The sequence below is a fragment of the Desulfovibrio sp. genome, assembly GCF_034006445.1.
Classification (GTDB): Bacteria; Desulfobacterota; Desulfovibrionia; order Desulfovibrionales; family Desulfovibrionaceae; genus Desulfovibrio.
Genome location: NZ_JAVESS010000020.1, coordinates 1 through 49,981, shown reverse-complemented (window position 1 = coordinate 49,981; position 49,981 = coordinate 1). Strand labels below are relative to the sequence as shown.

The following is a 49,981-nucleotide window of genomic DNA, read 5'->3' as shown; positions in this document are numbered from 1 at the left end:
GTGGTGCCCGGAGCCGCCATCAGGCGCTCAAGCGGGATGTCGTCGCCGCAGTCGACGCACTGACGGGGGCCGTTGTGCTGTAAAAGATGCAAAAGACTCTGAAGGTCGCGGATGCGCTGGGCGCTGCGGCGTGCGCTGCACTGCGCCAGATGGGCGGCCTCCAGGTGGCTGGCCGCATCCACCTCGTCGGCAAAATGTTGTGCCTGAAAAACGCTACGCAGCTGGCCCATACGCTGCAATTCGTCGGCCAGTTCTTCCTGAAGACGCCTGAGCATGAGTGTGGTTTCCATCACTGCCTCCCCGGAATTTCCGGTGGTTGAACTCGAGCATTTTCGCATTGAGAATATCTATTCCCAGTACTTTCAAGACGCTCGCTCCGGCGCGTAACTACGCAAATAACTTGCGCTTACGCCTCTGCGGCGGGCGTATGCTCCCGCATACGCCAGAGCACTTTCAAAATGAACTTGCTCTATTGGTCTTGAAGCAGTCTGCATGCCCATTTTGGCAGCGAGGTGTCGCCCATGTTAAATCGTGCGGCACGTTGACGGCAAATTGAGGAAAAAATCCGCGACAGGAAATAAAAAAAGGGGGGACGTCAGACGACGTCCTCCCCGGTCTATAACAGATCACCTTTGAAAGGCTTAACATTTCAGCGTGTTCATTTATCTGAAAAATGCGGCGTTCGGCTGAATCCACGCCATGTTGTGGCGCGCCGCACGTTCGTGCAGCGTTAGAGCCTGTTAACTTTTGCCAAAGTTAACAGGCTCTAAAACAGAAAGGCTGCGATTTTCAGACGGCTGTTAACCGTGCATATTCAGAAAGTAGCTGTGCAGGCGCGTATCCGGCGTCAGTTCCGGATGAAAGGACGTGGCCAGAATATTGTTCTGGCGCACGGCCACGGCCTGCCCCTTGACTTCAGCCAGCACCCTGACCTCCGGCCCCACGCTGATAAGCACCGGAGCGCGGATGAATACCGCCGGAACAGGGTCGGGGCCAACTTCAGGCATGCTGAGTTCGGTCTCAAAGCTGTCCACCTGACGGCCAAAGGCATTGCGCCGTACGGTGGCGTCCAGCACGCCAAGTCGCGGCTGATCCGAATTTTCAATGGTGCGGCACAGCAGGATAAGCCCGGCGCAACTGCCGTAGACGGGCATGCCCTGCATGATGCGGTCGCGCAAAGGCTCCAGCATGTGCCACTCGTTGAGCAGTTTGCCCATGGTGGTGCTTTCGCCGCCGGGAATGATCATGGCGTCGATGCCGTCCATATCCTTGAGCTGGCGCACTTCGCGAGCCGCCACGCCCAGCCTGGACACAGCGGCCACATGTTCACGAAAGGCTCCCTGAAGAGCCAGAACGCCCACGCAACGTGCGGCCATCTTACCAGCCCCGCTCCTGCATACGCTCACCGGAAGGAATGGTGGAAATTTCAATGCCCACCATGGGTTCGCCCAGATCGCGGGATATTTCGGCCAGTATGGCGAAGTCCTTGTAGTTGGTCACGGCCTGTACAATGGCTTTGGCGCGCTTGGCCGGGTCGCCGGACTTGAAGATGCCGGAACCCACAAAAACGCCGTCGCAGCCAAGGTGCATCATCAGGGCCGCGTCGGCCGGGGTGGCTATGCCGCCAGCGGCAAAGTTGACCACGGGCAGGCGGCCTTCTTTGCGAACGAGCAGACATACTTCAAGAGGCGCGCCGATTTCCTTGGCAAAGTTGGCAACTTCGGCTTCGGGCAGGCCGCAGAGCACGCGCACTTCGTTCATGACCTGGCGGCAATGGCGCACGGCTTCAACCACGTTGCCGGTGCCGGGTTCGCCCTTGGTGCGGATCATGGCCGCGCCTTCGGCGATGCGGCGCAGGGCTTCGCCCAGATTGCGGCAACCGCAGACAAAGGGCACGGTGAAGTCGCGCTTGTCGATATGATATTTGTCGTCGGCGGGGGTCAGAACTTCGCTTTCGTCAATGTAGTCCACGCCCATGGATTCAAGGATGCGGGCTTCCACAAAATGGCCGATGCGGGCTTTGGCCATCACCGGAATAGTGGCCACTTCCATAATTTTTTTGACAATGGTGGGATCGGCCATGCGAGCCACGCCGCCAGCGGCGCGAATGTCCGCAGGCACACGTTCCAGCGCCATCACAGCGCAAGCCCCGGCTTCTTCGGCAATCTTGGCCTGTTCCGGAGTGGTGACGTCCATAATCACGCCGCCTTTCAGCATTTCGGCAAGGCCTGTCTTCAGGCGGATGGTGCCCTGTTCCATATTTCTACTCCTTCTGAGCCGGGTCCGCCGGCGAGGTATTGGCAGTCTACCGCTCACGCTGCGGCGTTGCTGGGGTGCTATATATGTCATAAGCGTTCATCTGACAATACATCACAACCACGACGCTGCCCGGCTTGCGCTCCGGCCCGGCTCTGGATATGCTGGTGTCGTCCAAAGGAACTATAATGACCACACCTACCCCCTGTGTACGGCTGCCTTTTTTGCGCGGCCCTCTGTCTGTCTCCGGCCCGGAGGATGCCGACGCCGCAGCCGTGCCTGCCGCGCAGCCCGGCGCTGCAGCGGCTCTGCTGCTGTGGCCGGGCCTCCCGCAAGCTCCGCAGGAAGGCGCGTACTGCCCTGCGGACTACCCTTTCAGCCAGCGCCAAGCCGCCGCCTGTCTTGAAGACCTGCGACAGATGGGCGACGCCGCGCTTTCGGGCCTTCCCGTGGGCGCCACGGCGGCGGCCAATCCCCGCGCTGCCCGCCGCGCCTCGGAAATGGCGCTTTTGCGCGGCCTTGACGGCGCGGACACTGATGCCGCCCTCAAGGCTGAAGCCGCCCGCAAGCTGCGCATCGAGCTTGAGCAGGCCCAAAAGGCGCTTCTCTGGGCATGGCTGCAGGAAGAACGCATGGGCGAACTGGCCGAACTGGCCCGCACCCTTGCGCAAAAGTCCGGCACGTTCACGCGCTCACTGGGCGTAGAGGATGAAGACGCCGACGCACTGGCCGTTTCCGGCGGCTTTGCGGGCACGGGCATTCTGGGCGCGCCCGTTTCGCTGGATCTCGGTCTCATGCCGCCCTGGCGGCTGGTCGTGGCCAATGCCATGTATTTTCTGCCGTCGGACATGCCCATTCTGGCAGAAGGCCCCATGGCGGAAGACCTGCGGGAAACCCTGGATTTCGCCCCCGCCAGCCCTGAACACGCCCCCGCCCCGGCACAGGCTCCCGCCCCTGCACAGGCTCCCGCCCCGGCACAGACCCCCGCCCCGGCACAGGCCGCCCTGCTCTGCGCCCGCGCTCCTGCATGGCGCGCCATGGGCAGAAGCCGCCCCACAGGCGCGCAGCCGCTGGATGTGGAACGCCAATGGCTTGTGAGGGCCGCGTCATGAGCCGTCTTTTCACCAATGGCCTTGCAGGGGTCATCTTTGACTGCGACGGCGTTATTGTGGATTCGCGTGAATCCAACACTGTTTTCTACAATCGCGTGCTTGAGCACTTCAACCTGCCGCCCATGACGCCGGAGCAGGAGAAATTCTGCTTTATGGCCACTGCCATGCAGGCCCTGCTGCACATTGTGCCGCCGCATTTGCATAAGCAGATAAGCTATGTGACCAGTGAAGTGGTCAACTATCATCGCGACATTATGCCCATGCTGCGTTTGCAACCAGGGTTTGTTGATTTTATTGACTATCTGCGTGACAAACAGGTGCGCATGGCCGTGCATACCAACCGCAGGCTTGAGGGAATACAAACGGTTCTGGACATTTTTGGCCTGCCCTCCTATTTTGATCCTGTGGTCGCAGCTGATACGGCAGCGCCCAAGCCGTCTCCCGAAGGCGCATTGCGCATATGCGCCACATGGCAGACCCCGCCTGAAACCGTGCTTTTTGTGGGCGACAGCGAGCATGACAAAGAAACGGCCCAGGGGGCGGGCGTGGTATTTGCCGCATTTAACGGCGGCGCTTTGCGGGGACAGATAACAGCAACCGATTACGCAGGCTTGCGCAATGCCCTGGATGACGCACTGTTGCGAGGCAGCGCCAGGGCCTAAGGCCCGGCCCGGCCGGAGCCTTTAAGAAATTTTATCAAAGTTGACACCAAGACCGCCACGCTGGAGGGCGCATGATCATTTTGGCCAATACCATGAGCGCCGTTGCCATGATACTGGGTTCGCTGCTGAGCCTGTATTTCTGGATAGTCATTATTGCCGCCGTGCTCACCTGGGTGCGACCGGATCCGTATAATCCCATAGTGCGCACCTTGCGCGCCCTCACGGAGCCCGTGTTCTATCGCGTGCGCAAGTGGTTGCCCTTTACCTACACCAGCGGCATGGATTTTTCGCCTGTGGTGGTGCTGCTGTGCATTGAGCTTTTCAACCGTATCGTGGTTGCCTCATTGGCGCAGTATGCCCTTACCATGCAATAACACCGGTTTCACTCGCGGGATTCCGCGTCCGAACATCTAACAATGGAGATTTCTTATGGATCAGCATGAACTAGAAATCCTAACCAAGTATGCGGCCACTGATCCGGAGCTGAAATCCCTTTGGGAAGATCATGTGCTCTATGAAAAGCAGGTGGAAAAGCTTGAAGGCAAGGCCTTCCGCACCCCTACTGAAGAACAGACCTTGAAGCAGCTGAAAAAGCAAAAGCTTGAAGGAAAAACCCAGCTCATGGCAATCCTGGATCGTCTGAAAAAACAGGATTAGCATGGCTTCGAAGGAGCCGGTCATGGAATGTACAGGTGCGCAGATTCTCCTTGAGTCCCTGAAGAGAGAAGGCGTTGACGTGCTGTTCGGGTATCCCGGCGGCGCTGTGATTGACATTTACGACGAACTGCCGCGACATCAGGAAATCCGTCACGTGCTGGTACGGCACGAACAAGGGGCTGTGCACGCGGCTGACGGCTATGCCCGCGCCTCCGGCAAGGTGGGCGCATGCCTGGTAACTTCAGGCCCCGGCGCCACCAATACGGTGACGGGCATCGCCACAGCCTATTCCGACTCCATTCCTCTAGTGGTCATTACGGGGCAGGTGCCCACGAAACTGATCGGCAATGACGCCTTTCAGGAAGTGGATATTGTGGGCATCACCCGCCCCTGCACCAAACATAACTTCCTGGTAAAGGACATCAACAAGCTGGCCCTTACCATCCGGCAGGCCTTTTATCTGGCGCGCACGGGCCGCCCCGGGCCCGTGCTCGTCGACCTGCCCAAGGACATCATGCAGGCCACTGCCGAGTTCATCTGGCCTGAAGAAGTCTACATGCGCAGCTACAACCCCACCTACAAGCCCAACCTCAACCAGTTGCGGCGCTCGGTGGAAGAACTCGCCAGGGCCGAACGCCCTGTCATCCTGGCTGGCGGCGGCGTTATCATGTCCAATGCGGCCGAAGCGCTCACAAGCCTTGCGCGCAAGCTGCAGATACCGGTGACGTGTTCGCTCATGGGGCTTGGGGCCTTTCCGGCCACAGACCCGCTGTGGCTCGGCATGGTGGGCATGCACGGCACCTATGCCGCCAACCTGGCCATCAACAACGCCGACGTGCTGGTCTGCGTGGGCGCGCGCTTTGACGACCGCGTGACGGGCAAACTGACGGGCTTTGCGCCCAAGGCGCGCATAGTGCATATCGACATAGACCCCACCTCCATTCGCAAGAATGTGGAGGTGCAGGTTCCCGTGGTGGGCGACTGCCGCCTGGCCCTTGAGGGCATGTCCGAGATTTGCGACGCCAAGCTTGAAGGCAAGGACTGGGCCAGCGAGCACGCCGCGTGGCTTGAGGCCGTGGGCGAATGGAAAAAGAGCAAACCGCTCTGCTACCAGAAAAACCACAATATCAAGCCGCAGGAAGTTATTGAAACCCTGTACGAACTTGCCAACGGCGACGCCATCATCGCCACCGAAGTGGGCCAGCACCAGATGTGGGTTGCCCAGTTCTATTCCTTCACCAAGCCCCGCACCCTGCTGACCAGCGGGGGGCTCGGCACCATGGGATATGGCTTTCCCGCGTCCATTGGCGCGCAGTTCGCCTTTCCCGACAAAAAGGTCATCACCGTGGCGGGCGACGGCTCGCTGCAAATGAACATTCAGGAACTGGGCACCGTGGTGGCCAACAAGCTGCCCATCAAGGTGGTCATCCTGAACAACCGCCACCTCGGCATGGTTCGCCAGTGGCAGGAACTCTTTTACAACCAGAACTACAGCTCCACCAACATGGAAGCGCAGCCGGACTTTGTGAAGCTGGCCGAAGCCTATGGCGCTGAGGGCTATCGCATCGAAAAGGGCGAAGACCTGCGTGCCACGCTTGAAAAGGCCCTGGCCTCGCCCAATCCGGCCTTTATTGACGTTATGGTGGAGCGTGAGGAAAATGTGTACCCCATCGTGCCCGCCGGTGCGGCGCTCGATGAAATGTTGCTGGTGTAAGGGAGGGGCTATGAGCAAAAGACATGTGCTTTCTGTGCTGGTGGAAAACGAACCCGGCGTCCTTTCCCGCGTAGCGGGGCTGTTCAGCGGGCGCGGCTTTAACATCCACTCGCTCAATGTGGCCCCGGCCCTGGAAGAAGGCGTTTCACACATGACCATCACCACTGAGGGAGACAGCCTGATTTTGGAGCAGATAATGAAACAGCTGCACAAAATCGTCTCTGTCATCAAGGTGGTGGACTTCGCGGACATACCCGCCGTGGAACGCGAAATGATGTTCGTCAAGGTGCAGGCAGAAGGCCCCATGCGGGGTGAAATTCTGCGCACCGTCGAGATATTCCGCTGCAAGGTGGTGGACGTGAGCTCCAATGAAATGACCATTGAGGCCACCGGCAACCAGGACAAGCTGGACGCCATCATCAACCTGCTACAGCGGTTTGGCATCAAGGAACTGGCGCGCACAGGCTCTGTGGCCATTCGCCGTTCCAAAAAGGCGGACTAGGCTTAACCGCCCGGACTCTGCCCGCTTTCGTGCCCGACGGCCCACAAGGCCCTCTCCGGCGCGCGAGCGACGCAGGCGGAACGCCCTTTATCCCCAAGGGTTCCCCTGCGCGCAGGCATGACCGATTCCGTCCGTCGCGCCTCAAGGCCGCAGCACTGCCGCAGGGCAGCACTGCCGCCGGGGCATACGGCAAGGCCCCCCATGTTCCCTTCAGGTGAAGAGAACTGCAATTTTAGCTAACAACGAGAGATCTCAAAGGAATTTCAGATGAAAGTCTATTACGATCAGGATGCCGACCTTAATCTCCTGAAAGATAAGACCGTGGCCATCATCGGTTACGGCAGTCAGGGACACGCCCACGCCCAGAACCTGCGCGATTCCGGCGTCAAGGTTGTGGTGGGACAGCGCCCCGGCGGCGCCAACTACGACCTGGCCAAGGAACATGGCTTCACCCCTGTTTCCGCAGCCGAGGCCGCTGCCCAGGCTGACCTGATTATGATCCTTTTGCCCGACGAAGTGCAGTCCTCTGTTTACGAAAACGACATCAAGCCCCACCTGACCAAGGGCAAGGCCCTGTTGTTTGCTCACGGCTTCAACATCCACTTCTGCCAGATCCAGCCGCCCAAGGATGTGGACGTGTTCCTCATCGCTCCCAAGGGCCCCGGCCATCTGGTGCGCCGCACCTACACCGAAGGCGGCGGCGTGCCCTGCCTTGTGGCCATTCATCAGGATGCCACGGGCAACGCCCTCAAGATGGGTCTGGCCTATGCCAAGGGCATCGGCGGCGCGCGCTCCGGCGTCATCGAGACCTCCTTCCGTGAAGAAACGGAAACCGACCTCTTCGGCGAACAGGCCGTGCTCTGCGGCGGCGTTTCCGCCCTGATCAAGGCCGGCTTCGAAACCCTGGTGGAAGCCGGGTACCAGCCTGAAATGGCGTACTTCGAATGCCTGCACGAAATGAAGCTCATCGTTGACCTCATGTACGAGGGCGGCCTGTCGCGCATGCGCTACTCCATCAGCAATACCGCCGAATACGGCGACTACGTCAGCGGCCCCCGCCTGATCACCGAAGAAGTGAAAAAAGAAATGAAGGGCGTGCTCAAGGATATTCAGAGCGGCGTGTTCGCCCGCAACTTCATCCTTGAGGCCCGCGCCAAGTATCCCATGTTCCTGACCACCCGCCGTAACGAGTCTGAACACCAGATCGAAACCGTGGGCAGGGAACTGCGCAGCATGATGTCCTGGCTCAAGAAAGACAAAAAAGACTAGTACCGTATCCTCGGTTTAGTCATTTGCCATCTCTACCGGCCACCCATCAGGGTGGCCGGTTCTTTTTGGAAATAGTTTTATTTTATGGCATGTTACCTTTAAAAAAGTGTAAATGTTCTAAAACCCTTGCTGGCTCGGTTCAAGACACGTAAAGCCGCACAACAGAGGAGTTTGCGTCTTTCTTCATAACCTGATACGAAAAACCGTGGCTTTGCACGTATTTTGCTTTCGCGGCACGGCCAACAACCGTCATACCGCATACAGGCGAAAATCCCGCCCCCTTCCGGCCCTTACGCCAATGTTCCTAAACACATGAGGTCGCGCATGGCTGCCCAAGACACCCATGAAAACACTGAAGAAATCATCGACCTGACCGAGCTTATCGAAAAAGGCGCCGTTCCGGAGGCCGATACCGAGGCCTCAAGCCCGGCCGCCGGTCAGGATGACGACCTGCACACCCACATGCGCAGCCTGAATGACAGCGGTCAGAATGTCGCTGCAGAAGCGGAAATTGACGACCTGCTGGCGCAGATGGAATATAAGGATGAAGGCGGCGCAGACGCGGAGGCGGCCCCTGCCGCCCAGTCCAACGCCGGGGACGGCAGCGCGGAGAGCGGCATGGAGCAGGCGGATTCGGACGCGCCCGTGCGCATGCCTGACGGCCATATTGTGGACCCCCACGAAGAATTGCACATGCCCGGCATAGGTGATGTTGACAGTCTTTTGAATTCACTGGATATTCCGCCCCAGCCCCGCCCGCATGAAAATGCTGCGCCCTCGCCGGAAGACACCGACAATGCCGTGGATCAGATGCTCGGCAGTCTGAACGGCGCATCACGCCCTGCACCGGAAGATTCCTCCAAGGGCGCGGGCACGTCCCCCCATAAGGATTCGACGGATCTGGACGATCTGCTGGCCGCCGGAACCATGCCGGAGCCTGTCATTTCCGACGAACTTGAGTCCCTGTTGCGCGAGGCGACGCCGTCCGCGAACCAGCCCGACGCAAAAGAGGCGCAGTCCAAAGACAAAAGTCAGGCGCAAACTCCGGCGCAGCCTGCGGCCCCGGCCGCTGCTAGCCCTGCGCAGGACGCCCCCGCCCATGACCTCCATGACGATCTGGACGTCCTGCTGCAATCCATAATGGTCGACAAGCCGGAGCATGGTGCAGACAAGGATGCGGCCAAAACCCAGGACGCGCCCCAGGCGCAGCCCGCTCCGGCCAGTGCGCCCGACGCCAGGGCCGATGATCTTTCTGCGGATCTTGACCAGTTGCTGTCATCCGTCAAACCGGCGGATCCCAACCTGCCGGATCCGGCCCCAACTGCGGCCAGTGGCGCAAGCCAGCCCACGGATGCCGACCCGGCAAAGGCCAACGACAAACTTGAATTTGATCTGGACGCCCTTCTGGCGGCAGCCGATGCCGAAGAGCGCGATCGCGCCCATCCTGCGGCCACGCCCGAAGCTCCTGCCGCAGAGCAGCCCGAACAGCCGTCCGGCAGCAGGCTGCCCGATGTGGATCTGGACGACATCCTGGCAGGAAACATGGTCACCGTTCCCTCCGCCCAGGTTGCCGCGGCAGCCCGCCCCGACAGTGCCGCCACGCCTTCGGCCAACGCCTCCAGTGCCGCCGCCGGGCAGGCCACAGTCACGCCGGACATGACGGAGATTATGGCGCGCCTTGACCAGTACGCGGAAAAACTGCAACAGGCAGACGATCGCGTACAGGCTCTGGAAGCGGCGGTTGCCGAGGCCAGGGCCGAAGCCGACCAGGCCCGCGCTGAAGCCGATGCGGCAAAATCGGCGGCACAGCAGATACAGTCTGATCTGGATGAAAAGCATACAGCGACGCAGGCCTCTCACGAAAGCCTGGCGCAGACCGCCGCCGAAGCCCTTCATACGGCCCAAAGCGCGGCCCAAAACGTCGCGCAGGCAGTGGCCAGCGCCACGGCACAACAGCAGGATCAGCCCGACGGCACGCCGTCCCTTGAAGCTCTTTTTGACACAGACCATCCCCTGCACCAGCGCCTTATGGACTGCATAAACACGGCGGCGGCAGAAGCGGCGGCCACGGCAGCCCGGCAGGCCGCTGAAAAGGCGGTCGCGGAGGCCCAAAACGCCATGGCCCAAGCCCACGACGCGCCTGCCGGACACGAAGACCCCGCGCTGCTGGAAAGCCTGCTGGATGATCGCATGCATGCGGTCAACCTGACCATGCACGGCGCTTCCGCGCGGCTGGACGCGGTTGAAAGCAGGCTGGACGAACTGGAGCCGCACTTTAACGATCGGGTGGAAAAAGCCGCTGCTTCTGCGGCTGCCCGCATTCTGCGCGAAGAAATTGGCCGTCTGCTGGAAAACGAATAACGTCGGGCCGCCGCGAGGCCTTTTCGGGCCTTTTCGGGCCTTTTCGGGCCTTGCCGGGCCTTGTCGGGCCTTTTCGGGCCTTGTCGGGCCTTGTCGGGCCTTGCCGGGCCTTGTCGGCCACGGGAACATGCCACCGGTAAGGCTCTGTCCATTGCGATCGCCCGGCGCGACGCGGGCAGCCGCAGGCGAAGATGCGCGCTGGACGGCGACAGGCTGCTTCCGGGCTTTGCCCTGACCTTTCCGCGAAGCTGCGGGCACGCCGTCAGCCCTTTGTGCCCCCCAAAGCCGTGCAGGCTGAGCCTCCGCGCTTGCCAAGCGGCAGCGGAACGCTTATGCTGTTGCGCGATTTCAGAAGTATGGGAGCATCAGCCCGCTGATCCATGCCGCGTGGTTTCCCTTTGAAACCGAACCACGGCGTCATGGCACTTTTCTGTTGCCGCTGGCCGCGTTTCAGCAAAAAAGGCTCAGGGCATGGCAGCATGCCGCAGCCTGCGAAACCGGATCGCTCCCCGCAGCAGACCGCCCTTGCGAACGGCATTCCCAAAGGTTACGGAACGCCCGTTTCGACGCCGTTGCGGCCCCGCTGCGGCCCCGCTGCGGGCATGATCGCGTGGAAAGACGGCGCTTGCGCCCTGACAACAGGCATGTGCGCGCACAGCCGCCAGAGCAGTTTCAAGGTAGCAATGCTCTGACACATATATAAAAATGGGCGGGGGCTTGAGTTTCCGTTCGTTTCCCGTCCAGGCAATACCCGCTGTGGGTCAAGGCCATTCCCCTACGGGCGGGTTTTTTTTCGTCGGCCAGCAATCGCAAGCACCTGGCTGCTGGCGACAAGCGGCCGTAACAAGGCACGAGGACCGTATGGACAAGGATCGCAAGGAAGCCCTGCAGGTGGCCAAGGAACTGACCGCCAAATTCATTGAAACGCGCACGGTTTCCCCCGGTAACTTTGCCGAGGTTTTTCCCTCGGTCTACCGGGTGGTTTGCGCCGCCATCGGCGTTGATGCGGATCAGGACAACAAGGGAAAATAAGTGGATTCTTCTCGGCATTTCCGGCAGGAAGACGGGCAAGCCCCGGCAGCCGCGCCGCAACAGGCTCCCCGGCCTGCCCATGACGTGGCCGTGGCTGGCATGTTTGGCCGTATTGTACGCTTTTACGACCTGCTGAACCGCGTTCTCAGCCTGGGCCTTGACCAGTACTGGCGCAAGGTGCTGGCCCGCAACGTTCGCCTGGGCGATACCGGTGTTGTGCTGGATCTGGCCGCTGGCACGCTGGATGTTTCCCTGGCCATACGCCGTCAGCACCCCACGGCCCTTGTGCCCGCGCTGGATTTCTGCCCGCCCATGCTGGTGCAGGGTCGCCGCAAGCTCAAGGGAGAAAACGCCCGGTGCATCCTGCCTGTGGCGGCTGACGCCAAGCGCCTGCCCCTGCCCGACGCTTCGGTGGATTGCCTGACCATAGCCTTTGGCATCCGCAACATCATCCCGCGCGAAGCGGCTTTTGCCGAAATGCTGCGCGTGCTGCGCCCCGGCGGACGGGCCTGTATTCTTGAGTTCGGTTCCGGGCGGGAGCGCATCTGGGGCGGCCTTTACAACCTGTACCTGAATTTTCTGCTGCCCCGCGTTGGCCGCCTGTTTTCCAAAGACCCTGCGGCTTACGGCTACCTGGCCGACACCATCCGCGCCTTTCCTTCGGCTGTTGAGCTTGAAAAGGAACTGCGCAAGGCCGGGTTTTCCAAAGCGTGGTACCAAAAGCTCACGTCAGGCATCGTCTGCCTGCATGTGGGAGAAAAGGCGCGTTAGCTGCCGCCAAAACGGTCGCCAAAGCGACTGCCAGAGGGACTGCCCCCCTACGATGCAAGTCGTACAAGCAGCAGGCCCAGAGCCAGAGCCGCCAGCCCCACCACGCGCAGGCGGCTTTCGGGCAAAGGCAGCAATTGCAGCAGTGCGCGGCGCATGCCGCCGGGAAACAACGTCCAGCACAGGCCCTCGAGCACGATGGCAAGACCCAGGGCGCGTAAAAAGAGTTCAATATTAAATTCCATGCTTTTCTTGGTGACGAAAAAAGCTTGTTTTGTAAAGGAATGAAATTATGGTGACATTCGAGGCTCTGCAGCAAGGCAAGGAAACGCTGGCCGTGGTTGGCCTGGGCTATGTGGGGCTGCCCCTGGCTGTTGCCCTTTCGCGCCACATGAAGGTGCTGGGATTTGACATCAGCGCCCAGCGCGTCAAGGAACTGCAGGACGGCCATGACCGCACCCGCGAGGTGGACGATGGCAAACTGCAGACCGCCGACGTGCGCTACACCTGCGACCCAGCCGAACTCAGGCAGGCCGCCGTCATCATCGTGGCTGTGCCCACGCCCATTGACGGCCACCGCTCCCCTGACCTCACCCCCGTGGTGGGCGCCAGCAAAACCGTTGGCCAGAACATGAGCAGGGGCTGCGTCGTGGTGTACGAGTCCACCGTCTACCCCGGCCTTACCGAAGAAATCTGCGTGCCCATCCTTGAGCGCGAGTCCGGGCTTGCCTTTGGCAAGGACTTCACCATCGGCTATTCGCCGGAACGCATCAATCCCGGCGACAAGGTGCATACCCTCGAAACCATCACCAAGGTCGTTTCCGGTTCCGACGACCCCACCGCCGACCTGCTGGTCAAGGTGTACGGCTCCGTCGTCACGGCGGGCATACACCGCGCCTCCAGCATCAAGGTGGCCGAGGCCGCCAAGGTCATCGAGAACACCCAGCGCGACCTCAATATCGCCCTCATGAACGAGCTTGCCATCATCTTCGGCCGTCTGGGCATCGACACCCTTGAAGTGCTGGAAGCTGCGGGCAGCAAGTGGAACTTCCTGCCCTTCCGTCCCGGCCTCGTGGGCGGACACTGCATAGGCGTGGACCCCTACTACCTCACCTACAAGGCCGAGGAACTGGGCTATCACCCCGAAGTCATACTGGCTGGCCGCCGCATCAACGACAATATGGGCAAATACGTGGCCGAATGCACGGTCAAGCGCCTTATCAAGAGCGGCCGCGTCATCAGCGGCGCGCGCGTGGGCATCTTTGGCTTTACCTTCAAGGAAAACGTGCCAGATTTGCGCAACACCCGCGTGGTGGACGTCATCCGTGAGCTTGAAGACTACGGGGTGCAGGTGCTGGTCAGCGATGCCGAGGCCGATCCCGCCGAAGCCCTGCACGAATACGGTCAGATTCTGCTGCCGCAGGAAGACCTGCGCAATCTTGACGCCGTCATCCTGGCCGTGGGCCACAGCGCCTACAAGGCCCTGACACCCGAAGCAATCAGGAGTCTCTTTGCTCAGCCGGACAAGTCCGTGGTGCTGGACGTAAAAAGCTTCTTCGACCCCGCCGCCATGAGCGGCGCGGGCATAGACTACTGGAGGCTGTGAGCCGCGTGACCCTGCTTGTCTGCGCCGCCACCGGCCCGGAACTGGCGGGCCTTTTGCCGGACTTTGCGCCGCCTCTGACGGCTGACGCCCAATCCGGCAAGGGCAGCGCAGCTGACTCCCAATCCGATGCGGCCAGCGCAGCTGCCGCCCACTCCGGCGAAGTCGGAGCAGCTGCCGCCCCCGCAGACTGGCCCGAAATGCAGCTGTGGCCGGTACGCCTCAAGGCAGGAAACGCCCTGTGCTGCATCACGGGCATTGGCCCCATCAACGCGGCCCTGGCCATGGGCCATGCCCTGAGCCGGGCGGCGGCCGAAGGCACGCCCGTAAGCGCGGTGCTCAACGCGGGTCTGGCAGGCGCATTTGACCTTGAAGTGAGGCCCCTGCTTTCGCACTGCCTTGTTCGGGAAGAAATCTGGCCCGAATACGGTCTGCACGATGGCCAAAGCGTCACAGCCGGGGCCTTTGGCTTTCCGCAGTGGCAGCCCCCGCAGGGCGAAGCCGTGCGCGACCGCCTGACGCTGTCCGGCGTGGAGGCTCTGGCCCCCTTTGGCGGCAGATGCGCCAAGGACGCTCTGGCTGACTGCCGTTCGCTCACCGTGGCGGGCGTCAGCGCCAGTTTTGCCAGAGCGGCGGATCTGCGGGGCAGGTATCAGGCCGATCTTGAAAATATGGAAGGCTTTGCCGTGGCATATGCCTGCGCACGCCAGGGGATTCCCTGTGTGGAAGTACGCAGCGTGTCCAACAAGGTGGGGCCGCGCGCCAGGGAAGAAAAAGATTTTCCCGGCGCCCTGCGCGCACTGGCACAGGTGCTGCCCGCCCTTAACCTCATCTGAGTAGCGACATGATTCAACTCAAAGCACGCCTCGCCCTGGAACTGCCGGCCATCAACCGCGCTCTGGACAAGGCCGTGGACACATTGCCCGAACCCGTCCGCCCCATAACCCGCCATATTTTTCAGGCTGGCGGCAAGCGTTTGCGGCCCCTGCTCACCGTGCTCACAGCACGATTGCTGGGCAACGGCAATGAAGATATCCTGGATTTGGCCGTCACCCTTGAAATGCTGCACGCCGCCACCCTGCTGCACGACGATGTGCTGGACAATGCCGTGAGCCGCCGGGGCAAACCCGCGGCCCACACGCTCTACAACGTGTCCAGCGTCATTCTGGCGGGCGACGCCCTGCTGTCCGGGGCCAACGCCCTGGTGGCGCAAAGGGACGACCCGCGCCTTTCACGCTGCTTTTCCGAGGCCACAAGCCGCACGGCGGCGGGTGAGATTCTTGAAATCGCGTCCCAGGGCCGGGTGGACACCAGCGCTGAACAGTACGAAGATATGGTGCGCGGCAAAACCGCATGGCTTATCCGCGCCGCCTGCGAGATGGGCGCGCTGGCTGCCGGGGCCGACGCCGCTGCCGTGGCCGCTGCCGCCACCTATGGCGAGAACCTGGGCATGGCCTTTCAGATGGTGGACGACGCGCTGGACTTTGCCCCCGAGAGCGCCACGGGCAAGCCCACGGGGGGCGACGTGCGCGAGGGCAAGCTGACCCCGCCCCTGCGCCTCTACCGTGAAAGCCTGAACGAGGCTGAGCGCAAGGATTTTGACGTGGCCTTTACCAGCCTGAGCATGACCGAGGCCGACGCCGAGGCCATTGCCCTGCGCATACGCGAAGCGGGCTTTGACGCCGCCGTGCGCACACAGGCCGACACTTTTCTTGACGCGGCAAGGCGTGCCCTTGGCAGCCTGCCCGATAAGCCGGAGCGCAAGGTCATGTACAACATGGCCGACTATGTGCGCGACAGAAAGAAATAAGCTGTAACCTCACGAGGAAGCACCAATGCTCTACCGGGTGGAAACCGGCCTGCACGCCGGACTGGACGATACTCAGGGTCGCAAGACGGCCCAGCACCTGCTCAAAGCCCTTAACCTTTCCACGGGTTCCGTGCGTCAGATCAAGGTCTTTACGGCCGAGGGCCTCAGCGAGGCCCAGGTCAGGCGTCTGCTGGACGAAGGCATCTGGCATGACCCCATCCTGCAGGCCGCTTCTCTCGAGCCTCTGCCCGCTGGCCAGCCCGAACCGGACTGGTATGTGGAAGTGGGCTTTCGCCCCGGCGTGACGGACAACGAGGCCCGCACCGCGCGCGACACCGCCGCCATGGTGCTGGACATCCCGCGTGACAGCCTGCGCGTCTACACCGCCGTGCAGCACCGCATCGTCAATGATCCCGCCGCTCCCCTGACCCGCGAACAGGTGGACATGCTGGCCCGCGACCTGCTCTGCAACACGCTCATCCAGCGCTACCGCATCAAGAGCCGTGAAGAATGGCAGGCCAGCCCCGGCTTTGATGCGCAGGCCGCGCAGGTCACCGGCGAGGCCAATGACACGGTGGACACCATCACCCTGTCCGGCATGAGCGACGACGACCTCACCCAGGCCAGCCGCGCCAATACCTGGGCGCTGAACCTCAAGGAAATGCACAGCATCCGCGAGCAGTTCACCGCCCCCGACGAAGTGGAGCGCCGCAAGGCCCTGGGCCTGCCCGGCGACCCCACTGACGTGGAAATGGAAGTGCTGGCCCAGACCTGGTCCGAGCACTGCAAACACAAGATTTTCGCCTCGCGCATCAATTACACCGATGCGGACACGAACCGCCACGAAGTGGTGGACAACCTGTACAAAACCTGCATCCGCGACGCCACGGCCATTTTGCGCGAGCGCATGGGCGAAAATGACTACTGCAAGTCCGTGTTCAAGGACAATGCGGGCGTCATCGCCTTTATCAACGGCTACGACGCCTGCATCAAGGTGGAGACGCACAACAGCCCTTCGGCCCTTGACCCCTACGGCGGCGCGCTCACGGGCATTGTGGGCGTCAACCGCGACCCCATGGGCACGGGCATGGGCGCGGAACTTGTCTGCAATACGGACGTGTTCTGCTTTGCCTCGCCCTTCCACGACAAGGCCCTGCCCCCGCGCCTGCTGCACCCCCGCCGCGTGCTGGAAGGCGTGCGCGAAGGCGTGGAGCACGGCGGCAACAAGTCCGGCATTCCCACGGTCAACGGCTCCCTGGTCTTTGACGAACGCTATCTTGGCAAGCCGCTGGTCTACTGCGGCACTGTCGGCGTGATTCCTGCCGAAATACACGGCCGCCCCGGCTGGTTCAAGAAGGCCGAAACCGGCGACTTCATCGTCATGACCGGCGGACGCATCGGCAAGGACGGCATCCACGGGGCCACCTTCTCTTCCGAAGAGCTGCACGAAGGCTCCCCTGCCACTGCCGTGCAGATCGGCGACCCCATCACCCAGCGCAAGATGTACGACTTCATCATGCGCGCCCGCGACCTTGGCCTCTACCACGCCATTACCGACAACGGCGCTGGCGGTCTGTCCTCTTCCGTGGGCGAAATGGCCGAAGACACGGGCGGCTGCGTGCTGGACATAGCCAAGGCCCCCCTCAAGTACGACGGACTGCGCCCCTGGGAAATCCTGCTCTCCGAAGCGCAGGAACGCATGACCCTGGCCGTGCCGCCCGAAAAGCTGGACGAATTCATGGAACTGGCCGCCCGCATGGACGTGGAAGCCACGGCCCTTGGCACGTTCACCGAATCCGGCTACTTCGAGGTGCGCTACAATGACCGCATCGTGGCCTCCATGCCCATGCAGTTCATGCACGAAGGCGTGCCGCAGCTTGAGCTGGAAGCCGAGTGGAAGACTCCTGAAATCAAGGAAATCAGCGTGGATGTGGCCGACGCGGATCAGGGCGCTTTTCTCAAGCGCATGCTGAGCCGCCTCAACATCTGCTCCAAGGAATACATCATCCGCCAGTACGACCACGAAGTGCGCGGCGGCAGCGTTATCAAGCCGCTGGTGGGCGTCAAGCGCGACGGCCCGGCTGACGCGGGCGTGCTGCGCCCCCTGCTGGAATCCGACGCCGGGCTTGTGATCTCCCACGGCATCTGCCCCAAGTTCAGTGATTACGACACCTACTGGATGATGGCCAACGCCATGGACGAGGCCATACGCAATGCCGTGGCCGTGGGCGCGGACCCCGACGCCCTGGCCGGGGTGGACAACTTCTGCTGGTGCGACCCAGTGGTCAGCCCCTCCAATCCTGACGGACGCTACAAACTGGCACAGCTTGTGCGCGCCTGCCGCGCCCTGCGCCAGTTCAGCCTTGCCTTCGGCGTGCCCTGCATTTCCGGCAAGGACTCCATGAAGAACGACTACACCGGCGGCGGCGAGCGCATTTCCATCCCGCCCACGGTATTGTTCTCCGTGCTTGGCGTCATCCGCAACGTCACGGCCACCCAGACGTCGGACTTCAAGAAAGCCGGCGACTACATCTACCTGCTGGGCGGCACCTGGAACGAAATGGCGGGCAGCGAGGCCGCTGACGAACTGGGCCTCAAGGGCGGCCATGTGCCCCATGTGGACGCCGCCTCCGCCATGGCGCGCTACCGCGCGGTTTCCGCCCTCATGGGCCAGCGGGCCATCTCTGCCTGCCACGACTGCTCTGACGGCGGCCTGGCCGTGGCCCTGGCTGAAATGTGCATCGGCGGCCGCCTGGGCGCGGAACTCAACCTGGACGCCGTACACGCCCTGCAGTGCATGAACAAGACAGAACTGCTGTACAGCGAAAGCGCCAGCCGCCTGCTTGTGAGCGTCAAGCCCGAACTGGCCATGATCTTTGACGCCTTTGGGCAGTGGCAACTCTGCTCACGGGTGGGCGTGGTCACCGCCGACAGCCGCCTGACCATCAAGTCCGGCGACAGCGTCATTGCCAACGAAGACGTGGAAGACCTGGCCCGCGCCTTCAAGGTCACGCTGGACTGGTAATACGATTCCAATTGCGCTATTGTGAAAGTGCCGCTGGTTACAGCAGCGGCACTTTTTTAGATCAATTTCACTTTGAAATTGATCTGGCGTCTGCTCACGCTGCCGCCCGCCGCAGAGGCGTAAGCGCTATTTATTTGCGCTGTTACGCGCCGAAGCAGTCGTCTTGAAAGCATTGAGAATGGATATTCTCAATGCGAAAATGCTCTGGAGCGCTGTTGAGGGTATTCGTCCTCAACGATTTCGCAGCGCCGCTCAGGTGCGCGCAGACACACTGCGCTTACCCTTCCAGGCGAGCGCCCGCTCACCAATCATCAGCGCAGCTTCCATCACAATGAAATTGCCCTGGAACCCACGGCCTTTGCAAGCAGGCCTTCCAGCCCTTCATCTCCCTTACCTTCAAAAAACTTTCTGGGATTTAATCTAACAAAATCATTTCATTAGCAATTGCCATCGCTATGAGCTGGGTATATGGTTCCAGCGTGTCATAGCATCCACTACGTGATCAAGCTGTCGGCAGTCCCCCCCTGCCCGAGGGTGGAATGTCTCCAGCAAAGGAGAAAATCATGTACCATATGCGCAAAAAAGCGGAAAACATCAGATCCCAACTGGCGACGTGGCGTGAAACTCTGCATCGGCACCCCGAATTGAGCTTCAAGGAATTCTGGACGACCGAGTATCTGACAAAAGAACTTGCCGCCATGGGCATAGAAATTGTGGACTGGGGCGGCGAAACAGGCGTTGTGGGCCTGCTGCACGGCCCCCGCCCCGGCAAGTGCGTGGCCCTGCGGGCCGACATTGACGCCCTGCCTATTGAGGAAAAAAGCGGCGTCCCCTTCACTTCGGAAAATCAGGGCGTCATGCACGCATGCGGGCACGACAGCCATATGGCCGCCCTGCTGGGCGCGGCCCGCCTTCTGGCCGAACATAAAAACGACCTCAAGGGCACGGTAAAATTCATCTTTCAACCTGCGGAAGAAATCTTCTCGGGCGGCGCTCTCATGGTCAAAAAGGGCGTGCTTGAAAATCCCCATGTGGATTTCATTTTCGGCCAGCACAATAACTGCGAATATCCGGCCGGCAAAGGTCTGATCTCCTCCGGTTCCATCATGGCCTGTTCGGCCTTCATTTCCATCACAGTACACGGCAAGGGCGGCCACGGAGCAGTGCCGCACCTGGCCCATGACCCCGTTGTGGCCGCTGCGGCCATCATTGCATCACTGCAAAGCATCGTCAGCCGCGAAATGCGCCCCACCGACGCCGTGGTCGTCACCATCGGCAGCATACACGGCGGCACGGTGGCCAATGTCATTCCCGATACCGTCACCATGCAGGGTACGGTACGCTGCTTTGACCTTGAACTTTTCAACGAGCTTGAAGACCGGCTGCGCCGCATCATCGACAATACGGCCGCCGCATACCGGGTTACGGCCGATTTTGAATACAACAAGCTCGTCCCCAATGTGAACAACCCGCCGGAACTTACGGAATGGATGCGTCAGGGCCCCATGAAAGAAGTGTATGGCGAAGAAAATATCCTGCCGTGCACGCCCAGCATGGGAGGCGAGGATTTTGCCTGCTACATGGCCGAAACACCGGGCATTTTCTCATGGTTTGGCAGCGGCAATCCCGATAAGGGCATCAAGTTCTCCTGGCACAACCCTGCGTTCAACGTGGACAACGAAAGCCTGGTATACGGCGCGGCGCTCTACGCGCAAGTAGCCCTGGACTGGCTGGCCAAGGACGCTGGATAATAACCTTGCAGCCGGGTCGCGCGCGTGTGCCCCGGCTGACAGATAAGGAAACGCTGATTTATTTCGTTTGGCGGACTTGCTTCACCTTTTTTGAAACAGTCGAGGACGGAAGAGTCCACTCCTGCTTCAAAAAAATCGCGCCTTGCCAAAGGAAATACCTGCGCGTTTCCAGGAGGCTCTTTAATCAGCGCTTCCGTAACAAACAGAAGGAGACGCCTTATGGGATTTACTTGGAAGCACAGGCATACATCGCTGGCCGTGGTTTTTGTGGTCTGGCTGGTTTCCTACCTTGACCGCATGGTCATGTCGACGGCCATACCGTACATTGCGGACGACTTTAATCTTTCCGCTGGTGAAATGGGCGTGGTCATGAGCGCTTTTTTTGCCGGTTACGCCCTCTGCCAGATCCCCGGGGGCATTCTGAGCGACCGCTTCGGAGCGCGCAAAGTTCTGGTGTTCGCCATTGCATGGTGGTCCATCTTTACCCTGTTCACTGGTTACGCCAGCAGCCTGATCGGCCTTGTGATCATCCGCATCTGTTTCGGCATTGGTGAAGGCATCGGCCCCGCCGCCACGTGGAAATCCCTGGCAGTCTGGACGCCCGCCTCGGAGCGCGGACGCGCCAACTCCATCATGATGAGCACCAACTCGCTGGGACCCGCCCTGGCCCCTCTTTTTGTGGTGGCCATCATGTCATACTGGGGCTGGCGGGCCGTGTTCCACTATCTGAGCATCCCGGGCTTTTTGCTCTGCATCTGGGTCTGGTTCACCCTCTATGACAATCCCAAGGAAAAGAAAGGCGTCAGCGAGGAGGAACTCCGGGAACTGGAAGAAGATTCCTCCGCGCAGGGCGTGGAGCAAAAACGCCTGACCTTTATGCAGGTACTGAGCACGCCCGTGGTCTGGAAGTCGTTTCTTCTGCTTTTCTTCAGCAATACCGTGGCCTGGGGCTACATGTCCTGGCTGCCGACCTATCTTGTCAAAAGCCGTGGCCTGGCCATGGGGCAGATGGGCATTGCCGCGTCGCTGCCCTTTTTTGCGGGCTTCATCGGCGCCATTGTTTCCGGCTACCTCATGGACGGCGCACTGAAAAAATACCGCTTCCATTATGTCATTGTCACCCAGCTGTGCATGGCGCTTTTCCTCTATCTCATGTTCACGGCTGAAAGCGTGACCAGCCTGATGATCTTCAACGTCATCGCCGGGTACTTCTGCTTCTGCTGCGTGGCGTCGGTCTTCAGCCTGCCCATGATGGAAGTGCCCAAGGAAATCGCGGGACGCGCCATGGGCATCGTCAATACCGCCGGGCAGCTCGCGGGCTTTCTGGCCCCCATTGTCGTGGGCCTGCTCATTACCACCGCCAGTGACGGCGTGCAGAACTATAATGTGGCCTTTGGCTTTTTGTGCTGCTCCAACATCATGGCAGCCATAATCGCCCTCTTCTTCCACCGCAGCAACGTCAAAGCCGCTGCCGCCGCTTAACTTGCGTGCTTTGTGGGGGAGGGACCCTTTTGCAAAAGGGTCTCCTCCCCCACACCCCCACCCCCTAAAACTCTTATCGTGGTTTAGATGCAGTATTCCTGAGGGAGAGGATGAACAACCTGCAGGGACATTACATCTAAGGAAATTTTAAAAGTGAAACTGCTCTGGCGGCAGCATCGCTGACCACAGCGCGACACACAAAAAAAGCCCCGCAGGCTTTGTAGCTTGCGGGGCTTTAATTATTGCTGCCAAACCATGCGTTTACGGGGGGGTCTCCAGGGTGTGCAGCCGCGAAGAGATTGCCTGTGAGCCGCATGCGGCTGGCGGAAAATGCGTCAGTCGTCAGGGCCCTGTACCTTTGCGAAAATACATTCTCAAAGTTTACGGCACGCCCCCATTGGCTGCTCAAGCACGAAAAAATCGCGCCTGCACTACGACAGTGGACGTCTGCTTACGCAACCGCCGAACAATCTCACTTGAAACGCTCTAGTTGTTAACGTCGCCTTCTACACGCTGCGGAGCGCGGCGCGGAGCTTCAGGACGTTTGCCGGGGCGGTTGTCGTTGGGACGACCCATCCTGTCGCCATTGGGATTCCTGTCGTTGGGGCGAGCCATCCTGTCGCCGTTGGGATTCCTGTCGTTGGGACGAGCCATCCTGTCGCCGTTGGGATTCCTGTCGTTGGGACGACCCATCTTGTCGTTGCGCGGCCCCTTGTTGTCGCCGGGGCGACCTGCCTGGGGGGCTTTGCCGTTCTTTGGGCCGGGATGCTGGCCATAAGCGCCGCCCTTGGGGTCTTTATGGGGCGCGGGCTTGACGTTGTGCCCGGCCTTGGGGCCCTTGGGAGCCTTGGCGCCCTTGAGGCCCCTGGCGTCTTTTTTGTGCGGGGCGGGGGCGTTCATGCCCTGGTCGCCGTTGTACTGCTGGTCATTGCGAGCCACAAGCATGACGCCCGGCGTAGCACCGGAAACGTCCGCGTTTGCCTGAACCGGAGCCCCGATCCACAGAGCCGCGGCAAGGGTGCACAACCCCAAAGGCCGCCAGAGATTTTGCATGGTCATATTGGTATCCTCCTTGAAGGGCACACAGCCCTGAGTTTCCATATGCCTATGCGTTCCCGGACGCAAGAGGTCTTTGCAAATTACCCGTCTTCAGATTGAAACTATTACACTTTTTTTAATGAAACACGGATTGAAGAGCCTCCTGAAAACGCGCTGGTATTTCCTTTGGCAAGGCGCGATCTTTTTTGAAGCAGGAGTGGACTCTTCCGTCCTCGACTGCCTCAAAAAAAGTGAAGCAAATCAGCCAAGCGGAACAAATCAGCGCTTCCTTAATAATTTTTAAAATTTCGAGCTTTTTTCAGGGTCAACGGCCAGACGCAACGCGGGAGTCCCAAGGCCATCCTCATGCGCGGCCCGCCCCAGGGCGTCGGCTTCGGGACGCACATACCCGCGCCCCTCTACTTCATACAGCTTGGCGGGCATATCCCGCCCCGCCACTCTGGCCGTTGCAGCCCTGCGCGGCAGCACCAGACGCTCCATACGCTGGCAGCGCAGCCCCAGGGTATGGGTGTGCCGCACCACGGCACGGCTTGCGGCGTCTTCGTCTCCCACAAGGCACAGCACGCGCAGCAGACCCGAAGGACGGTTTTTCTTGCCCGTTCCCGGCAACCACAGGACATCCAGCACCTCGGGCATGTCGGCCAGAACCGTGAGGGCCTGACCAAGCTCTTCACCGGTGAGGTGATCGATATGAGTCTCAAGCTGGCTGACCAGTTCGCGCCCGCCAAGGCTATGGTCTGCCTGGGGGGCCGCATCCAGCAGCCAGACCCGCAGGCCCGACGCAGCCGGACGTGAGCCATAGCCCGTACCCATGGCCCTGAGGGTGCCGCTGGGGGCTCCGGTAAATTCGTCCGTGAGTGCATGCAGCAAAGCCGCCCCGGTGGGGGTGATCAGTTCTTCGCGCGCATCGGTGGCGTACACGGGCTTGTCGCGCAAAAGCCAGGCCGTGGCGGGCGCAGGCAGGGGAATACGCCCGTGTGCGCAGTCAATGCTGCCCGAAAACCAGGGCAGGGACGAAGCCGTGATCCTGCGCGCCCCCAATTGCGCAAGGCCATAGCACACGCCAAGGATGTCCACCAGGGTGTCCACTGCCCCCACTTCATGAAAATGCACCTTTTCAGGAGCTATCTGATGGGCGTGAGCCTCGGCCAGGGTCAGGGCATCCAGCACGGACAGGGCGCGCTGGCGCACAGCGGCGGGCAGATCCACGGCATTGAAGATGGCGGCAATGTCCGCAGGGTGGCGCAAGGGCTGCCCTTCATGCCGCCAACGCACGTCAACGCAACGGCCGGGGCCAGCCGCCCTGACTTCTTCGCGCACCTCAAGCTCACAGGCCACGCCCGCTTTTTCCAGAGCCGCCGTGAGAGGGGCAAAGTCCACGCCAAGGTGGGCCAGGGCCGCCAGGGTCATGTCGCCGCTGATGCCGCCGCCGCAATCCAGATATACTTCCATACGCACCTGATATACGCCGCCAGGCACGCCGGAAATACCCTGGCGCGCACTTGTGCAGCATCCGTTTGTTGTTGTATAAACAGAAAAAGGCCGCTGTACACGGCGGCCGCAGAACCATCAAACCGCATCGAAAAGCCGGAGGGTAGCATGCCTGTTCAGAACTGGATGACCACCGATGTTGTCAGCGTCACCCCGGAGACGTCCCTGCTCAAGGTCGGCAAACTTATGAAGGATCATCACGTCCGCCGTTTGCCCGTCCTTGACGATGCGGGACGTGTCGTTGGCATTATCTCCGACCGTGACGTGCGTGACGCCTCCCCCTCCAAGGCCACCACGCTCGACATGTATGAAATGCACTACCTGTTGGCCGAGCTGAAAGCCAAAAACATTATGACTCCTAACCCCCTTACCGTCAAACCTTCCGACACGGTGGAGCAGGCCGCCCTGCTCATGCTTGACCACAAGGTCGGCGGGCTGCCGGTGGTGGAAGAAAACGGAACGCTGGTAGGCATCATTTCTGACCACGATGTTTTCAAGGCTCTGGTGGACATCACCGGCGCACGCCTTGGCGGCCTTCAGTTCGCCATCGAACTGCCCGACCAGCCGGGCACGGCGCGCCCCGTCTTTGACGCGCTGCGCACCCACAACGCGCGCCTGCTGTCGGTACTTACCGTGAGCAATGACGATGGCAATCGTCACCTTTTCATACGAGTGCGTGATCTTGGCGATAAAACCGCTGAAGACAACCTTATGGAAGAAGTTGCAAAGCTTGGGCGAGTGCTGTATTGCATCCGTCAAGATGGTTGAGTCATGAGATCGGGATTCAATTATCACATTGAGATGACTAAGAAAAAAATTTGACTAGATCGGTTGGGCAGGCCAAAAAAACGAGCCAGGGCTTGCCATCAAAATTTTTTTATGGCATAAAGGCATTCGTTGTGATTGCATTACGCTTTCGCGCCCCATCGGAGGAATTCGGCCGGGTAACCCCGGTTGGCTGCGCCTGGAGTATCTTGCTCCGGCGAGGTTGAGTACTATCTGTCCAAGGAGGACACACGCATGGCTGAGATCACCTATAAAGGTAAAAGCTTTGAAGTTGACGAAGACGGTTTCCTTCTGCGTTTTGACGACTGGTGCCCCGAATGGATGGATTATGTAAAAGAATCCGAAGGCATCTCTGAAATCACCGCCGACCACCAGAAGATTCTTGACTTCCTGCAGGACTACTACAAGAAGAACGGCATCGCCCCCATGGTCCGCATTCTGTCCAAGAACACCGGGTACAAGCTGAAGGAAGTTTACGAACTGTTCCCCTCTGGCCCCGGCAAAGGCGCATGCAAAATGGCCGGCCTGCCCAAGCCCACCGGCTGCGTGTAGTCCGAGCCTTTACATTTCGGAAAAAAAGCGGAAGGGAAACCTTCCGCTTTTTATTTTCCAGCGCGGCCCCCTTTTGTTGAAAATTGAAAGTTGAAAATTGATAGCTGAGAGTATATTTTACCAAAGGGTTTGCCACGCTCACTGCCCTCTGCCCGTTACGGCCTGCAAACGCACGGGCACACCGCTCGCGGCCCGCAGGCAACTGCCCCGCCCGTCGGCGAGATCCAGATGGCCCACCGGCGCAGCTTCAAAAAAACACGCTTTACAATCCAACATATTTGCAACATGCAATTGTTTGTTTGTAAAAAGCCACCTTATCCACCATTTCAGGCGTACACCCCCCGTCCACACCCTTCGCAGCCCGCAGCGCCCGGGCTTTGGACGCACTCTTTACGCCGAAGCAAAAAAACGGTATCGCCCTGCCATGAAAATTCGTCTGTCATGGAAAAAAATCACTCTCTGGCTGATTGGCATTATACTTATTTGCGGCCTCCTTGGCGGAAGCGGCGTGGTCATGCTCTTTTACTGGGCCTCGCGCGACCTTCCGGACATTAACCGCATAGCAGAGTACAAGCAGCCTCAGGCCACGGTTGTTCTGGCCCGTGACGGCTCGACCCTGGGCACGCTTTTTCATGAAAAACGCTATGTCATCGGCCTCAAAGAGATATCGCGGTATCTGCCCATGGCCTTTCTGGCCGCAGAAGACGATGCCTTCTACCGACACATGGGCGTGGACCCCACGGCCATTCTGCGCGCGGCCATCAACAATTTTCGCAAGGGACGCCAGGGCGAGGGCGGCAGCACCATCACCCAGCAGCTTATCAAGCAGCTCCTGCTGACCTCCGAGCGCAGCTATACCCGCAAGATGAAAGAGGCCATTCTGGCCTATGATCTGGAAAAAACCTACACCAAGGACCAGATCCTCACCATCTATCTCAACCAGATATATCTCGGCGAACACGCCTATGGCGTGGAGGCCGCCGCGCGCACCTACTTTGGCAAACACGCCTCGGACATCACCCTGGCGGAGAGCGCCGTTATCGCCGGACTGCCCAAGGCTCCCAGCACATACAACCCCTTCCGCAGGCCAGAAGAGGCCAAAGGCCGGCAAATGTACGTGCTTGGCCGCTTGCGCGACCTCAAATGGATCACCAACGAAGAATACGAAAAAGCCGTTGCCGAACCCCTGGTCTACTGGAGCATGCCCGAAGGCATGGGCGGCGCGGCCCAGTGGTACCTTGAGGAAGCCCGCCGCCTGCTCATAGAATTTTTTACGGAACAGAACCTCAAGGCCCTTGGCGTAGAAACCGACAAAGCTGGCGCGGACTACGTGTACGAAGCCGGACTCACCGTGCATACCGCCATGGAGCCTGCCCACCAGTACGCGGCCGGAGCCGCCCTGCGCCAGGGTCTGGAAGAACTGGACAAGCGCCAGGGCTGGCGTGGCCCCCTGGAAAAGCTGGATGCGGAAAAGCAGAAGAGCTTTCTTGCCCAGAAGAGCTTCAGCCCCATGGATCTCGCTGGCGACAGCTGGGTCAAGGCCGTCGTGACCCAGGTGGAGGCCAAGGAAGCACGCGTGAACCTGGGGCAGGGGTATACGGGCGTCATCCCCGTGGCCGACATGTCCTGGGCGCGTAAACCCAATCCCAAGGTGGCGGGCATCTATGCTCCTGCCGTCAAGGATGCCAAGCAGGTGCTCAGCCCTGGCGACCTCATCTGGGTGTCCGCCGCTGAAACCAGCATTGTGGAAACAGGGGCCAAGGGCCGCAAAGAAAAGAAAACCCAGCCCTTTGACCCAGGCACTGCCAAAAAAGGCGCGCCCATTCCCCTGCTCCTGCAGCAGGAACCAGCGGTGCAGGGCGCCATTGCCTCGGTGGAAGCTGAAAACGGCGACGTGGTGGCCCTCATCGGCGGCTACCAGTTCGGCGACAGCCACTTCAACCGCGCAACCCAGGCCCGCCGCCAGCCCGGTTCCAGCTTCAAGCCCGTGGTCTATTCCACGGCGCTGGACATGGGCTTCACCGCGCTCTCAACAGTGCTGGACGCGCCCTTTGTGTATGTGAACCCCTATACCAACGAGGTATGGCGGCCCTCCAACTACGAAAAGAACTACAAGGGCGAACTGCCCCTGCATACCGCCCTCGCGCTGTCGCGCAATACGTGCACCGTGCGCATAGCCCAGCAGGTGGGCATTGCCAACGTCATCCAGCGGGCCAAGGCGCTGGGGCTTGAACCCCACTTCCCGCAGGAACTTTCGGTCAGCCTGGGCGCTGTGGCGGTTTCGCCCCTCAATCTCACCCAGGCATACGCGGCCTTTGCCAACAAGGGCCTGGGCGTGCGCCCGCGCATCATCACCTCCATCACCGATCCCAAGGGCCGCGTGCTCTACCGGCAGGATGTGGAGCAATGGCAGGCCCTCAGCCCGCAAAACGCCTTCATGATGGCCACCCTGCTCAAACAGGTGGTCAACTCGGGCACAGGCAGCCGCGCCAAGATTCCGGGATACAATATCGCCGGAAAAACCGGCACCACCAACGAAGAGCACGATGCCTGGTTTGTGGGCTTTTCTCCCCATCTGGTCACGGGCATCTACGTGGGCTACGACCAGTTGCAGAGCCTGGGCCGCCTTGAACAGGGCGGGCGCACCGCCGCACCCATCTTCCGCACCTATCGCGTGGAAGTGGAAAACCGCTACCCTGCCGACGACTTCGTCATGCCGGAGGGCATTGTCATGAGGGACGGTCTCGCCTTCCGCTCCGACATGCCCATTGAGGGCGCTTCGGCCACGGCCCCCTCCACCGGGGACGACAGCGTGGTGGACACCTCGCAGGGCGGCGAAGACCTCATGCGCCAGATGTTCTGATTTTTTGGCCTGATTTTTAACACCAGGGGCCGGACAACCGGCCCCTTCTCACGCTACGGCGCGCCAACGCCGCAACACAAAGGAAATGCATGATTCCCTATGGTTCTCTTGTTGTTTACGTGACGCCCAAGGGCCGCCGCTACACCAAACGCCTGGTCGAAGACCAGAACTGGCACAGCAACGACGGCACCCTGTTGGCCTCTGATGTGACCACCTGCGATTTCGGCAGTGTGGTGTACACCAATCAGCAGGTGCCCATACAGGTAATGGAAGCCACCCTTTATGACCGCCTCAAGACCCTCAAACGCCAGACGCAGATTATCTATCCCAAGGATATCGCTTACATCTGCCTGCGTCTTGGCGCTGGCCCCGGCCGCACCATCATTGAGGCCGGCTGTGGTTCCGGCGGCCTGACCACCGGTCTTTCATGGTTCTGCGGCCCCACCGGGCGCGTTGTCAGCCATGAGGCGCGCGAGGAATTCATGGCTCTGGCCCGCAAAAACCTTGAATGGGCGGGCGTGGGCGACAACGTGGAGCTTCACAACCGCGACGTGGCCGATGGCTTTGCCGTCACCGGCGCGGACGCCCTCTTTCTGGACGTACGCACCCCCTGGGAATACCTCGACCACGCGGTGGCGGCCGTGCGCCCCGGCGCAAGCTTCGGCTTTCTGCTGCCCACCGTGGATCAGGTCAGCAAGCTTTTGCTCGGCCTTGAACGCGGTCCCTTTGCCGATGTGGAAGTCTGCGAGATTCTCATCCGCCGCTGGAAGCCCATTGCTGACCGCCTGCGGCCTGAAGACCGCATGAATGCGCATACGGGATTTCTGGTCTTTGCCCGCCAGCAGCAACGCAGCCAGGACTTTGAGTCACGCAAGCCCCTGGGCACGCGCGAACGCAAGCAGGAGGCCGCACGACTGGCCCGCCTGGGCCTGGACGGCGAAGCCCCGCAGGACGCCACGCCAGAGGATGATGTGCAGGAATAAAGTAATGCACTGTTATGGTGAAAGGCTTTGTGGGGGAGGGACCCTTTTGCAAAAGGGTCTCCTCCCCCACACCCCCACCCCCTAAAACTCTTATGGTATTGCAGTGTAATACAAAGGGTTTTCTGGTTCAGGCGGGGGGGTCATTACACTGAGCCTTCCGGGCATCACCACATTTCAAAGGCATCTGCTCTGGCCGCACTCCATCTCCTGCCCAAAATGCTCAAAAGCCCGGCGCGTGTACAACGCGCCGGGCTTTTTTGTTTGTCGTCGTCAACGGGGGCGGCATTACCTGCATCGCCATGCGCCCGTGGAAGGGAATCCCTTTTAAAACGTTAAGGCCAGCCCCGCCAGAGCGTGATTCCACCTGGAGCCCATAAGCAGTCAGGCCATGTTGGCCGGAATATCACTATTAATGTCATTGTGCCATATCATGCTCTGGCCTAGGGTACGGCCATGAAAAGCGAGCATTGCCCCACCGACGGTTGTTCAACTGCCCCACGCCTCGTCGTCATGGCTGTCCATGACGGTGCGGAAGTCCTCGATATCACGGGCCCCTTGAGCGTGTTTTCCGCAGCCAACGCTCTGCATGCGCAGTCCGGCGGCGTGGAACCGTTGTACCGCATCCAGGTCGCTGGCGAGAGCAGTGACGCGGTGGTGCGGGCCGCCTCCGGCGTCCGTCTGCTGACTGATGCCGCATTGGGCCAGTGCAGCGGCATTGACACCTTGCTGGTGGCGGGCGGCCCCGTGGCCAGGCAGGCTCCGCAGGCGCTGGTGGACTGGCTGGCCGAGGCTGCGCCCCTTGCGCGGCGCGTTTGCTCCATTTGCACAGGAGCCTTCATTTTGGCGCGCGCAGGGCTGCTGGAAGGCCGCCGAGCCACTACCCACTGGCTCATGCTTGAGGAACTACGCGCCTTTTCTCCAAATACTGATGTCCAGGCTGACGCCCTGCATGTGAAGGACGGTCCCGTCTATACCTCGGCCGGGGTGACGGCGGGCATTGATCTGGCATTGGCCCTGCTGGAGGAGGACTTTGGGCGCGATCTGGCGCTGAACGTGGCGAGAGTGCTTGTGCTCTACCTCAAGCGTCCGGGTGGACAATCGCAGTTCAGCACAACCCTTCTGGCGCAGATTCACGAGGGCGGCACACTGGCCTCGACGATCCAGTGGCTGCGCGACAACTATCAGCACCCGCTGTGCAACGAGGACATAGCCAGACACGCGGCCATGAGCCCGCGCAACTTCGCCAGAGTCTTCAAACGCGAAACAGGCGAGACTCCGGCCCATTTCATTGAAAATATTCGCCTTGAAGCAGCTGTGAAACGCCTGGAGGAAACAGCGCAGGCACTGGAAACCATCGCCCGGGAGTGTGGTTTCCAGTCCGGTGAACACTTCCGCCTGACATTTTCGCGCCGCTTCGGCATTACCCCCGGCCAGTACCGGAACAGATTCCGTTCCGGCGCATGGCGTTAACACTTAGGAGAGCCAAATGAAATATCTCCCTTTGCAGTGTCTTGCTCTCGCGTTCATGTTGCTCGCATCCGCCCTTTCCGTTCCGGCGCGCGTGCAGTCACCCCAATCAGAGGAGCAGGTCATGTATGAGGTTCACCCAGGCAAGGTTTCCAGTCAGATAACCGTCGGGGTTCTCATCTTCCCCGGCTTCGAGATGCTGGACGCCTACGGCCCGATGGAAATGTGGGGCAGCCTCAAGCACGCCCCGGCCCGTTTCTGGGGTGGCGAAGAAAAACGCGTAGGTGTAAAGCTGGTGACCATCGCGGCCACACGGGGAGAAATTCCCTCAAATCAGGGACCGAAGACCGTAGCCGACTACAGCTATGCCGATTCGCCCAAACTGGACTACCTGCTGGTGCCCGGCGGCGTCGGGGCAGTGCCCCTGGTTAACGACACTGCGACTCTGGACTGGCTGCGCGACCAGGCGACCAGGACGAAGATCGTCATGTCCGTGTGTAACGGCGCGTCGCTTCTGGCCGCAGCGGGCATTCTGGACGGCAGACCTGCCACAACAAACAAAATGGCCTTCAAGGATTCTACGGCGCCCGGCCCCAGGGTGAACTGGGTCAAACAGGCGCGCTGGGTAGATGACGGCGCCGTGGTCAGCTCTTCCGGCGTTTCTGCCGGGATGGATATGACCCTGGCGGTCATATCCCGCCTGTACGGTCAGCCTTTGGGCGACTGGCTGGAGCAGATCACTGAGTACGACGCGCACCGCGATCCGTCCTGGGATCCCTTTGCGGTCAAGGCCGGGCTGGTGCGTTAATCCTGTCCACAGGACACTCCAAAACAAGCGGCGGGGTTCGAGGCAATGCCCGGAATCCCGCCGCTCTCGCTTCGCAAATGCGATCGACCTTTTCCAATGGCAGTTGGCTCATGCCCTGATCAGAGCGCGCGACCTCAGCCTTTACCAGACCTACAAATACGCATCATCCATTTCAAGATAGCCGCATACGTAGTCGGCAATGCCCTCTTCAAGCGACGTAAAGGTAAGCGGGCAGTCCACGCGCTCAAGCCAGTCCATGGCGGCTTCGGTAAAATGCTGATACCGCCCCTTCAGCGTGTCGGGCATGTCCACATAGTTGATGCGGCAGGGCAGCTCAAGAGCGCTGAAAACCGACATGGCCAGTTCGTTGAAACTGCGGGCCGTGCCGGTGCCCACGTTGTGGATGCCGCAAACGTCGTTGCGCTCCAGCAGCCAGGCCATGAGGGCCGTGCAGTCCTTGACATAGACAAAGTCGCGGCTCTGTTCGCCGTCGGCCATGTCCGGCCTGTCTGATTTGAACAGGTTCAGGCTGCCCTCTTTTCTGATCTGCCTGTGGGCCTTGGCGGCCACGCTCTGCATATCGCCCTTGTGGTACTCGTTGGGGCCGTAAACATTAAAAAATTTCAGGCTGACCACCTCGTTTTGCAAGCCCTCGCGCAGGAGCCAGAGGTCGAAAAGCTGCTTGGAGTAGCCATACATATTCAAAGGCCGCAAATGCGGCACAAGTTTTTCGTCGTCGCTGAACCCCAGCGAGCCGTCGCCATAGGTGGCCGCCGAGCTGGCGTTGATGAAGCGCGCGCCCTTGTCCAGGGCATAACGGCAAAGGTCGCGGCTGTAGTGGAAGTTGTTTTCCATCAGAAAGTCCGCGTCCTTTTCCGTGGTGGCGGAACACGCGCCAAGATGCACCACGGCGCTGACCTCCCAGGGCAGGGCGTCGCGCCTCACGAGATCCAGGAACTGATCCCTGTGCAGATAGTCCACATAGCGGCGCTTGACCAGGTTGCGCCATTTGTCGCTCCTGGCCAGGTTGTCCACAACCACAATATCTTCAATATTCATGCAGTTGAGTTGCCACAAAAGAGCGCTGCCCAAAAATCCCGCGCCACCGGTAATCACATACATGGAGACCTCCATATGGTCTCTTTTATGGTACCAAGTAGCGTACAGTACCGCAAGCGCGGCTCCGGGGCCGACCCTGTTCTACCGCCGCTCCCACTGGACACAGGCTTACAAGTTTGCCACTATGCGTCATCTGCAAAACCAAGGGGAATACCATGAAAGTGTGCATCGCATATATGCACGGCAAGCCGGTGATGCTGGAGCTGCGGGACGATATTGCCTATATCAATGACCAGCCCGAACCCATCAAAAATCTCAGCCGTGAAATGCTTCAAAACTTCAGCGACGCAGTGAGCGCCATACCCTACAGTGCGGATCCGGGCTACGATGCCCTGGTCAATGCCAAAAGAGCCGCCTTTATAGTGGATCTGCTGGCCAAGGCCGTGGGAGACGAATGCGTCTCCAGGCTGACCCACATTCTGGATCATGTGCATTACGATGTGATGGAATATCTTGGTGAAACTGGAGACAGCGATGCTTGAAATCAATGACCTGCATGTGGAGGTCAAGGGTACTCCCGTGCTCAAGGGCATAGACCTCCACATAAAACCCGGCGAAACATTCATACTCTTTGGCCCCAACGGTTCCGGCAAAACAACCCTGCTTATGACGCTCATGGGCGTTTCAGGCTATGAAGTCACCCGGGGGCAGATTATTTTCAAGGGTACGGACATAACCCATGCCCCCATGTACGAGCGGGCGCGCCTTGGCCTTGGCATGTCCTTTCAGCGGCCGCCCACCATCCACGGGCTGCCCACGGGCAAACTGGTGGAACTGTGCGGACGCGGACGAAAGATGGATATTTTGGCCATGGCCCGCAAAGTCCACTTTGACAAATTTCTGGAGCGCGACGTCAACGCGGGGTTTTCAGGCGGCGAGATCAAACGGTCTGAGCTCCTGCAACTCATGGCCCAGCAGCCCGACCTGCTGCTTTTCGACGAGCCGGAATCGGGCGTGGACCTTGAGAACATGACCCTTGTGGGCCAGACCGTGCGCAGCCTGCTTGACGGCACGCCGGAACGATGTTGCGCCACGCTGCGGCAGCGTGAGCAAAAGCGCTGCACAAGCGGCCTTATCATTACCCACACCGGGCATATTCTGGAATACGTCAACGCGCACAGGGGTCAGGTCATGTACAATGGCAAACTGTGCTGTGAAGCCGGGCCGCGTGAAATTCTGGAGCACATTGCCAAGCACGGCTACCAGGAGTGCCTGCGCTGCCTGGCTGGCGACACGTTTGGTCAAATTGCGGAGGCTCCCCTCAAATGAGCAATGTCAATCTTTCCCGATACAGCTTCAGCGGCAACGAAAATGCCGCCCCCATCGAAGACCTCGCCAGCCTGCCCGCTGAAGACAAGGAACGCCTTGTTCTGGCAGGCATTGACGTCAACGACCGCTCCGTCAGCGGCGCGTTCATGCAACTCAACCATGCGGGCGTCCATTGCCAGACCAATCATGAAGGTCTTGACCTTATGGACATCCGTACAGCGCTTAAAAAATTCGACGGGCTGCCCCAGTATTTCTGGAAGCTGCTTGATCCCGACAAGGACGAATTCACCCGGCTCACGCGCGAACACTGCAATGGCGGCTATTTTGTCCGTGCCCGCAAAGGGGCCAAAATCAGCCAGCCGGTGCAGTCCTGTATGTTCATCAAGGGGCACAGCTCGGGTCAGAGCATCCACAATATCGTGATTGTTGAAGAAGGCGCGGAGCTGCATATCCTTGGCGGCTGCGCCACGGCCCACGACGCCAATGACACCGCCCACCTCGGCATTACCGAATACTATGTGGAAAAAGGCGGCAAGCTCACCTTCACTATGATCCACAACTGGGGCACAAGCACCACGGTGCGCCCCCGTTCTGCGGGCATTGTGGAGGCCGGGGGCGAGTTTCAGAACAATTACATCCTGCTCAAGCCTGTGGCCGATTTGCAGATGTACCCCACCATGAAACTGCAAGGTCAGGGCGCGGTGGCCCGCTTCAACTCGGTCATCGTTGCTCCCACAGGCTCCTACGTGGACAGCGGCAACCGCATCGAACTCAACGCCCCCGACACGCGCGGCGAGATCATCTCGCGCACCCTCACAACGGGCGGCACCATCATCAACCGGGGCTTCATCGGCGCTTCCGCCGCGCCCGCCAGAGGCCACCTCGAATGCAAGGGCCTCATCCTGGGCGGGGGGCGCATCCACGCCATACCCGAGCTCGACAGCAACCAGGACGGCGTGGAACTGTCCCACGAAGCAGCCGTCGGCAAGATCGCCCAGGAAGAAATTGAGTATCTCATGGCACGCGGCCTGGATGAAGATGAAGCGGCATCCACCATCGTGCGGGGCTTTCTCAATGTGGACATCATGGGCCTGCCCCTGCCGCTGAAAAAAGCCATGGACGAGCAGATATCCCTGCTTGAAACCAACCACGCCATGTAGTGGCGACCTGGAAACGTGAAGCATTTCAAAGTCCGTCTGCTCTAGATCAGATTAACTTTGAAATGCTTCACATTTCAAAGTTTCATTCAGCCGAAAAATGCGATTTTCGGCTGAATCCACGCCACGTTGTGGCGCGCTGTACTTTCGTACAGCGTTAGAGCATTCACACTTTTTCAAAGTTAAAATGCTCTAGTTCTTCGGCAATGTTATGAAAATCCGGCTGTTCTGCCTTGTTGACTTGACCGTCACACAACTTGCGTCTATAGTTCCACTCCTTGGGGCCTATAGCTCAGTTGGTAGAGCCTCCGGCTCATAACCGGCCTGTCCCAGGTTCGAATCCTGGTGGGCCCACCAAGACAATCAGTAGAGTCCGCTGAGGCGCAACACGCCTTGGCGGACTTTGCATTTGAAGCATCTTGGCTTTAGAGCAGATCAACTTTGAGAATATACATACTCAAAGTTTAAGGCACGCTTACTTCGGCGTTTAACCGCGCAGATAAACTGCGCTTACGCCTCCGTAGCGAACGTCTGTTCACGCAGCCGTCAGAGCAATTTAAAAATTACATTGCTCTAAAAAGGGGCGCACGCTCCAAATACCGCTGCAGCCCTGACATTGGCAGCAACATGTCCCGGTCGAACCGGAAAAACCGCACTCAGGCGGCCTTCCACATCAAGCACCTCAGCGAAAGAACAGTCATGCAGTCTCTGAATCACGAAATTTTTCTGGCGCTCAACGCCGACGAATCTTCACCTCTCTTTCTTCTCGCCACTGCCCGCCTTCTGGCTGAACTGCCCATAGCTTTCGCCATGCTCATGGCGCTCTACATACTGGTACGGCGAAAATCCGAGAAAGCCTTCGCCCTGCGTCTCGTGTTCACGGTGACCCTGGCCATGGCCGCGGCCTATGCCATAAGAACGCTGCATTTTAACCCCCGGCCCTTTGTTATTGACCTTGGGCGCACCTTCATCGAACACGCGCCCACGGCATCCTTCCCCAGCTTTCACGGCACGTTCATGTTTTCATTGGCGGCTGCCCTGCTCTTTTGCCCCAAGGAGCGGGCTTCAGGCATAGCGCTCCTGTTGCTGGGCCTTGCGACGGCCTGGGCGCGAATATACCTTGGCGTGCATTACCCATTGGATATGCTGGGCGCGCTTGTTACCGCCTTTGCCGCTGCGGCCGCCGTTCACTGCTGCTTTCGTTTGCGCAGACAATGGGCACAATGACAAAAACAGACTGCAGTGGCGCGCAGATCACGCAACTGTTGGAAACAACCGCTCCCATGTGAAGCCGAACCCACATGAAGTCGCTCCCATGTGGAGCCGCTCCCACATGAAGCAGCACCCATGTAAAGCCGAACCCACATGAAGTAGCTCCCATGTGGAGCCGCTCCCATGTGAAGCCGAACCCACATGAAGTAGCTCCCATGTGGATCCGCGCAAATGTGGAACCGCGCAAATACCCCCAGGCGCACACCCCTTGACACACTTCAAAACTTGTTGAAATATTGCCCCATGGAAGTCACCCGCGCCAGCACTCTTTTTGAAGCCCTTTCTTCGCCTGTACGCCTGCAACTTTTTCGCTTGCTTGTGCGTTATGCTCCCGAGGGGCTTGTGGCTGGTGAAATTGCCAAACATCTGCAACTCCCCGGAACCAATCTTTCCTTCCACCTCAAGGGGCTTTTGCACGCTGGCCTTATAACGGTGGAAAAAGAGGGGCGCTTTTTGCGCTACCGGGCCAACATCCCACTGATGCTGGAAACCATCGCCTATCTTACGGAAGAGTGCTGTGCAGGCCACCCGGAACAGTGCGAGCGCTTCCGGGCGCAAAGCACGGTGGCGGCTGCGGTGCTGCCTGAGCGCTGCTGCAGGTAATTTTTTACCATAACAGTTCAACAGTATGTGAAATATTAAAATAAAAGGCACAAGCATGAAGATCTCAAGCACTCCCGCAGATGGCCAGCAGGTCAGGGAAACCGTCCGTTCCGGCTATGCGGCCATAGCTTCGGGTCAGCAGCGCTCGTGCTGTTGCGGCCAGCGCAGCAATGCCGCCGACCCCGCCAGACTGGCGCAAACGCTGGGCTATGATGCCGCAACCCTTGCCCGTTTGCCTGAAGGCGCCAATATGGGTCTTTCGTGTGGCAACCCTGTTGCCATGGCCGCGCTCATGCCCGGACAAACGGTTATTGACCTTGGCAGCGGCGGCGGATTTGACGCGTTTCAGGCTGGTGAAAAGGTGACCGCAACAGGGCACGTCATCGGCGTGGACATGACGCCAGAAATGCTCGACAAGGCGCGAAAAAACATCGCGTCGTACAGTCAGCTCACCGGACTTGATAATGTGGAGTTCCGCCTGGGAGAAATCGAACACCTGCCTGTGGCCGACAGCAGCGTTGATGTGGTTTTGTCCAACTGCGTCATCAATCTCTCGCCCGACAAGGAGCAGGTGTGGCGTGAGATTTTTCGCGTCCTGAAGCCCGGCGGCAAGGCGGCGGTGTCAGACCTTGCCCTTCTCAGGCCGCTGCCGGAAAATATCCGGCAAATGGCCGAGGCCCTGGTGGGGTGCGTGGGCGGGGCCATTCTGGTCGAGCAGACCAGAGCCATTGTGGAAAAAACCGGATTTTCCCGTTTTACACTGCGCTCCAATCCCGGCTATGTGCAAAGCATGCAGGATTGGAATGACCCACTGTACGCAGAAATTGCAAAAAATCTGCCCCACGGCGAAAAACTTGCAGATTTTGTAGTGAGCCTGACTATTGAGGCATACAAGGAGTAAGCCCTACAAAATTGCGGGTTTTACGGCCCCGCGTTATGGCAGGCACGAATTTTATCAACTTTTTCAGAGTTGCATCCCGCGCATTTCTCTTGACAGTCTTTTCCGACCCTCGTAGAGTGCTTTCACTGATTGGGTCCAGTATTTTTTTTTGCCAGAGACTTACGTGGGTAAGGCTTCCAGCGGAAAGTCTGCACCCAGAACAACAAAAATGGAGTCTCAAATGGCTATCTCAATCTACGTGGGCAACCTGCCCTGGTCCGCTACCGAAGACAGCGTCCGTGATCTCTTTTCCGCTCATGGCGAAGCTCTTTCCGTTAAGCTCATCTCTGACCGCGAAACCGGCCGCGCCCGTGGCTTTGGCTTTGTGGAAATGAATGAAGACGACGCTCGTAACGCCATTTCCGCCCTTAACGGTGTGGAATTTGAAGGCCGCGCCCTGCGCGTCAATCAGGCTGAAGAGAAGCGTCCCGCTCCCCGCCGCTGGTAGTTCCAGCCGCTAGCTGACGATTCAAGGCCGCAAGCAGTTGCGGCCTTTTTTTTGCGCCTTTTTTGTGCGCCCTTCCGCATTCTCGCGTGCTGCTCTATCATGTGCACCGTTGCCTGATACAACACTGACGTACGCCGTTCTACCGAGTGTACTGCCAATCCTCTGCACACTCTGCCAATATGCGCTCTGCGGGTGTACTGCTTAATCCCTCAACTGCTCTGCCAGTAGGCGCTCTACCTGGTGCACTGCGTAATCCTCCCCACTCTCTGCGGGATGTGTGTCGCATTATTCTATAAACTGCGCTGTCGTGACGGCCCGGCCAATCATTGATCTGCCGGTGCGCCAGCGTGCCGCCTGCCTCTTCGGTTGCCATCCCGGGCAAGTTCGCCCTTTATCTGTGTGGAAAGGTGCTGCCTCTGGCTCACGCAATCAAGCTCAATAAAAATTTTAGGGGGTGGGGGCGTGGGGGAGGAGACCCTTTTGTAGTGCGTATAACTTTTTTCAAAAGTTATACGCACTAACGCTGCACGACCGTGCAGCGCGCCACAACGTGGCGTGGATTCTGCCGCAAATCGCATTTTCGGCAGAATGACACCTTTGAAATGTGAAACATTTCAAAGGTAATCTGGTCAAAAGAGGGTCCCTCCCCCACAAAACATTTCACAGCGCCATCCCCGCAGCCACAGAAAACGCGAAATCCCCGCACCAGATGGTGCGGGGATTCTGTCTGTCGATCAAAAGCCTTTTGCGAATGCGGGCTTACACCACGCCGTGTTCGCCGGGCCTTTCGTACTGGTCTTTTTTCTGCACAAGGCGGACGTAAAAGTCCGTATCGCCCAGGGCCAGCAGGATGGCGGAAGAAACATAGATGGAGGAGGCCGTGCCAATGACCACGCCCATAAGCATGGTAAGGGCAAAATCGTGAATGACGCCGCCGCCGAGGAAGAACAGGGCCAGGGTCGACAACAGGGTCGTGCCGCTGGTCAGGATGGTGCGCGAAAGGGTCTGGTTGACGCTCTTGTTGATCAGGTGCGCCATGTCGAGGTTAGGCGTTGCCCGCAGATTTTCGCGCAGGCGGTCATAGATGATGATGGTGTCATTGAGCGAAAAGCCCACCAAGGTCATCAGGGCCGCCATGACGTTGAGGTCGATTTCGACATTCATCAACGAGAGCAGGCCCACGGTTATGGCAACGTCGTGCAGGAGCCCTACCACGGCTCCTAGTGCGAAGTTGAGCCGCAGCACAAAGCATACGACCATGGTTATGCCCAGAGCCAGCATCACAAGCCAGCCCATGCCAAGGCCCGTAAGCCCGGCCACGTAAATACCGCCCCAAAGGGCAGCCGCCATGATGGCGCCAGCCATCCAGCGCTGTTCAAAACGGCCGGAGATATACACCGCGATGAGCAGAATGGCGTAGTACAGCGCACTGAGGGCCTTGTTGGTCAGGTCTGCGCCCACCTTGGGGCCGACGATTTCAAGGCGTACGATTTCAGCGGTATTGCCGGGAAAGGTAGCCGCCAGCGAGTCCATCACCGTGGTGCGCAAATGCGTGGCATCGGCGTTTTCAGCGCTGCTGAAGCGCAGCAGATAGTCACGTCCGCCCTCGCCGAAGCGCTGGGTGGTGATGCCGGGCAGGGCCGGAGTATCCAGACCTTTTTTCAGGGCTTCGTCGGCCACTGGCTCCTGAAACTGCACCTGCACGATGACGCCGCCCGCGAAGTCGATGCCCATCTTGAGGCCGTTGCCCCATACGGCGGAAATAATGCCGATGAGGATAAGCACGGCAGAGGCGCCGTAAACCCAGAAGCGCTTGCCAATGAAGTCAATATTGGTGTCGTGTTTGATAAAGGTAAAACTCATGACAGCCTCCCGGCGCGCTAGATGCTCAGACCCTTGGGACCGCAATGGCGCGCCCATTCTTCAAAAATGGCCCGCGAAACAAAGATGGCCGTAAACATGGAGGCAACAATGCCCAGCCCCAGGGTTACCGCGAAGCCTCTGATGGGCCCTGTGCCGAACTGGTACAGAATGACTGTAACGATGATGGACGTGAGGTTGGCGTCCGTAATGGATACCATGGCTCTGTCAAAGCCAGCCCGCACCGATGCCAGCGGCGTGAGCCCCAGGCGCAGTTCTTCACGTATTCGTTCGTAGATCAGCACGTTGGCGTCCACCGCCATGCCGATGGTCAGCACGATGCCCGCGATGCCAGGCAGGGTCAGGGTAGCGCCAAAAGCGCCCATGCCCGCCATGACGATGAGCATGGTGAAACAGAGCATGAGGTTGGCGATAAGGCCGCTGAGTCCGTAATAAAATCCGATGAAAACCACTACGGCCGCCGCGCCCACAACGGCGGCGCGCACGCCGCTGTCAATGGCTTCCTGCCCCAGGGAGGGGCCGACGCTGCGTTCTTCCAGCACGGAAACAGGGGCGGGCAGCGAGCCCGCGCGCAGCACGATGGCCAGGTCCTGCGCCTCGGCAGTGGTGAAGCTGCCGGAAATGCTTGCCTTGCCGCCGCCGATGCGCTCGCGGATGACAGGCGCGGAGTAGACCTTGCCGTCAAGTACGATGGCCATGCGGCGTCCCACGCTCTCGCCGGTCACGCGTTCAAAAATACGCGCGCCACGGGTGTTGAAGCTCATGGTCACATAGGACTTGTTCATGTTGTCGAAAGCAGGACGGGCATCGGCAACGTCTTCGCCGGTGAGCATCGAGTCCTTTTCAACAGCGATGCGTCCCTCGGACTGCCCGGCGGTCTTTTCCAGCATGGGCAGAACCACTACCCCGGCGGGCAGTACGGCCTTGTTGGGGTCCACATCTTCACGAACCAGATGAAATTCAAGGTGCGCGGTCTGGCCGATGATCTGCACGGCGCGGCGCGGGTCGGAAATGCCGGGCAACTGCACCTGGATGCGGTTGCCGGCCTGCTTGCGGATATCGGGTTCCGCCACGCCGAACTGGTCGATACGGTTGCGGATGGTGCGCAGAGCCTGGTCAAGGGACAGTTCTTCAATCCTCTTGACTTCGGCTGGCGTGAAACGGGCCACATAGCGCAACTGTCCACCTTCGCCCACCTGGGGCTGACCCACGGTCAGCTGGGGAAAATGGCGGGCCAGGATTTCGCGCAGCTTGGCTTCATTATCGGCGCGGGGCAAAAGAAATTCCAGGGCCGTGCCGTTCAGGACGCGGGGGCGCAGCACCACTATTTTTTCGTCCTGGGCCATGCGGCGCAGGTCCTGCCCGGCAATGGCCAGGGAGTTGCTCACAGCCTTGGCCACGTCCACGCCCAGCGTCAGGTGTATGCCGCCCTTGAGGTCAAGACCGAGATTGATCCTGCTGGACGGCAAAACGCGCTCCAGGGCGGGCCCGATAACGGGCACGCTGGGCAGCGCGTACACAAGAGAAATCAAAAATACCAACGAAGCCAAGATCAAGCGCCAGCGCAGACCCATCGTTCACCTTCCAAACAACAGATTTAAAGCACAGCATGCCCTGAAGGGCACGGCTCGCCCAAAGCCTTGCAACTGCGAGCCGGGCGAGGCACACAGCGGCTGAACGGCGCGCAAACACGGCGCGCACCAAGGTCATGCCGCCCGTTCCAAGGGTCAAAAGCCCCTGAGCCGGCCTTGGCAAAGGCCAGCCCACGGGCCGGACATGACAAAAAACCAGAGATGCTACTTGCTGTCGTCCTTGCCGCCCTTACCGGGCACAAGGCCGCCAATGGCGCCGCGCGTAACGCGCAGCTTGGACTCACCACTTTCAAGCAGCACCTGCTCATCGTCGATTTCAAGGATGCGGCCAATCAGTCCGGCGGACGTGACCACATGGTCGCCACGCTTGAGTTCGGCAAGCATGGCCTTGTGGGCCTTGGCCCGCTTCTGCTGGGGACGGATGAGCAGAAACCAGAAAATGACGAACATCACGATGAGGGGAAGGAACTGCATAAGCATGTCGGTTCCGCTGGCGGGGCCGGCACCGGCCTGGGGGGTGCCCATGGCGTAGGCTACTGATTCAAACAAAACGCACCTCCAAAGGTGTAGCAAAGTCATTGTCCTGAACGTCACGCACACAGCCAGGCAGCCCCAAGGCCGCCTCAAAGCCGATTTGCGCACAATACCAGCGAATTTCTATATACGTTGGCGCTCAATCTTGCAAGCCTTTCCGCCGCACCCCGCGCGGCAAAGCGGCGCTCCTCCCGCGCTGCACAAGATGGTATGGTTCTCGAGCAAAGCGCAACCGCCTGATACCGACATCGCAACAAAAAAAATTATTGAATAAATAATGCAACCTACCTGTTTTTACAGCCATGATCCTCCGCCTGCCCGGCCTTGCCATTACCAGCCCGACAGGGATACAGAATCTTTTTGCAAACATCGTCGCGGGAGTTGCCATGCGTCCTTGCCATACACTTGTACACGCCGCCCTCATCGCCACCCAGGACGGAGAGCGTACGGTTCTTGAAAACGCCAGCATGGCGGTGCTGGACGGCCTTGTGGCGGATATTGGCCCGCGTCACGAACTGGCCTCCCGCTGGCAGCCGCAGCAGGAGGTTGACCTTGGCCAGTGCGTGCTGCTGCCGGGCCTTGTCAACGCCCACACCCACGCCGCCATGACCTTTCTGCGCGGCCTCGCCGACGACATGCCCCTGATGGAATGGCTCAACAACCGCATCTTCCCGGTCGAACAAAAGCTTACCCCTGAAATCGTGCGCCTGGGCAGCCTCATGGGCCATGCCGAAATGCTGCGCACCGGCACCACGTCCTACATTGACATGTATATTTTTGAGGAGGCGGCCCTTGCCGCCGCCGAAGAATCCGGGCTGCGCTGCCTGGGAGGCGAAGTGGTGTTCGCCTTTCCCTCGGCGGCCGTCCCCGGCCCCGATGCCGCGCTGGAAAATACCCGCGCCCTGGCTGAAAAATATGCCGGCCACCCACGGGTGCGCGTGGCCGTCAATCCCCACAGCGTCTACACCACCACCCCGGAAATACTGTCGGCCTGCCGCGACCTCGCCTACGAACTGGCCCTGCCGCTCCACGTTCATCTTGCCGAAACCACAGAAGAAACGCAGATATGCCTGCACACGCACGGCAGCCGACCCGTGGCCTACTGCCGCCGCATGGGCCTGCTGGACGCCCCGTGCATTCTTGCCCACGTGGTTGACGTCACCCCTGACGAGCTTGATTGCCTGGCCGCCAGCAAGGCAGTGGTGGCCCATAACCCATCCTCCAATATGAAGCTCGCTTCGGGCGTGGCCCCCGTGCCCGCCATGCTTGAGCGCGGCATGGCCGTGGCCCTTGGCACGGACGGAGCCGCCAGCAACAACAGGCTGAACATGTTTACAGAAATGGGGCGCGCTGCCCTGCTGCACAAGGTGACGGGCATGGATTCCACCCTTCTGCCCGCGCAGACCGTCCTTGACATGGGCACTCTGGGCGGAGCCGCCGCCATGCATGACGAGCGCCTGGGCAGCCTTGCTGTGGGCAAGGCCGCGGACTGCGTGGCACTTGACCTGACCTCCCCCAACATGCAGCCCGTCTATAATGTTGTTTCCCACCTCGTTTACGCCGCCACGGGGATGGAAACCCGCATGACCATGGTGGACGGCGAAATTCTGTATCTGGACGGCAAATACACCCGCTTTGACTATGAGGCTTTGTGCCGCGAAATGACCCAGGTGCGCAATTTTGTGCGCCGCGCGGCGGGGCTGGCGTAGGCTGGCGTAAGGTAGCCCTCGCGGGGCTGATCGCCTGCAAAATCTGTCGGATAGACGGAAGCGCGAAGCCCTACTGATGCCCAGAACCCGACGGCCTGGCTCCCGGCGGGAAATTCCCACCCCTCGCCCTCTTGACAGCGACGCAAGTTCAGCTATATTTCTCCATTCCGAATCGGCGGCCCTGTGCCGCCGCTATTTTGCAATACGGCGCTTCTGCGCATGGAGGTTTTGCTATGACCCCTCTGGAAAACGCCACCAAGACCGCTGACGGTGTGGTGCTTAACGGTTTTGTTCTTTCGCCGGTGGTGGAACAGTGTACTGGCTGTGACCGCGTGCGCGAATTTGGTGAAGAGCAGTTCTGCTCAAGCTACCCCGTGCCCTCCAAAAAGTGGGTTGGCGGTCGCTGCAATTTTGCCACCCATATCAAGACCCAGGCTGGCTCCGGCGCCAAGGTCAACCCCCTCAAGGCGTCCAAGCGCGCCGCCAAGGGCCGTTAAGCCGCAGGCCGTCACCCCTTCGAACGCCTTGGGATTTTTCCTGTCAGGCCGGAGGGCGGATATGCCCGCGCAGGCGGAGTGGCCAGGTACGGGTTTTTGCCCGTATACGGACATGGATGGAAGACATCGGATTTTCGGCTTTTGTTCCGTCAACGGGTTCGCCCGTGCGGCGCTGAGCCGTTTTTCCGTTTCTTTAAGGAAACGCTGATTTATTCCGTTTGGCGGACTTGCTTCACTTTTTTTGAAACAGTCGAGGACGGAAGAGTCCACTCCTGCTTCAAAAAAAGATCGCGCCTTGCCAAACGAAATAACTGCGCGTTTCCAGGAGGCTCTTTAATCAGTGCTTCCTTTGATCCAGGCCGGGCAGCGTTGTTCCGCAGATTTTCCCCAAGGGGCTGCTTGCGCAGCCCCTTGCGTTTTCAGCCTCGGTACGCGAGTCTGCTGATACGCGGCCTGCTGCTGTTACGCGCGTCTGCTGATACGTGGCCTGCTGCTGTTACGCGCGTCTGCGGTCAGGCCCGGCTGGATGGCGGCAAGCCGTGAACGGGGCAGAGCGCTGTTACGCCGCACCTGCGCCAACAGCACTATGGGCGGCAAACGCCCGCCCTGCAGACGCCAGCGCGATTTTACTACCAAGGCTCTGAAGCAAGGGGAGGAACACATGCACAAGGATATGGACGCCCTGTTACGCGGCCTCGCGGGCCGTGAAGACCGTGTGGTGGCCCTGCAAAGCGCCCTTACCGCCTGCCCTGCCCTTGGGCCCGACAACGGCGGCGACGGCGAAGAAGCCAAGGCCGCGCTCATCACCCAATGGCTCACGGCCTGCGGCATAACAGATATTTTACGTGTTGACGCCCCGGATTCCCGCGTGTCTTCGGGCCTGCGCCCCAACCTTGTAGTGCGCATCCCCGGCAGAAAAAAGCGTACCCTGTGGCTTTTCGGCCATATGGACGTTGTGCCCCCCGGCGATTTGTCTGCCTGGGTCTCTGACCCCTGGCAGGTTCGGCGTGAAGGCGATCTGCTCTACGGGCGCGGCGTAGAAGACAACCAGCAGGCCGTGACAAGCATGCTGCTGCTGGCCGAAGAACTGCGCCAGCGCAACATCACGCCCGAACTGAGCCTGGGCCTCGTGTTTATGGCCGACGAAGAAACAGGCAGCGCCTACGGCCTGGAGCATATCCTCAAGACCGCTCCCGAACTTTTCAGCGCTGACGACCTGTATATCGTGCCCGATGCGGGTTCCCGCCGGGGCGACGTCATCGAGGTGGCCGAAAAGGGCCAGCTCTGGCTCAAGGTGCGCACTACCGGCGTTCAGTGCCACGCCTCCACCCCGCACAAGGGCCGCAACGCCTTTCTGGCCGGAGCGGAAATGGCCCTGGCCTGCCACAATGGCCTGCGCTCCGCCTTTGGGGATACCAACACCCTGTTCAGCCCGCCCATGTCCACCTTTGTGCCCGGCAAGCACGAGGCCAACGTGCCCAATATCAACACCGTGCCCGGCAGTGACGTTTTTTATGTGGACTGCCGCCTGCTGCCCCAGGTTGACCCGGAAGCCGTGCTGGACAAGATGCGCGCTCTGGCCGCCGAAGTGGAGCAAAAGTACGGCGTGCAGATAGCCATCAGCGTGGTACAGCGGCAGGCCGCCTCCTGCGTGGCCGAAACGAGCCCGGTGGTCACGGCCCTGAGCGCTGCGGTTGCCCGCATTTACGGCGTCGAGGCCAGAACCCTCGGCATCGGCGGCGCCACGGTGGCGGCCCAGTTGCGACAGCGCGGCCTTGCCGCCGCCGTATGGAGCTGCCTTGCGGGCACCTGCCACCAGCCCAACGAGAGTTCTTCCATTACGGCGACAATCAAGGACGCCCAGGTTTTCACCCATATACTTATGAATCCCGCACATGTCTGATACCAACACCGCCATTTTTGACTGTATCGTGGCCGGAGGCGGCCACGCAGGTTGCGAAGCCGCCGTGGCCCTGGCCCGCATGGGCCACAGCGTGCTGCTTGTGAGCGGCAACCTTGACCGTTTGGGCTACCTCTCCTGCAATCCCGCCATCGGCGGCCTGGCAAAAGGGCACATGACCCGCGAAATCGACGCCCTGGGCGGCATGATGGGCCTGTGGGCCGACGCGGCGGGCATACAGTTTCGCGTGCTCAACATGAGCAAGGGGCCTGCGGTGCGCGCCACCCGCGCCCAGATGGATCGCCTGGCCTACCAGCGCGTTGTGCAGAAAACCCTGTACTCCACGCCCGGACTGCGCATCTGGCAGGATTCCGTCATTGGCATATCCTCCGGCGACGATCGCGTCACCGGCGTGCAGACGGCCCAGGGACTCAGCTTTTCCGCCCGCCACGTGCTGCTGACCACGGGAACCTTTCTGGACGGGCGCATCCACATGGGTCTTACCAGCATCCCCGGCGGCCGCCTGGGCGACGCCCCGGCCATCGGCCTTTCAGACAGCCTGCGCTCCCTTGGCTTCACGCTGGGCCGCCTGAAAACCGGCACCACGCCACGGCTGCTCAACTCCTCCATCGACTATTCGGTGCTGGAGGAACAAAAGGGCGACAATCCGCCTCCGGCGTTCAGCTTTCACGGGCCCGGCCCTGTATTGCCCCAGGTGTCCTGCCACATAACCTGGACCAACGAACGCGCGCACGAGATCATCCGCAGCGGCTTTGACCGTTCGCCCATGTTCACGGGCATCATCAAGGGCACGGGCGCGCGCTACTGCCCTTCCATCGAGGACAAGGTGGCCCGCTTTCCCGACAGGGAGCGCCATCAGATATTTCTTGAGCCGGAAGGGCTCCACAGCGCCGAGGTCTATGCCAACGGCGTTCCCACCAGCCTGCCGCTGGACGTGCAGCTGGACATGATCCACGCGGTGCGCGGCCTGGAAAACGCCGTCATGCTGCGCCCCGGCTATGCCATCGAGTACGATTTTTCCGATCCCATACAGCTCATGCCCACCCTTGAAAGCAAGGCCGTGCCGGGTCTGTGGCTGGCCGGGCAGATCAACGGCACATCGGGGTATGAAGAAGCCGCGGCGCAAGGCTTGTGGGCGGCACTGAACATTTCCTGCCGCCTGCGTGACATGCCGCCCTTCCTGCCCGGCCGTGACGAGGCCTATATGGCCGTGCTGGTGGACGACCTTGTCACCGCCGGCACGCAGGAGCCATACCGCATGTTCACATCACGGGCGGAACACCGCCTGCTGCTGCGCGAGGACAACGCGGACACGCGCCTGACCCCCCTGGGCCGCAATCTGGGCCTTGTGAGCGACGCCCAGTGGGACGCGTTCTGCCGCAAACAGGATGCTGCGGCACGATTGCGCGCCGGACTTGAGCAAAAGCGCATTCCAGCCGACAAGTATAATGGCGGCAATGGCAGCAATTACAGCAATGGCGGCAATGGCGGCAATTACAGCAGTCCTGACGCCACGGCTGCATCCGTTATTGCCGGAGATGCGGCGGCAAGCCTGCCCGCCGGGCGCACCCTGGCGGAAGTGCTGCGCAGGCCGGAGATGGGCCTGCACGAAATCGCGGCCCTGTTGCGGGCCAGCCCCGACGGGCCTGCAGCCGAACTGGGGGCCTTTCTGGAAGAAGAGATGCTGCTGGCCGGAACTGCGGCCTGCGAGAGCGTACAAACGGAAATCAAATATGCGGGCTATCTGGTGCGCCAGCGGGAGCTTGTGGCGCGCACGGCAAAGCTCGAATCCACGGCCTTGCCCCCTGATATGGATTATGCCACAGTAGTCGGACTTTCCCGTGAGGTGACGGAAAAACTGGGCCGGGTTCGCCCGCTCAGTCTGGGCCAGGCAGGGCGCATCTCCGGGGTTACGCCAGCGGCCGTGGCCTGTCTGGAAATACATCTGCACAAGCTGGGACTGCTCTGATGCATCCGGCGGTGGACGTTCTTGCGTCCAACTGCGGCACTTGAGCCTTTTCACGCTGAAAGTGCTCTGACCCTTGCAAAAGCAGGCGCTTACTGCGAAGGCCCAAGCGCGGTTTATCTGTGCTGTTGCGCCGTATCTGGATGACGGTACTGTTGAGAACGTAACTCTCAATGTTGAACTGCGCTGCTTACAGCTGCCTCGTTGCACAGCAATATATATATATTGGTGAACATATGACGGGTACACAACTTCTTCTGGTTTGTATTGCCTTGCTGATAATTTTCTGCATAACGGCCATTGTCGCGCAGACATATATACAGCGGCAGCAGCAGGTGGCACGGCGCAAGGCCATTATCCGCCAGATGCTGGAAACAGCCCAGGCGCAAAACGAAATATTTGACATCAACATCCTGGACAAGGCCGTTTCCCATAAAGGCCTGGCCGCGCTGCTGCAAAGCATTTCCCCCACATCACTGGGCATGGAAGTGTTGAACTACATATCGCGGGAACTGGCGGGCGTGACTGTGGAAGTGTATTTTCGCGCCAGCCTGCCCGAGGGCCCCGCATTTTACAAATTTCGCTCTGTCATCGAGAGCGTGGAGCCAAGACGCAAAAAATCCATATTGCGTCTGGCCTCGCCCGAAGACCTCTCCACGGGGCAAAAGCGTGTTTTTATCCGCGTGAAGCCCCCCAAGGACAAAGTGCGCGTCATCGGCGTGTGGGAGCTGAGCTCCAGCAAACCCATACCACGCAACACCTCCGAGATCAGCAATCCCCTGCTGCACTACAAGCGCGGCATGGAAATAGAGCCCGTTCAGGTCGAAAATATTTCAGCCACAGGCATGGCCCTGCGCTTTCCCATGGAAGATCTGGATATCAAGCCAGTTGACCTGGACAAAGGTTCACAGTTACTTTGTCTCATCATCTACCACATGGGCAAGGATGAAAAAATTGTCACCTTCTGGTGCACCTGTTCCGTTCTGCACGCCCGTGTGCATGAAGGGCCAAACCCGGCTCTTGTACTCGGCACGGAGTTTACCAACTGGGCCGTACTTGA

46 protein-coding genes and 1 tRNA gene are annotated in these 49,981 nt (G+C 60.0%); 37 read left to right on the top strand and 10 right to left on the bottom strand.

Annotated elements, in window-relative coordinates:
• The 3 genes from RBR41_RS12555 to pdxS form a co-directional block, all read right to left on the bottom strand.
• On the bottom strand, window positions 1–290 hold a 290-nt coding region (locus tag RBR41_RS12555), incomplete at its 3' end, for a TraR/DksA C4-type zinc finger protein (protein WP_320352968.1).
• Between the two features lie 510 nt (window positions 291–800).
• Entirely contained in the window at window positions 801–1,376 is a 576-nt protein-coding gene (pdxT, locus tag RBR41_RS12550; RefSeq protein WP_320352967.1) for a pyridoxal 5'-phosphate synthase glutaminase subunit PdxT, read from the bottom strand.
• 1 nt (window position 1,377) lies between these two features.
• Entirely contained in the window at window positions 1,378–2,259 is an 882-nt protein-coding gene (gene pdxS, locus RBR41_RS12545; RefSeq protein WP_320352966.1) for a pyridoxal 5'-phosphate synthase lyase subunit PdxS, read from the bottom strand.
• Window positions 2,260–2,444: 185 nt separating this feature from the next.
• Here pdxS and RBR41_RS12540 point away from each other — a divergent pair, with 185 nt between their 5' ends.
• The 11 genes from RBR41_RS12540 to RBR41_RS12490 all read left to right on the top strand — a co-directional run bounded on the left by RBR41_RS12540 (window position 2,445) and on the right by RBR41_RS12490 (window position 12,336).
• Window positions 2,445–3,368 carry a hypothetical protein gene (locus RBR41_RS12540; RefSeq protein ID WP_320352964.1) on the top strand — a complete coding sequence of 308 codons (924 nt, stop codon included), beginning with the start codon at window positions 2,445–2,447 and terminating at the stop codon, window positions 3,366–3,368.
• Window positions 3,365–4,030: an HAD-IA family hydrolase gene (locus tag RBR41_RS12535; protein ID WP_320352962.1), complete on the top strand. Its 666-nt coding sequence runs from the start codon at window positions 3,365–3,367 to the stop codon at window positions 4,028–4,030. Before RBR41_RS12540 ends, RBR41_RS12535 begins: the two co-directional genes overlap by 4 nt.
• 71 nt (window positions 4,031–4,101) lie before the next feature.
• Window positions 4,102–4,404, top strand: coding sequence for a YggT family protein (locus RBR41_RS12530; protein ID WP_179979897.1), 303 nt, complete (start codon window positions 4,102–4,104; stop codon window positions 4,402–4,404).
• Window positions 4,405–4,459: 55 nt separating this feature from the next.
• Window positions 4,460–4,687 carry a DUF465 domain-containing protein gene (locus RBR41_RS12525; protein ID WP_179979898.1) on the top strand — a complete coding sequence of 76 codons (228 nt, stop codon included), beginning with the start codon at window positions 4,460–4,462 and terminating at the stop codon, window positions 4,685–4,687.
• A 22-nt stretch (window positions 4,688–4,709) separates the two neighbouring features.
• Window positions 4,710–6,401, top strand: coding sequence for a biosynthetic-type acetolactate synthase large subunit (gene ilvB, locus RBR41_RS12520; protein ID WP_320352961.1), 1,692 nt, complete (start codon window positions 4,710–4,712; stop codon window positions 6,399–6,401).
• 10 nt (window positions 6,402–6,411) lie between these two features.
• Window positions 6,412–6,903: an acetolactate synthase small subunit gene (ilvN, locus tag RBR41_RS12515; RefSeq protein WP_320352959.1), complete on the top strand. Its 492-nt coding sequence runs from the start codon at window positions 6,412–6,414 to the stop codon at window positions 6,901–6,903.
• 267 nt (window positions 6,904–7,170) lie between these two features.
• Window positions 7,171–8,172 carry a ketol-acid reductoisomerase gene (ilvC, locus tag RBR41_RS12510; RefSeq protein ID WP_320352958.1) on the top strand — a complete coding sequence of 334 codons (1,002 nt, stop codon included), beginning with the start codon at window positions 7,171–7,173 and terminating at the stop codon, window positions 8,170–8,172.
• A gap of 324 nt (window positions 8,173–8,496) precedes the next feature.
• Window positions 8,497–10,533 carry a hypothetical protein gene (locus RBR41_RS12505; RefSeq protein ID WP_320352956.1) on the top strand — a complete coding sequence of 679 codons (2,037 nt, stop codon included), beginning with the start codon at window positions 8,497–8,499 and terminating at the stop codon, window positions 10,531–10,533.
• Between the two features lie 479 nt (window positions 10,534–11,012).
• Entirely contained in the window at window positions 11,013–11,225 is a 213-nt protein-coding gene (locus tag RBR41_RS12500) for a hypothetical protein (RefSeq protein WP_320352955.1), read from the top strand.
• Window positions 11,226–11,394: 169 nt separating this feature from the next.
• Window positions 11,395–11,565, top strand: a complete 171-nt coding sequence (locus tag RBR41_RS12495; RefSeq protein ID WP_179979903.1) for a hypothetical protein — start codon at window positions 11,395–11,397, stop codon at window positions 11,563–11,565.
• Window positions 11,566–11,649: 84 nt separating this feature from the next.
• The gene (locus RBR41_RS12490) at window positions 11,650–12,336 is read left to right on the top strand and encodes a ubiquinone/menaquinone biosynthesis methyltransferase (protein WP_320352969.1); all 687 of its coding nucleotides are present in this window, start codon (window positions 11,650–11,652) and stop codon (window positions 12,334–12,336) included.
• A 47-nt stretch (window positions 12,337–12,383) separates the two neighbouring features.
• Here the strand turns inward: RBR41_RS12490 and RBR41_RS12485 are convergent, their stop codons facing one another.
• The gene (locus RBR41_RS12485) at window positions 12,384–12,578 is read right to left on the bottom strand and encodes a DUF2065 domain-containing protein (protein ID WP_320352954.1); all 195 of its coding nucleotides are present in this window, start codon (window positions 12,576–12,578) and stop codon (window positions 12,384–12,386) included.
• Window positions 12,579–12,625: 47 nt separating this feature from the next.
• On the opposite strand from RBR41_RS12485, the gene RBR41_RS12480 reads away from it, so the two are divergent.
• From RBR41_RS12480 to RBR41_RS12450, 7 genes are all read left to right on the top strand, one after another.
• Window positions 12,626–13,939, top strand: coding sequence for a nucleotide sugar dehydrogenase (locus RBR41_RS12480; RefSeq protein ID WP_320352952.1), 1,314 nt, complete (start codon window positions 12,626–12,628; stop codon window positions 13,937–13,939).
• Window positions 13,936–14,772, top strand: a complete 837-nt coding sequence (gene mqnB, locus RBR41_RS12475) for a futalosine hydrolase (protein ID WP_320352951.1) — start codon at window positions 13,936–13,938, stop codon at window positions 14,770–14,772. The genes RBR41_RS12480 and mqnB overlap by 4 nt, the downstream gene beginning before the upstream one ends.
• Before the next feature lie 8 nt (window positions 14,773–14,780).
• On the top strand, window positions 14,781–15,746 hold the full coding sequence (locus RBR41_RS12470; RefSeq protein ID WP_320352950.1) for a polyprenyl synthetase family protein: 966 nt from the start codon (window positions 14,781–14,783) through the stop codon (window positions 15,744–15,746).
• A gap of 25 nt (window positions 15,747–15,771) precedes the next feature.
• Complete coding sequence (locus RBR41_RS12465; RefSeq protein WP_320352949.1) at window positions 15,772–18,771, top strand: AIR synthase-related protein; 3,000 nt, start codon at window positions 15,772–15,774, stop codon at window positions 18,769–18,771.
• 178 nt (window positions 18,772–18,949) lie between these two features.
• On the top strand, window positions 18,950–19,195 hold the full coding sequence (locus tag RBR41_RS12460; RefSeq protein ID WP_320352948.1) for a hypothetical protein: 246 nt from the start codon (window positions 18,950–18,952) through the stop codon (window positions 19,193–19,195).
• 139 nt (window positions 19,196–19,334) lie between these two features.
• The gene (locus RBR41_RS12455) at window positions 19,335–20,522 is read left to right on the top strand and encodes a M20 family metallopeptidase (protein WP_320352947.1); all 1,188 of its coding nucleotides are present in this window, start codon (window positions 19,335–19,337) and stop codon (window positions 20,520–20,522) included.
• 219 nt (window positions 20,523–20,741) lie between these two features.
• Complete coding sequence (locus RBR41_RS12450) at window positions 20,742–22,004, top strand: MFS transporter (RefSeq protein WP_320352945.1); 1,263 nt, start codon at window positions 20,742–20,744, stop codon at window positions 22,002–22,004.
• Window positions 22,005–22,490: 486 nt separating this feature from the next.
• Here the strand turns inward: RBR41_RS12450 and RBR41_RS12445 are convergent, their stop codons facing one another.
• Entirely contained in the window at window positions 22,491–23,063 is a 573-nt protein-coding gene (locus RBR41_RS12445; RefSeq protein WP_320352944.1) for a hypothetical protein, read from the bottom strand.
• A 279-nt stretch (window positions 23,064–23,342) separates the two neighbouring features.
• Window positions 23,343–24,515, bottom strand: a complete 1,173-nt coding sequence (locus RBR41_RS12440; RefSeq protein ID WP_320352943.1) for a LarC family nickel insertion protein — start codon at window positions 24,513–24,515, stop codon at window positions 23,343–23,345.
• A gap of 147 nt (window positions 24,516–24,662) precedes the next feature.
• Between RBR41_RS12440 and RBR41_RS12435 the strand changes: the two genes are divergently transcribed.
• The 6 genes from RBR41_RS12435 (at window position 24,663) to RBR41_RS12410 (ending at window position 32,013) form a co-directional block, all read left to right on the top strand.
• The gene (locus RBR41_RS12435) at window positions 24,663–25,322 is read left to right on the top strand and encodes a CBS and ACT domain-containing protein (RefSeq protein WP_320352941.1); all 660 of its coding nucleotides are present in this window, start codon (window positions 24,663–24,665) and stop codon (window positions 25,320–25,322) included.
• Window positions 25,323–25,574: 252 nt separating this feature from the next.
• Window positions 25,575–25,892, top strand: coding sequence for a TusE/DsrC/DsvC family sulfur relay protein (locus RBR41_RS12430; protein WP_012625537.1), 318 nt, complete (start codon window positions 25,575–25,577; stop codon window positions 25,890–25,892).
• 424 nt (window positions 25,893–26,316) lie between these two features.
• Window positions 26,317–28,755: a PBP1A family penicillin-binding protein gene (locus tag RBR41_RS12425; protein ID WP_320352939.1), complete on the top strand. Its 2,439-nt coding sequence runs from the start codon at window positions 26,317–26,319 to the stop codon at window positions 28,753–28,755.
• Window positions 28,756–28,844: 89 nt separating this feature from the next.
• Window positions 28,845–29,738 (top strand): tRNA (adenine-N1)-methyltransferase, encoded by an 894-nt coding sequence (locus RBR41_RS12420; protein ID WP_320352937.1) that lies wholly within the window; start codon window positions 28,845–28,847, stop codon window positions 29,736–29,738.
• A 453-nt stretch (window positions 29,739–30,191) separates the two neighbouring features.
• Entirely contained in the window at window positions 30,192–31,208 is a 1,017-nt protein-coding gene (locus RBR41_RS12415; protein ID WP_320352936.1) for a GlxA family transcriptional regulator, read from the top strand.
• A gap of 16 nt (window positions 31,209–31,224) precedes the next feature.
• Window positions 31,225–32,013: a DJ-1/PfpI family protein gene (locus tag RBR41_RS12410; RefSeq protein ID WP_320352935.1), complete on the top strand. Its 789-nt coding sequence runs from the start codon at window positions 31,225–31,227 to the stop codon at window positions 32,011–32,013.
• A 150-nt stretch (window positions 32,014–32,163) separates the two neighbouring features.
• Here the strand turns inward: RBR41_RS12410 and rfaD are convergent, their stop codons facing one another.
• The gene (gene rfaD / locus RBR41_RS12405; protein WP_320352934.1) at window positions 32,164–33,135 is read right to left on the bottom strand and encodes an ADP-glyceromanno-heptose 6-epimerase; all 972 of its coding nucleotides are present in this window, start codon (window positions 33,133–33,135) and stop codon (window positions 32,164–32,166) included.
• Between the two features lie 152 nt (window positions 33,136–33,287).
• Between rfaD and RBR41_RS12400 the strand changes: the two genes are divergently transcribed.
• The 8 genes from RBR41_RS12400 (at window position 33,288) to RBR41_RS12365 (ending at window position 38,821) form a co-directional block, all read left to right on the top strand.
• Window positions 33,288–33,614, top strand: a complete 327-nt coding sequence (locus RBR41_RS12400; protein WP_320352933.1) for a hypothetical protein — start codon at window positions 33,288–33,290, stop codon at window positions 33,612–33,614.
• Window positions 33,607–34,401, top strand: coding sequence for an ABC transporter ATP-binding protein (locus RBR41_RS12395; protein WP_320352932.1), 795 nt, complete (start codon window positions 33,607–33,609; stop codon window positions 34,399–34,401). The genes RBR41_RS12400 and RBR41_RS12395 overlap by 8 nt, the downstream gene beginning before the upstream one ends.
• Complete coding sequence (locus tag RBR41_RS12390) at window positions 34,398–35,561, top strand: SufD family Fe-S cluster assembly protein (RefSeq protein WP_320352931.1); 1,164 nt, start codon at window positions 34,398–34,400, stop codon at window positions 35,559–35,561. Before RBR41_RS12395 ends, RBR41_RS12390 begins: the two co-directional genes overlap by 4 nt.
• 278 nt (window positions 35,562–35,839) lie before the next feature.
• Window positions 35,840–35,915: transfer RNA gene (locus tag RBR41_RS12385), tRNA-Ile, on the top strand.
• A gap of 270 nt (window positions 35,916–36,185) precedes the next feature.
• Entirely contained in the window at window positions 36,186–36,785 is a 600-nt protein-coding gene (locus RBR41_RS12380) for a phosphatase PAP2 family protein (RefSeq protein ID WP_320352930.1), read from the top strand.
• 288 nt (window positions 36,786–37,073) lie between these two features.
• Window positions 37,074–37,433, top strand: a complete 360-nt coding sequence (locus RBR41_RS12375) for a metalloregulator ArsR/SmtB family transcription factor (protein ID WP_320352929.1) — start codon at window positions 37,074–37,076, stop codon at window positions 37,431–37,433.
• A 55-nt stretch (window positions 37,434–37,488) separates the two neighbouring features.
• Entirely contained in the window at window positions 37,489–38,334 is an 846-nt protein-coding gene (arsM, locus tag RBR41_RS12370; RefSeq protein WP_320352927.1) for an arsenite methyltransferase, read from the top strand.
• Window positions 38,335–38,554: 220 nt separating this feature from the next.
• Entirely contained in the window at window positions 38,555–38,821 is a 267-nt protein-coding gene (locus RBR41_RS12365) for an RNA recognition motif domain-containing protein (RefSeq protein WP_179979921.1), read from the top strand.
• Window positions 38,822–39,580: 759 nt separating this feature from the next.
• On the opposite strand, the gene secF is transcribed toward RBR41_RS12365, so the two are convergent.
• From secF to yajC, 3 genes are all read right to left on the bottom strand, one after another.
• Window positions 39,581–40,684, bottom strand: coding sequence for a protein translocase subunit SecF (gene secF, locus RBR41_RS12360; protein ID WP_320352926.1), 1,104 nt, complete (start codon window positions 40,682–40,684; stop codon window positions 39,581–39,583).
• A gap of 17 nt (window positions 40,685–40,701) precedes the next feature.
• Window positions 40,702–42,276 (bottom strand): protein translocase subunit SecD, encoded by a 1,575-nt coding sequence (gene secD / locus RBR41_RS12355; protein WP_320352925.1) that lies wholly within the window; start codon window positions 42,274–42,276, stop codon window positions 40,702–40,704.
• 222 nt (window positions 42,277–42,498) lie between these two features.
• Window positions 42,499–42,843 (bottom strand): preprotein translocase subunit YajC, encoded by a 345-nt coding sequence (yajC, locus tag RBR41_RS12350; RefSeq protein WP_232088254.1) that lies wholly within the window; start codon window positions 42,841–42,843, stop codon window positions 42,499–42,501.
• Between the two features lie 371 nt (window positions 42,844–43,214).
• Between yajC and RBR41_RS12345 the strand changes: the two genes are divergently transcribed.
• From RBR41_RS12345 to RBR41_RS12325, 5 genes are all read left to right on the top strand, one after another.
• Window positions 43,215–44,537 carry an amidohydrolase gene (locus RBR41_RS12345; protein ID WP_320352924.1) on the top strand — a complete coding sequence of 441 codons (1,323 nt, stop codon included), beginning with the start codon at window positions 43,215–43,217 and terminating at the stop codon, window positions 44,535–44,537.
• A gap of 233 nt (window positions 44,538–44,770) precedes the next feature.
• Window positions 44,771–45,034 (top strand): PxxKW family cysteine-rich protein, encoded by a 264-nt coding sequence (locus RBR41_RS12340; RefSeq protein ID WP_291302464.1) that lies wholly within the window; start codon window positions 44,771–44,773, stop codon window positions 45,032–45,034.
• A 661-nt stretch (window positions 45,035–45,695) separates the two neighbouring features.
• A complete protein-coding gene (locus RBR41_RS12335; protein ID WP_320352923.1) occupies window positions 45,696–46,937 on the top strand; it encodes a M20 family metallo-hydrolase in 1,242 nt (413 codons plus the stop codon).
• A complete protein-coding gene (gene mnmG, locus RBR41_RS12330; protein WP_320352922.1) occupies window positions 46,930–48,924 on the top strand; it encodes a tRNA uridine-5-carboxymethylaminomethyl(34) synthesis enzyme MnmG in 1,995 nt (664 codons plus the stop codon). Before RBR41_RS12335 ends, mnmG begins: the two co-directional genes overlap by 8 nt.
• 233 nt (window positions 48,925–49,157) lie before the next feature.
• A partial coding sequence (locus RBR41_RS12325; protein ID WP_320352921.1) for a hypothetical protein occupies window positions 49,158–49,981 on the top strand: 824 nt, incomplete at its 3' end.

Bases quoted from the DNA above. Each gene is read 5' to 3' on its own strand.
- pdxT (WP_320352967.1), bottom strand. From the start codon at position 1,376: ATGGCCGCACGTTGCGTGGGCGTTCTGGCTCTTCAGGGAGCCTTTCGT.
- pdxS (WP_320352966.1), bottom strand. From the start codon at position 2,259: ATGGAACAGGGCACCATCCGCCTGAAGACAGGCCTTGCCGAAATGCTG.
- RBR41_RS12540 (WP_320352964.1), top strand. From the start codon at position 2,445: ATGACCACACCTACCCCCTGTGTACGGCTGCCTTTTTTGCGCGGCCCT.
- RBR41_RS12535 (WP_320352962.1), top strand. From the start codon at position 3,365: ATGAGCCGTCTTTTCACCAATGGCCTTGCAGGGGTCATCTTTGACTGC.
- RBR41_RS12530 (WP_179979897.1), top strand. From the start codon at position 4,102: ATGATCATTTTGGCCAATACCATGAGCGCCGTTGCCATGATACTGGGT.
- RBR41_RS12525 (WP_179979898.1), top strand. From the start codon at position 4,460: ATGGATCAGCATGAACTAGAAATCCTAACCAAGTATGCGGCCACTGAT.
- ilvB (WP_320352961.1), top strand. From the start codon at position 4,710: ATGGAATGTACAGGTGCGCAGATTCTCCTTGAGTCCCTGAAGAGAGAA.
- ilvN (WP_320352959.1), top strand. From the start codon at position 6,412: ATGAGCAAAAGACATGTGCTTTCTGTGCTGGTGGAAAACGAACCCGGC.
- ilvC (WP_320352958.1), top strand. From the start codon at position 7,171: ATGAAAGTCTATTACGATCAGGATGCCGACCTTAATCTCCTGAAAGAT.
- RBR41_RS12505 (WP_320352956.1), top strand. From the start codon at position 8,497: ATGGCTGCCCAAGACACCCATGAAAACACTGAAGAAATCATCGACCTG.
- RBR41_RS12500 (WP_320352955.1), top strand. From the start codon at position 11,013: ATGCCGCAGCCTGCGAAACCGGATCGCTCCCCGCAGCAGACCGCCCTT.
- RBR41_RS12495 (WP_179979903.1), top strand. From the start codon at position 11,395: ATGGACAAGGATCGCAAGGAAGCCCTGCAGGTGGCCAAGGAACTGACC.
- RBR41_RS12485 (WP_320352954.1), bottom strand. From the start codon at position 12,578: ATGGAATTTAATATTGAACTCTTTTTACGCGCCCTGGGTCTTGCCATC.
- RBR41_RS12480 (WP_320352952.1), top strand. From the start codon at position 12,626: ATGGTGACATTCGAGGCTCTGCAGCAAGGCAAGGAAACGCTGGCCGTG.
- RBR41_RS12470 (WP_320352950.1), top strand. From the start codon at position 14,781: ATGATTCAACTCAAAGCACGCCTCGCCCTGGAACTGCCGGCCATCAAC.
- RBR41_RS12465 (WP_320352949.1), top strand. From the start codon at position 15,772: ATGCTCTACCGGGTGGAAACCGGCCTGCACGCCGGACTGGACGATACT.
- RBR41_RS12460 (WP_320352948.1), top strand. From the start codon at position 18,950: ATGGATATTCTCAATGCGAAAATGCTCTGGAGCGCTGTTGAGGGTATT.
- RBR41_RS12455 (WP_320352947.1), top strand. From the start codon at position 19,335: ATGTACCATATGCGCAAAAAAGCGGAAAACATCAGATCCCAACTGGCG.
- RBR41_RS12450 (WP_320352945.1), top strand. From the start codon at position 20,742: ATGGGATTTACTTGGAAGCACAGGCATACATCGCTGGCCGTGGTTTTT.
- RBR41_RS12445 (WP_320352944.1), bottom strand. From the start codon at position 23,063: ATGACCATGCAAAATCTCTGGCGGCCTTTGGGGTTGTGCACCCTTGCC.
- RBR41_RS12440 (WP_320352943.1), bottom strand. From the start codon at position 24,515: ATGGAAGTATATCTGGATTGCGGCGGCGGCATCAGCGGCGACATGACC.
- RBR41_RS12435 (WP_320352941.1), top strand. From the start codon at position 24,663: ATGCCTGTTCAGAACTGGATGACCACCGATGTTGTCAGCGTCACCCCG.
- RBR41_RS12430 (WP_012625537.1), top strand. From the start codon at position 25,575: ATGGCTGAGATCACCTATAAAGGTAAAAGCTTTGAAGTTGACGAAGAC.
- RBR41_RS12425 (WP_320352939.1), top strand. From the start codon at position 26,317: ATGAAAATTCGTCTGTCATGGAAAAAAATCACTCTCTGGCTGATTGGC.
- RBR41_RS12420 (WP_320352937.1), top strand. From the start codon at position 28,845: ATGATTCCCTATGGTTCTCTTGTTGTTTACGTGACGCCCAAGGGCCGC.
- RBR41_RS12415 (WP_320352936.1), top strand. From the start codon at position 30,192: ATGAAAAGCGAGCATTGCCCCACCGACGGTTGTTCAACTGCCCCACGC.
- RBR41_RS12410 (WP_320352935.1), top strand. From the start codon at position 31,225: ATGAAATATCTCCCTTTGCAGTGTCTTGCTCTCGCGTTCATGTTGCTC.
- rfaD (WP_320352934.1), bottom strand. From the start codon at position 33,135: ATGTATGTGATTACCGGTGGCGCGGGATTTTTGGGCAGCGCTCTTTTG.
- RBR41_RS12400 (WP_320352933.1), top strand. From the start codon at position 33,288: ATGAAAGTGTGCATCGCATATATGCACGGCAAGCCGGTGATGCTGGAG.
- RBR41_RS12395 (WP_320352932.1), top strand. From the start codon at position 33,607: ATGCTTGAAATCAATGACCTGCATGTGGAGGTCAAGGGTACTCCCGTG.
- RBR41_RS12390 (WP_320352931.1), top strand. From the start codon at position 34,398: ATGAGCAATGTCAATCTTTCCCGATACAGCTTCAGCGGCAACGAAAAT.
- RBR41_RS12380 (WP_320352930.1), top strand. From the start codon at position 36,186: ATGTCCCGGTCGAACCGGAAAAACCGCACTCAGGCGGCCTTCCACATC.
- RBR41_RS12375 (WP_320352929.1), top strand. From the start codon at position 37,074: ATGGAAGTCACCCGCGCCAGCACTCTTTTTGAAGCCCTTTCTTCGCCT.
- arsM (WP_320352927.1), top strand. From the start codon at position 37,489: ATGAAGATCTCAAGCACTCCCGCAGATGGCCAGCAGGTCAGGGAAACC.
- RBR41_RS12365 (WP_179979921.1), top strand. From the start codon at position 38,555: ATGGCTATCTCAATCTACGTGGGCAACCTGCCCTGGTCCGCTACCGAA.
- secF (WP_320352926.1), bottom strand. From the start codon at position 40,684: ATGAGTTTTACCTTTATCAAACACGACACCAATATTGACTTCATTGGC.
- secD (WP_320352925.1), bottom strand. From the start codon at position 42,276: ATGGGTCTGCGCTGGCGCTTGATCTTGGCTTCGTTGGTATTTTTGATT.
- RBR41_RS12345 (WP_320352924.1), top strand. From the start codon at position 43,215: ATGCGTCCTTGCCATACACTTGTACACGCCGCCCTCATCGCCACCCAG.
- RBR41_RS12340 (WP_291302464.1), top strand. From the start codon at position 44,771: ATGACCCCTCTGGAAAACGCCACCAAGACCGCTGACGGTGTGGTGCTT.
- RBR41_RS12335 (WP_320352923.1), top strand. From the start codon at position 45,696: ATGCACAAGGATATGGACGCCCTGTTACGCGGCCTCGCGGGCCGTGAA.
- mnmG (WP_320352922.1), top strand. From the start codon at position 46,930: ATGTCTGATACCAACACCGCCATTTTTGACTGTATCGTGGCCGGAGGC.